This is a genomic window from Mesorhizobium sp. M0910, assembly GCF_040319465.1.
GTDB lineage: Bacteria > Pseudomonadota > Alphaproteobacteria > Rhizobiales > Rhizobiaceae > Mesorhizobium.
In genome coordinates, this window is sequence record NZ_JAMYNZ010000006.1 from 1 (window position 1) to 57072 (window position 57072).

Annotated in this window: 52 protein-coding genes and 1 tRNA gene (1 of these 53 only partly in view); 26 read left to right on the top strand and 27 right to left on the bottom strand. The window is 63.1% G+C overall.

Features of this window, described 5'->3' with window-relative positions; genetic code table 11:
- On the top strand, positions 1-87 hold an 87-nt coding region (locus NKH78_RS32615), incomplete at its 5' end, for a hypothetical protein (protein ID WP_502899817.1).
- Positions 88-188: 101 nt separating this feature from the next.
- On the opposite strand, the gene hisS is transcribed toward NKH78_RS32615, so the two are convergent.
- The gene (hisS, locus tag NKH78_RS16030) at positions 189-1751 is read right to left on the bottom strand and encodes a histidine--tRNA ligase (RefSeq protein ID WP_352778347.1); all 1563 of its coding nucleotides are present in this window, start codon (positions 1749-1751) and stop codon (positions 189-191) included.
- A gap of 208 nt (positions 1752-1959) precedes the next feature.
- Between hisS and NKH78_RS16035 the strand changes: the two genes are divergently transcribed.
- Entirely contained in the window at positions 1960-2214 is a 255-nt protein-coding gene (locus NKH78_RS16035) for a hypothetical protein (RefSeq protein WP_352740845.1), read from the top strand.
- A gap of 42 nt (positions 2215-2256) precedes the next feature.
- Here the strand turns inward: NKH78_RS16035 and NKH78_RS16040 are convergent, their stop codons facing one another.
- Positions 2257-2892, bottom strand: coding sequence for a DNA-3-methyladenine glycosylase I (locus NKH78_RS16040; RefSeq protein ID WP_352740847.1), 636 nt, complete (start codon positions 2890-2892; stop codon positions 2257-2259).
- 222 nt (positions 2893-3114) lie between these two features.
- Here NKH78_RS16040 and NKH78_RS16045 point away from each other — a divergent pair, with 222 nt between their 5' ends.
- Entirely contained in the window at positions 3115-3849 is a 735-nt protein-coding gene (locus NKH78_RS16045; RefSeq protein ID WP_254819319.1) for a L,D-transpeptidase, read from the top strand.
- A gap of 261 nt (positions 3850-4110) precedes the next feature.
- Entirely contained in the window at positions 4111-5031 is a 921-nt protein-coding gene (locus tag NKH78_RS16050) for a bifunctional 5,10-methylenetetrahydrofolate dehydrogenase/5,10-methenyltetrahydrofolate cyclohydrolase (protein WP_352618472.1), read from the top strand.
- Positions 5032-5043: 12 nt separating this feature from the next.
- Here the strand turns inward: NKH78_RS16050 and glcF are convergent, their stop codons facing one another.
- The 5 genes from glcF to NKH78_RS16075 all read right to left on the bottom strand — a co-directional run bounded on the left by glcF (position 5044) and on the right by NKH78_RS16075 (position 11270).
- A complete protein-coding gene (gene glcF, locus NKH78_RS16055; RefSeq protein ID WP_352702102.1) occupies positions 5044-6375 on the bottom strand; it encodes a glycolate oxidase subunit GlcF in 1332 nt (443 codons plus the stop codon).
- A 68-nt stretch (positions 6376-6443) separates the two neighbouring features.
- Positions 6444-6827, bottom strand: a complete 384-nt coding sequence (locus tag NKH78_RS16060) for a DUF4870 family protein (RefSeq protein ID WP_254819316.1) — start codon at positions 6825-6827, stop codon at positions 6444-6446.
- Positions 6824-8080: an FAD-binding protein gene (locus tag NKH78_RS16065; protein WP_352883257.1), complete on the bottom strand. Its 1257-nt coding sequence runs from the start codon at positions 8078-8080 to the stop codon at positions 6824-6826. Before NKH78_RS16065 ends, NKH78_RS16060 begins: the two co-directional genes overlap by 4 nt.
- A gap of 222 nt (positions 8081-8302) precedes the next feature.
- A complete protein-coding gene (locus tag NKH78_RS16070) occupies positions 8303-9799 on the bottom strand; it encodes an FAD-linked oxidase C-terminal domain-containing protein (RefSeq protein ID WP_352883259.1) in 1497 nt (498 codons plus the stop codon).
- A gap of 136 nt (positions 9800-9935) precedes the next feature.
- Positions 9936-11270 carry a DUF3422 family protein gene (locus tag NKH78_RS16075; protein ID WP_352472690.1) on the bottom strand — a complete coding sequence of 445 codons (1335 nt, stop codon included), beginning with the start codon at positions 11268-11270 and terminating at the stop codon, positions 9936-9938.
- Positions 11271-11482: 212 nt separating this feature from the next.
- On the opposite strand from NKH78_RS16075, the gene NKH78_RS16080 reads away from it, so the two are divergent.
- Genes NKH78_RS16080 through NKH78_RS16090 form a run of 3 tightly spaced genes read left to right on the top strand, consistent with a single transcriptional unit; the run spans position 11483 to position 14287 of the window.
- The gene (locus tag NKH78_RS16080; protein ID WP_352883261.1) at positions 11483-12286 is read left to right on the top strand and encodes a FadR/GntR family transcriptional regulator; all 804 of its coding nucleotides are present in this window, start codon (positions 11483-11485) and stop codon (positions 12284-12286) included.
- Between the two features lie 55 nt (positions 12287-12341).
- Entirely contained in the window at positions 12342-13478 is a 1137-nt protein-coding gene (locus NKH78_RS16085; protein WP_352883263.1) for an alpha-hydroxy acid oxidase, read from the top strand.
- 38 nt (positions 13479-13516) lie between these two features.
- A complete protein-coding gene (locus NKH78_RS16090; protein WP_352476071.1) occupies positions 13517-14287 on the top strand; it encodes a metallophosphoesterase family protein in 771 nt (256 codons plus the stop codon).
- Positions 14288-14315: 28 nt separating this feature from the next.
- On the opposite strand, the gene NKH78_RS16095 is transcribed toward NKH78_RS16090, so the two are convergent.
- Complete coding sequence (locus tag NKH78_RS16095; RefSeq protein ID WP_280952144.1) at positions 14316-14447, bottom strand: hypothetical protein; 132 nt, start codon at positions 14445-14447, stop codon at positions 14316-14318.
- Between the two features lie 296 nt (positions 14448-14743).
- Entirely contained in the window at positions 14744-15442 is a 699-nt protein-coding gene (locus NKH78_RS16100; RefSeq protein ID WP_352883265.1) for a type 1 glutamine amidotransferase, read from the bottom strand.
- Between the two features lie 74 nt (positions 15443-15516).
- Here NKH78_RS16100 and NKH78_RS16105 point away from each other — a divergent pair, with 74 nt between their 5' ends.
- From NKH78_RS16105 to NKH78_RS16120, 4 genes are all read left to right on the top strand, one after another.
- Positions 15517-16179, top strand: a complete 663-nt coding sequence (locus NKH78_RS16105; RefSeq protein WP_352883267.1) for a hypothetical protein — start codon at positions 15517-15519, stop codon at positions 16177-16179.
- Between the two features lie 31 nt (positions 16180-16210).
- On the top strand, positions 16211-16945 hold the full coding sequence (locus tag NKH78_RS16110; protein WP_352883404.1) for a 16S rRNA (uracil(1498)-N(3))-methyltransferase: 735 nt from the start codon (positions 16211-16213) through the stop codon (positions 16943-16945).
- A 185-nt stretch (positions 16946-17130) separates the two neighbouring features.
- Entirely contained in the window at positions 17131-18504 is a 1374-nt protein-coding gene (locus NKH78_RS16115) for a glutamate--cysteine ligase (RefSeq protein WP_352883269.1), read from the top strand.
- Between the two features lie 102 nt (positions 18505-18606).
- Positions 18607-19668, top strand: coding sequence for a DUF937 domain-containing protein (locus NKH78_RS16120; protein ID WP_352883271.1), 1062 nt, complete (start codon positions 18607-18609; stop codon positions 19666-19668).
- A gap of 176 nt (positions 19669-19844) precedes the next feature.
- On the opposite strand, the gene NKH78_RS16125 is transcribed toward NKH78_RS16120, so the two are convergent.
- Positions 19845-20135 (bottom strand): DUF1127 domain-containing protein, encoded by a 291-nt coding sequence (locus NKH78_RS16125; RefSeq protein WP_352821928.1) that lies wholly within the window; start codon positions 20133-20135, stop codon positions 19845-19847.
- 178 nt (positions 20136-20313) lie between these two features.
- Here NKH78_RS16125 and NKH78_RS16130 point away from each other — a divergent pair, with 178 nt between their 5' ends.
- From NKH78_RS16130 to NKH78_RS16145, 4 genes are all read left to right on the top strand, one after another.
- The gene (locus NKH78_RS16130; RefSeq protein ID WP_023680469.1) at positions 20314-21270 is read left to right on the top strand and encodes a LysR substrate-binding domain-containing protein; all 957 of its coding nucleotides are present in this window, start codon (positions 20314-20316) and stop codon (positions 21268-21270) included.
- 70 nt (positions 21271-21340) lie between these two features.
- Positions 21341-22906, top strand: a complete 1566-nt coding sequence (gene xseA, locus NKH78_RS16135) for an exodeoxyribonuclease VII large subunit (RefSeq protein WP_352822378.1) — start codon at positions 21341-21343, stop codon at positions 22904-22906.
- Between the two features lie 30 nt (positions 22907-22936).
- Positions 22937-24073 (top strand): DmpA family aminopeptidase, encoded by a 1137-nt coding sequence (locus NKH78_RS16140; protein WP_352883273.1) that lies wholly within the window; start codon positions 22937-22939, stop codon positions 24071-24073.
- 137 nt (positions 24074-24210) lie between these two features.
- The gene (locus tag NKH78_RS16145; RefSeq protein ID WP_352475838.1) at positions 24211-24693 is read left to right on the top strand and encodes an ankyrin repeat domain-containing protein; all 483 of its coding nucleotides are present in this window, start codon (positions 24211-24213) and stop codon (positions 24691-24693) included.
- Between the two features lie 113 nt (positions 24694-24806).
- Here NKH78_RS16145 and NKH78_RS16150 read toward each other — a convergent pair whose 3' ends face one another.
- The 4 genes from NKH78_RS16150 to NKH78_RS16165 form a co-directional block, all read right to left on the bottom strand.
- Positions 24807-25061 carry a hypothetical protein gene (locus tag NKH78_RS16150; RefSeq protein WP_352475839.1) on the bottom strand — a complete coding sequence of 85 codons (255 nt, stop codon included), beginning with the start codon at positions 25059-25061 and terminating at the stop codon, positions 24807-24809.
- Between the two features lie 510 nt (positions 25062-25571).
- Complete coding sequence (locus NKH78_RS16155) at positions 25572-25913, bottom strand: Atu4866 domain-containing protein (RefSeq protein WP_352702124.1); 342 nt, start codon at positions 25911-25913, stop codon at positions 25572-25574.
- Positions 25913-26641, bottom strand: a complete 729-nt coding sequence (locus NKH78_RS16160; protein ID WP_352702126.1) for an SDR family oxidoreductase — start codon at positions 26639-26641, stop codon at positions 25913-25915. Before NKH78_RS16160 ends, NKH78_RS16155 begins: the two co-directional genes overlap by 1 nt.
- Before the next feature lie 91 nt (positions 26642-26732).
- Positions 26733-27485: an SDR family NAD(P)-dependent oxidoreductase gene (locus NKH78_RS16165; RefSeq protein WP_352778337.1), complete on the bottom strand. Its 753-nt coding sequence runs from the start codon at positions 27483-27485 to the stop codon at positions 26733-26735.
- A 136-nt stretch (positions 27486-27621) separates the two neighbouring features.
- Here NKH78_RS16165 and NKH78_RS16170 point away from each other — a divergent pair, with 136 nt between their 5' ends.
- The gene (locus NKH78_RS16170; protein WP_352739972.1) at positions 27622-28530 is read left to right on the top strand and encodes a LysR family transcriptional regulator; all 909 of its coding nucleotides are present in this window, start codon (positions 27622-27624) and stop codon (positions 28528-28530) included.
- A 63-nt stretch (positions 28531-28593) separates the two neighbouring features.
- Here NKH78_RS16170 and NKH78_RS16175 read toward each other — a convergent pair.
- A tRNA-His gene (locus tag NKH78_RS16175) sits at positions 28594-28670 on the bottom strand.
- Between the two features lie 338 nt (positions 28671-29008).
- Positions 29009-29467, bottom strand: coding sequence for a phasin (locus NKH78_RS16180; RefSeq protein ID WP_254819298.1), 459 nt, complete (start codon positions 29465-29467; stop codon positions 29009-29011).
- A 252-nt stretch (positions 29468-29719) separates the two neighbouring features.
- Between NKH78_RS16180 and NKH78_RS16185 the strand changes: the two genes are divergently transcribed.
- Positions 29720-33466, top strand: coding sequence for a PAS domain S-box protein (locus NKH78_RS16185; RefSeq protein WP_352739974.1), 3747 nt, complete (start codon positions 29720-29722; stop codon positions 33464-33466).
- 281 nt (positions 33467-33747) lie between these two features.
- On the opposite strand, the gene NKH78_RS16190 is transcribed toward NKH78_RS16185, so the two are convergent.
- Complete coding sequence (locus tag NKH78_RS16190) at positions 33748-35706, bottom strand: acetoacetate--CoA ligase (protein ID WP_352688463.1); 1959 nt, start codon at positions 35704-35706, stop codon at positions 33748-33750.
- 183 nt (positions 35707-35889) lie between these two features.
- Here NKH78_RS16190 and NKH78_RS16195 point away from each other — a divergent pair, with 183 nt between their 5' ends.
- Entirely contained in the window at positions 35890-37740 is a 1851-nt protein-coding gene (locus NKH78_RS16195; RefSeq protein WP_352508669.1) for an AsmA family protein, read from the top strand.
- An 18-nt stretch (positions 37741-37758) separates the two neighbouring features.
- On the opposite strand, the gene NKH78_RS16200 is transcribed toward NKH78_RS16195, so the two are convergent.
- The 7 genes from NKH78_RS16200 to NKH78_RS16230 form a co-directional block, all read right to left on the bottom strand.
- Positions 37759-38577 carry an ABC transporter permease gene (locus NKH78_RS16200; RefSeq protein ID WP_254819294.1) on the bottom strand — a complete coding sequence of 273 codons (819 nt, stop codon included), beginning with the start codon at positions 38575-38577 and terminating at the stop codon, positions 37759-37761.
- Positions 38574-39548: an ABC transporter permease subunit gene (locus tag NKH78_RS16205; protein ID WP_502899812.1), complete on the bottom strand. Its 975-nt coding sequence runs from the start codon at positions 39546-39548 to the stop codon at positions 38574-38576. The genes NKH78_RS16200 and NKH78_RS16205 overlap by 4 nt, the downstream gene beginning before the upstream one ends.
- 3 nt (positions 39549-39551) lie before the next feature.
- Positions 39552-40691, bottom strand: a complete 1140-nt coding sequence (locus tag NKH78_RS16210; protein WP_352739976.1) for an ABC transporter ATP-binding protein — start codon at positions 40689-40691, stop codon at positions 39552-39554.
- A 74-nt stretch (positions 40692-40765) separates the two neighbouring features.
- Positions 40766-41863 carry a polyamine ABC transporter substrate-binding protein gene (locus NKH78_RS16215; protein WP_254819291.1) on the bottom strand — a complete coding sequence of 366 codons (1098 nt, stop codon included), beginning with the start codon at positions 41861-41863 and terminating at the stop codon, positions 40766-40768.
- A 351-nt stretch (positions 41864-42214) separates the two neighbouring features.
- Positions 42215-43168: a DMT family transporter gene (locus NKH78_RS16220; protein ID WP_352739978.1), complete on the bottom strand. Its 954-nt coding sequence runs from the start codon at positions 43166-43168 to the stop codon at positions 42215-42217.
- Between the two features lie 182 nt (positions 43169-43350).
- Positions 43351-44208, bottom strand: a complete 858-nt coding sequence (locus NKH78_RS16225) for a DUF2167 domain-containing protein (protein ID WP_352644204.1) — start codon at positions 44206-44208, stop codon at positions 43351-43353.
- A gap of 241 nt (positions 44209-44449) precedes the next feature.
- Positions 44450-45901, bottom strand: a complete 1452-nt coding sequence (locus NKH78_RS16230; RefSeq protein WP_352739980.1) for a helix-turn-helix domain-containing protein — start codon at positions 45899-45901, stop codon at positions 44450-44452.
- A 238-nt stretch (positions 45902-46139) separates the two neighbouring features.
- On the opposite strand from NKH78_RS16230, the gene aceA reads away from it, so the two are divergent.
- Together aceA and NKH78_RS16240 are read left to right on the top strand one after the other, a co-directional pair.
- Positions 46140-47429, top strand: a complete 1290-nt coding sequence (gene aceA / locus NKH78_RS16235; protein ID WP_352739982.1) for an isocitrate lyase — start codon at positions 46140-46142, stop codon at positions 47427-47429.
- A gap of 70 nt (positions 47430-47499) precedes the next feature.
- Entirely contained in the window at positions 47500-47742 is a 243-nt protein-coding gene (locus NKH78_RS16240; protein WP_023719402.1) for an SMc00767 family acetate metabolism repressor, read from the top strand.
- Between the two features lie 65 nt (positions 47743-47807).
- On the opposite strand, the gene NKH78_RS16245 is transcribed toward NKH78_RS16240, so the two are convergent.
- Positions 47808-48269 (bottom strand): RidA family protein, encoded by a 462-nt coding sequence (locus NKH78_RS16245; protein ID WP_352739984.1) that lies wholly within the window; start codon positions 48267-48269, stop codon positions 47808-47810.
- A 431-nt stretch (positions 48270-48700) separates the two neighbouring features.
- Between NKH78_RS16245 and NKH78_RS16250 the strand changes: the two genes are divergently transcribed.
- Positions 48701-49090 (top strand): ANTAR domain-containing protein, encoded by a 390-nt coding sequence (locus NKH78_RS16250; RefSeq protein WP_352702151.1) that lies wholly within the window; start codon positions 48701-48703, stop codon positions 49088-49090.
- Positions 49091-49122: 32 nt separating this feature from the next.
- Here the strand turns inward: NKH78_RS16250 and NKH78_RS16255 are convergent, their stop codons facing one another.
- Entirely contained in the window at positions 49123-49839 is a 717-nt protein-coding gene (locus tag NKH78_RS16255; RefSeq protein WP_352883406.1) for an HAD family hydrolase, read from the bottom strand.
- A 167-nt stretch (positions 49840-50006) separates the two neighbouring features.
- On the opposite strand from NKH78_RS16255, the gene NKH78_RS16260 reads away from it, so the two are divergent.
- From NKH78_RS16260 to NKH78_RS16270, 3 genes are all read left to right on the top strand, one after another.
- Positions 50007-51440 (top strand): glutamine synthetase family protein, encoded by a 1434-nt coding sequence (locus tag NKH78_RS16260; protein ID WP_352475854.1) that lies wholly within the window; start codon positions 50007-50009, stop codon positions 51438-51440.
- Between the two features lie 140 nt (positions 51441-51580).
- Positions 51581-52867: an NAD(P)/FAD-dependent oxidoreductase gene (locus NKH78_RS16265; RefSeq protein WP_352883281.1), complete on the top strand. Its 1287-nt coding sequence runs from the start codon at positions 51581-51583 to the stop codon at positions 52865-52867.
- Positions 52868-53125: 258 nt separating this feature from the next.
- Positions 53126-53929: an SH3 domain-containing protein gene (locus NKH78_RS16270; protein ID WP_352883283.1), complete on the top strand. Its 804-nt coding sequence runs from the start codon at positions 53126-53128 to the stop codon at positions 53927-53929.
- 63 nt (positions 53930-53992) lie between these two features.
- Here NKH78_RS16270 and NKH78_RS16275 read toward each other — a convergent pair whose 3' ends face one another.
- Positions 53993-54739 (bottom strand): SDR family oxidoreductase, encoded by a 747-nt coding sequence (locus tag NKH78_RS16275; RefSeq protein WP_352883285.1) that lies wholly within the window; start codon positions 54737-54739, stop codon positions 53993-53995.
- Positions 54740-55011: 272 nt separating this feature from the next.
- On the opposite strand from NKH78_RS16275, the gene zwf reads away from it, so the two are divergent.
- Together zwf and pgl are read left to right on the top strand one after the other, a co-directional pair.
- Complete coding sequence (gene zwf / locus NKH78_RS16280) at positions 55012-56481, top strand: glucose-6-phosphate dehydrogenase (RefSeq protein ID WP_352879787.1); 1470 nt, start codon at positions 55012-55014, stop codon at positions 56479-56481.
- On the top strand, positions 56463-57072 hold the 5' portion of the coding sequence (gene pgl / locus NKH78_RS16285; protein ID WP_352883287.1) for a 6-phosphogluconolactonase. The gene runs 104 nt beyond the window's last position; 610 of the gene's 714 nt are visible here — the first part of the coding sequence; the start codon lies at positions 56463-56465; its stop codon lies beyond the right edge, outside the window. The genes zwf and pgl overlap by 19 nt, the downstream gene beginning before the upstream one ends.

Here is a 57072-nt window from a genome sequence, read left to right on the forward strand (position 1 = left end):
CGCCCAACCGAAACCGATGGCGTCTTCGATGCCTACTTCCGCCACCAGAAAATCCAGACCATCGACCTCAATGCAAGCCAACGATAGGATGGCAAACTGTTCGCGATGTCCTCGCACACCTGTTCGCGATGTCCCCGGTCCAAACACCCCCTTGCGGGGGAGATGGCCGGCAGGCCAGAGGGGGGTGTTCACGCGCCACCCTTCGCGCGGTCAGCCGCCTGCGCCGCAAGTATCTTCTTCACTTCGGCAACCAGCTCACTCTCCGCCACCGTCACCTGCGCCGGCCGTGCGGCGCGCCATTCGGCGTTATCGGCGATCTCGGCCGACATCCGTGCGCCCTCGATCAGGTCCTTGATCTGCACCTCGCCCTTGGCGCGCTCGTCGCCGCCCTGGATGACGGCGACCGGGCTGCCGCGACGGTCGGCGTATTTCAGCTGCGCCTTCATGCCTGCGCCGCCGAGATACATTTCCGAGCGGATACCGGCGGCGCGCAGCTCGGCCACCATCTTCTGGTAGCGGCCGAGGCTTTCCGTATCCTTGTCCATGGTGAGCACGACGACCGGCGCGATGACATCGGAACTATCGAGCTTGCCCAGGTTCTTCAGCGCCGTCATCAGCCGTGAGACGCCGATGGAAAAACCCGTCGCCGGCACCGGCTCGCCACGGAAGCGCGAGACGAGACCGTCATAACGGCCGCCGCCGCCAACCGAACCGAAGCGCACGATCTGGCCGTCCTCATTGGGGATCTCGGCCAGCAGCTCGGCCTCGTAGACCGGGCCGGTGTAATATTCGAGGCCACGCACGACAGACGGGTCGATGCGGATGCGATCCTCACCGTAGCCGCTTTGTGCGACCATGGTTCTTATCTGCTCCAACTCTGCAAGACCCTCAACAAACGAGGCGTTCGTGATGCCCAGATGTTCGAGTTTCCTTTCCTCGATAAGATTGCTGAGACCGGGGTTGATGGATGCCAGTGTCTGGACAATTTTTTCGGGATCATGCTGCGCCATGACTGTGAAATAGCTGATGACAACGTCGATTTGCGTATTGTCCAGCCCGGCGCCTTTGGTGAAATCACCGCTCTCGTCCTTGCGCCCGGCGCCCAAAAGCAGGCGCACGCCCTCGACTCCAAGCTTGTCCAGCTTGTCGATGGCCCGCAGCACCGTCAGCCGGCGCCCGGCATTTTCGTCACCGCCGAGGCCGATCGCCTCCAGCACGCCGTCGAGCACTTTTCGGTTGTTGACACGGATGACGTAGTCGCCGCGCTTGATGCCCAGCGCCTCCATCACGTCCGCCATCATCATCGCCATCTCGGCATCGGCCGCAACGCCCGGGGTGCCCACGGTATCGGCGTCGAACTGCATGAACTGGCGAAAGCGACCGGGGCCGGGCTTTTCGTTGCGGAACACCCAGCCGGAGCGGTAACTGCGATAGGGTTTCGGCAGGCGCTCGAAATTCTCGGCGACGAAGCGCGCCATCGGCGCAGTCAGGTCGTAGCGCAGCGACAGCCACTGGTCGTCGTCGTCCTGGAACGAGAACACGCCCTCGTTCGGCCGGTCCTGGTCGGGCAGGAACTTTCCAAGCGCATCGGTGTATTCGATGAGCGGCTGGTCGACCGGCTCGAAACCGTAGAGCTCGAAGACCGAGCGGATCGTCGCCATCATCTTCTCGACAGCGCGCAGGTCGTCGGCGCCGCGGTCGACAAAGCCGCGCGGCAGCCGCGCTTTCATCTTTTCGGATTTGTCGGCCATGGGATGGGTACTTTGCTAAGTAATCGGTGACTAATTTCGGGTCGGCGTGTCCTACCGATGCCATCGGGAGAAGGCAAGGGTTTGCACTTCTTCGCTCTCAGCTCGCCGCGGAGAAGAAAGTCAGAGCTGAAACAATTGCGCCACGCGCGCGGCATCGTGCCGACACAATCCCGGCCGATAAGCGCGCCGAAACAAGGGGTTCGGGCCCATGGCCACGCTACAGAAGTTCGACATCATCGATAGCGGCGCACACGACGTCTCGGTCCGGCTGCGGCCGGCCGACAATCATGCGCCGAAGGCGACGAAGCAAATCGCAGGACCGTTCGAGATCGCGGCGCAACAGCGCAACGGGCCGACCATGCGCGATGTTCTGATGACCGGCCTGCTGGTGATCTATCCCGTGTTCGCCGCGCTGGCGGCCATCCTCGCCGGGCTTTTCCTGGCCGGCATCCGCGGCGTCTGACAGCATCTTCCTTCTCCCACTGTGGGAGAAGGCAAGGGGCGCTCACTTCGGCCGCTTGAAGGCTTTCCGCTCCGCCTCGACCGGCTCGCGGCAGACGCAGCCCTCGAGATGGTCGTTGACCAGCCCCATCGCCTGCATGAAGGCGTAGACGGTGGTCGGACCGACAAAGCTCCAGCCGCGCTTCTTCAGATCCTTCGAAATACGGACCGAGACCGCCGTCGTCGGGTTGGCGCGCAGATGGGCGAGGTCGACGATCTCGGGCCGCTCGTGCGGGCCGGGCTCGAACTTCCAGAACCATGCCGCCAGCGAGCCGGCCTCGTCGATAAGGTCGCGGGCGCGCTTGGCGTTGTTGATGGTCGAAACGATCTTGCCGCGGTGACGGATGATGCCGGCATTGCCGAGTAGGCGCTCGACATCGGCGTCGGTGAAGGCGGCGATCTTGTCGACATCGAAGCCGGCAAACGCCTCGCGGAAATTGTCGCGCTTGCGCAATATGGTCAGCCAGGACAGGCCCGACTGAAAACCTTCGAGGCAGATCTTCTCGAACAGGCGGCGGTCGTCGGCGACCGGCCGGCCCCATTCGTGGTCGTGGTAGTGCAGATAATCCGGCAGGTTGCCGTGCCAGAAGCAGCGGGCGATGCCGTCGGGACCGGCAAGCAGACCTGTCTTTTCGTCCATGGCGGAATTCCGTTCTTGTCCTGGCGTTAACGCGTTTTGACGCGGCCTTTACCGTGGCTTTACCAGATTCCTGAACCGGGCGGTAACCACACCAAAAGCTTTACTGACAGATCGGCATTTTACGCATTCCGATTCATGTTTCGGTGGCCGCTTCGCGCTCATTGTCGGCGAAATCGGGGAGGCTTTGCACCCCGGCATGTTCGACGATCAAGGTGCGTTGCGATGAAGACATTCTTGTTCCCACTGTTCGGCGCCGCCGCCGTGCTTGCCGCCGGTGCCGCCAATGCCAACGACCGCTATGCCGAGAGGCCGCCGGTGGTGGTCAGTCCCGACCTTTCGGCGCCCTGGGTGCTGCAGCTCGGCCATGCGCCGGGCATCGTGCGGCAGAGCCGGCAAGAGGCGCAGCCGCAACGGCGCTATCGGCGCCAGGCCGAACCCGATCAGCTGCGCACCGCAGCGGTGCAGGCACCGGCCAAGCGCATGATCATGCGGCCGCAGATCGACCCGATCTATCTGCCGCAGGAAGTCGCCTATGACGGCCCGCAGAAGCCGGGCACGATCGTCATCGATACGCGAGAGAATTTCCTCTATCTGGTCGAGAAGAACGGCAAGGCGCGGCGTTATGGCGTCGGCACCGGCAAGCCGGGCTTCGAATGGTCCGGCACCCACAAGATCACCAACAAGCGCGTCTGGCCGGACTGGCGGCCGCCGGCGGTGATGATCGCCCGCGAGGCCGCCAAGGGCCGTTATCTGCCGACCTATCTCGCCGGCGGCATGGAAAACCCGCTCGGCGCACGCGCGCTCTATCTCGGCTCGACCGAGTACCGTATCCACGGCACCAATCAGCCCTGGACGATCGGCGGCGCGGTGTCGTCGGGCTGCATCCGCATGCGCAACGAGGACGTGGTCGACCTTTACGAGCGGGTCAATGTTGGCACGACGGTTGTAGTGATGTAATCTGCGGTTGACCTCACCGATGATTCTGCTCAGAAGCCTCGGGAGTATTGAATAACGGGGGACGGGCCGTGTGGGGATGCGGCCAGTCACGAAAGGGCAGCGCGGCAAGCCGTGCTGCCCTTTTTGTTTCCGCCAGCAGGAATTGACGGGAAGATTTTGCCGGCACGTCGCGCGACCGGCATGGCGGTTCGCTTTTCGCGCTGCCTTTTCGCGGTTGCTTTGCTATGTGGCGGCTAAAATCCAGATAAAGGCCCCATCCCGATGTCCCTTTCCGATGACAGCCGCTATCTCAGAGGCGGCCCGGTAGCCCAACGCATCATCGCCGGCGTGCGCGAGGACGCGGCGATCGCCACCGCCGAAGGCTTTCCGCCCAAGCTGGTGTCGGTCACCGTCGGCGATACCGCCGCCGTCGACGTCTATGTCCGCAACCAGCGCGCCAAGGCCGGGTTGGCCGGCATCGGCTTCGAGGAAAGGCGCTTTCGCGCCGACATCACCGCCGGCGAGCTGGAAGCGGCAATCCACGGGCTTAACGCCGACCCGCGCGTCACCGGCATCATCATCCAGCGGCCGGTGCCGGTGCACATTCCGATCAAGACGCTGCAGGCGGCGGTGCATCCGCTCAAGGATGTCGAGGGCATGCATCCGGCCTCGATCGGCAACATCGTCTACAACCAGCTCGACCTGGCGCCCTGCACCGCCGCCGCTTCGGTCGAACTGCTCAGGGAAACCGGCCTCGACCTCAAGGGGCTCGAGGTGGTGGTCGTCGGCCATTCCGAGATCGTCGGCAAGCCGATCGCGTTCCTCTTGATGAGCGAAGGCGCGACGGTGACCGTCTGTCACCACATGACGCGTTCGGTGGCGGCACACGCACGCCGCGCCGACGCACTGTTCGTCGCGGTCGGCAAACCGCGGCTGATCAAGGCCGACATGGTCAAGCCGGGCGCCGCCGTCATCGATATCGGCATCAATTCGGAAATCGGGCCGGACGGCGAGAGCCGCATCGTCGGCGACGTCGATGCCGAGAGCGTCAGGCATGTCGCGTCGTGGATCACGCCGGTGCCGGGCGGCGTCGGCCCGATCACCGTGGCGATCCTGCTGCGCAACACCATGGTGGCGCTCAGCCGCCAGCGCGCGCGCTACCAGGCAACCTACGGCACGGCGGACAGACTGGCGGCCGAGTAGACGACTGGCGGATCACTGGGCCGCGATAGCCGCCCTCTCTTCGCGAACGCCTTCGGGCTTCGGCCCGCCATAGGCCCAGTCGAGCAGCTTTATCGTATGGACCACCGGCAGCTTCGCGGCAGAGGCGATCTGGGTGATGCAGCCGATATTGCCGGTGGCGACGATTTCAGCGCCGGTCGCCTCGATATTCCTGACCTTGCGGTCGCGCAGCGTCGCCGAAATCCCGGGCTGCAGGATGTTGTAGGTGCCGGCCGAACCGCAGCAGAGATGCCCTTCGCGCGGCTCGCGCACGACGAACCCGGCTTTGGCCAGAAGCTCCTTCGGCTGGCGGGTGATCTTCTGGCCGTGCTGCATCGAGCAGGCGGAGTGATAGGCGACGACGGTGCCCGGCTTGCGCACCGGCTCGGGCAGGTCGAGGCTCACGAGGTATTCGGTGATGTCCTTGGCCAGCGCCGAGACGCGCGCCGCCTTGCCGGCATAGGCCGGATCGAGGCGCATCATGAAGCCATAATCCTTGATCGTGGTGCCACAGCCTGACGCGGTGATGACGATGGCATCGAGCCCGCCTTGCTCGATGGCGCGCGTCCAGGCGTCGACATTCTGCCTGGCCGACGCCAGGGCAGCCGCCTCGCGGCCCATGTGATGCACCAGCGCGCCGCAGCAGCCTTCGCCTTCGGGTACGACGACCTCGACACCAAGCCTGGTCAGCAGCGAGATCGTCGTGTCGTTGATGCCGGGATCGAGCACGGATTGCGCGCAGCCGGTGAGGATGGCGACGCGGCCATTTTTCTTCGGGCCCTGCCCCGCATGGACGCCCGGCGAGGCCATCGGCGAGACTGCCGGGACCGACGCGGGTGCGAGCTTGAGCATAGCGCCCAGAGGCCTCAAGGCCTGGATTTTCTCAAACAGGCCGGCGAATGGCTGGCCGAGCTTCGCCAGCTTGAGCGCCGCGCGGAAACGCGAGGGATAGGGCAGCACGAAGGCCAGCATGGCGCGGGTCAGACGATCGGCCAGGGGACGCTTGTAGGTCTCCTCGATGTGGGCGCGGGCGTGGTCGACCAGATGCATGTAGTTGACGCCCGACGGACAGGTGGTCATGCAGGCGAGGCAGGACAGGCAGCGGTCGATATGGGTGACGATCTCCTTGTCGGCCGGCCGGCCATTTTCCAGCATGTCCTTGATCAGGTAAATCCGGCCGCGCGGCGAATCCAGCTCGTTGCCGAGCGTCACATAGGTCGGGCAGGTGGCGGTGCAGAAGCCGCAATGTACGCATTTGCGCAGGATCTTCTCCGATTCCGCGACATGCGGATCGGCGAGCTGGGCAGCTGAGAAATTGGTCTGCACGTAAACAAATCCTTACCGTTTGAGCATGATCTTTTCCCAAAACCGGTACCCACTTTTGGGGATCACGCTCATAATCCTAGAAACCAGCTTTCGGGGTTCTTGACCGCTTCGCCGCGCTGCAGCGCCTGCAGGCCGAGAATGCAGCGGGCGATGAACCAGACGGCGACGGCGAAAATCAGCACGACACCGATGACCACGATCATCAGCAGCGCCGAGATCAGTGCATAGAGCAGGCCGATCCAGAAGGTGCGGATCAGGAATGTGTAATGGCTCTCGACGAAGCCGCCGGCCTTGCCGCGGTTGATATAGGCCAGGACGATGCCGACAATGCCGCTGACGCCGATGGCTAGGCCGGCGAGATAGAGGATGTAGATGACCAGCGCGTTGGTCGGGCCGGGCTCTAGCCAGCGGTCGGTCTGGCGTGACGTACCGTTTTGGCCTGGATCGCTCATTGGGCTCCTCCCTCGGTTGCCGCGGCGAGAGTAGCAGAGCCTGCGCCCGGCGCCATACGGCCGGGACTGAGGATATTCTTCGGGTCGAATTCGGCCTTCAGCCGGGCCGACAGTGCTGCCAGTTGCGGCGCTTGCGGCTCGAACACGGGAACGGCAGCGCGGTGCGAGGGGGTTGCGCGCACCAGCGTCGCATGGCCGCCACCATGTCTTCTGATGAGGCCGCGCAACAGGCCGGCCTCGGGATCGTCCTGCTGCATGCGCAGCCAGATCAGCCCGCCCTGCCAATCGTAGAAGGCATCGACCGCGGCCTGCATGCGCAGCGCCAGCACCATCTGGTGGCCCTGTGACGGCGCCATCGAGACGCGCCACACAGGCCTTTCGCCGCCATCGGCGAAGGGCGCGCAGTCGCGGATGTCGCGCCAGACCGAATACGAGACCGAACCGGAAATCTCTTGCAGCGGCCCAGCGTCTTTCAGCAGGTTTTTCAGCGCGGCAATGCGGTAAGCGACCGACGGGCCGAAGCCCTCGATGCGCAGCAGCGTCGCCGCATCGCTGCCGAGACTGCCGTCAGCGACCCTAGCTGCGACCCGTTCGGGAAGATGGGCAGCGCTCGACACTTCGGCGCTGGAACCGAGCGCCAGCGCCATGGCGGCGGCGGCGTGATCGTCGAGCAGGCCGCGGATGGCGAGCGTGACTTCGGTCTCGGCGGCAGGCAGCACCTTGAAGGTGACGTCGGTGAACACCGCCAGCGTGCCCCAGCTGTTGGCCATCAGCTTGGACAGATCATAGCCGGTGACGTTCTTGACCACGCGGCCGCCGGACTTGAAGGCCTCGCCGCGCCCGGAAACGGCAGATATGCCGAGAATGTGGTCGCGCGCAGCACCGGCCTTCAGCCGGCGCGGCCCGGAAAGGTTCGCGGCAAGCACGCCGCCGATGCTGCCTCGTCCTGGCTCGCCGCCGAGCAGCGGGCCGTAATCCATCGGTTCGAAGGCCAGTTGCTGGCCGTTTTCGGCAAGCAGACTTTCGATCTCGGCCAGCGGCGTGCCGGCCTTCGCCGACAGCACCAGCTCGGCCGGCTCGTAGAGCATGACGCCGGAGAGTTTGGAAAGGTCGAGCGTATGCTCGCTCTGCTGCGGCCGGCCGATGCCGCGCTTGGAGCCGTGGCCGAGGATTTCGAGCGGCGAGTCTTCCGCCGCTGCCCAAGCGACGGTGGAGACGGTTTCCGCTGATGTGGTCGGGGTGAAGGTGGTCATGCGGCAGAACCACCAGTCGTAAATGACGAGAGGCCGCGATCCTTCCCACCCCCCTCTGTCCTGCCGGACATCTCCCCCGCAAGGGGGGAGATCGGATGTCGCTTAGGCTTTCGCCAACCATCAACGCTTGAAGGCGAGCAGGACGTTGAAGCAGCCAATCTCCCCCCTTGCGGGGGAGATGTCCGGCAGGACAGAGGGGGGTGTCCAAGCGCCAACATACCCTCAAAACCTCGGAATGTCCGGAAACGCCACTTGCCCGCGATGCACGTGCATTCGCCCGAGTTCGGCGCATCGCCTCAGCTGCGGAAACACCTTGCCCGGGTTGAGCAGATGGTTGGGGTCGAACGCGCATTTGACGCGCATCTGCTGGTCGAGGTCGATCTGGTTGAACATTTCCGGCATCAGGTCGCGCTTCTCGACGCCGACCCCGTGCTCGCCGGTCAGCACGCCGCCGACCTTGACGCAGAGCCGCAATATGTCGGCGCCGAAGCTTTCCGCCTTGTCGAGTTCGCCCGGCACGTTGGCGTCGTAGAGGATGAGCGGGTGCAGATTGCCGTCGCCTGCGTGGAAGACATTGGCGACGCCGAGCCCGTATTTCTCCGACAGTTCGCGCATGCCGGCGAGCACGCGCGGCAGTTCCTTGCGCGGTATGGTGCCGTCCATGCAGTAATAGTCGGGCGAGATGCGGCCGACCGCCGGGAAAGCCGCCTTGCGGCCGGCCCAGAAACTCAGCCGCTCCTGCTCCGATTGCGAAATGCGGCATGTGGTCGAGCCGTTCCTATAGGCGATGGCTTCGACCAGGCCGATCAGGTGATCGACCTCGACACCCGGCCCGTCCAGCTCGACGATCAGCAGCGCCTCGACATCCAGGGGATAGCCGGCCTGGACGAAATCCTCTGCGGCGTGGATGGCCGGACGGTCCATCATCTCCATGCCGCCCGGGATGATGCCGGCGCCGATGATGTCGGCGACGCATTGGCCGGCCTGCTCGCTGGTCGGGAAACCGATCAGCAGGGCACGCGCCGTCTCCGGCTTCTTCAGGATGCGTACGGTGACCTCGGTGACGACGCCGAGCAGTCCTTCGGAGCCGGTCATCACGCCGAGCAGGTCGTAGCCTTCCGCGTCGAGATGGCTGCCGCCGAGGCGCACCACCTCGCCATTCATCAGCACCATCTCGATGCCGAGCACATTGTTGGCGGTTAGGCCGTATTTCAGGCAGTGCACGCCGCCGGAATTTTCCGCGACATTGCCGCCGATCGAGCAGGCGATCTGGGAGGATGGATCGGGGGCGTAGTAAAAGCCCTCCTGCTCGACGGCAGTGGTGATGCCGAGATTGGTGACGCCGGGCTGGGCGACGACGACGCGGTTCTGAAAATCGATCTCGAGGATCCGGTTGAAGCGGCTCATCACCAGCAGCACCGCGTCCTGGAGCGGCAGCGCGCCGCCGGACAGCGAGGTGCCGGAGCCGCGCGGCACGACGCGGATGTTGCGGTCGCTGCAATATTTCAGCACGCGCGACACCTGGGCCACGGTTTGCGGCAGTACAACGACGAGCGGCAATTGCCGGTAGGCGGTGAGCCCGTCGCTCTCGAAGGCGCGCATGGCATTGCCGGCGTCGACGACGCCCTCGCCCGGCACCATGATGCGCACATCGGCGACGATCTCGTCGCGCCGGCGCATCGTGGCGTCGTCTGGTTTCGGCATGGCAAGGCCGGACATCGACAGCCTCCTTCGATCGACTGGTAAAAATCTTTTACCAGCGACAGTGGTCGCTTGCAAATGCCGCGTTGGACGGGATCAGAGGCCTATGGCCGAGACCGCCTTCCGCAGCGGCAATCTGCCGCTGCGCCCCACATTACTCGCCCGGCTGCTTGCCTGGTTCGGAGTGCATGCGGCGGACGCGGCGCACGCCCCACCAGACGAGCACGACGGCGAGCGGCACCGAGGCGGCGGTGACCATTTCCGGCGCGAAGGCATGGCCGAAGATCGAGGCGCCCTTGGCGACGTAGCCGATGAGGCCGACGACATAGTAGGAAACCGCGGCGACCGAGAGCCCCTCCACCGTCTGCTGCAGCCGCAATTGCAGGCGGGCGCGATTGTTCATCGATGCCAAAAGATCGCGGTTCTGCTTCTCGACCTCGACGTCGACCCAGGTGCGCAGCAGTGTGGTGGCACGGGTGAGCTTCGTCGACAGGTTGGCCTGGCGCTCCTCGACCGAACGGCAGGTACGCATCGCCGGCGCCACGCGGCGCTGCAGAAAACCGCCCCAGGTGTCGTAGCCGGGCACCGCCTCTTCGTCGAGCGCCTCCAGCCGTTCGCGCACGATGCCGTCATAGGCGCGGCTGGCGCCGAAGCGGTAGAGGCTGGAGGCGGCATCGGCCTCCAGCTCGGCGGCCAGTTCGGTCAAGTCGGCAAGCAGCGTCTGGCTGTCGCGGGTCTCGGCGACCTTCATTTCCAACGTGGTCTGGGCCAGCCTGTCTTCGATGCGGCGGGCCCGACCGGACAGCGTCAGGGCCAGCGGCAGCCCAAGCATGGCCAGCGTGCGGTAGGTCTCGATGTCGATCAGCCGCTGCGACAGTGCCCCGGTGCGCGCCGGGGTCAGGCCGCGGTCGAGCACCAGCATGCGGGTCAAGCCGTCGCCATCCTGACGGAAATCGGTGACGATGGCCGCGTTGCCGCGCTCGACCAGCGAATAGCACAGGCTGGTCGGGTCGAAGCCGGCGATCAGTTTTTCGTTCGCCGGCGTCCATTTGCGGATCTCCAGCCTGATGCCGGAAATCACCGTGCCCGGCGGCGAAAACCCGTTGCCGAAGGGTGTGTCCTCTTGCCCCCTGCCGTTTTCGGCGAGCGGGCCTTCCCAGAGATAGGTCGAGAATTCCGTGTGGCGTTCCCAGCGCAGCGAGCCCTTGCCCCATTTCATAGCGTGGTGGCGGGCGTGAGGATCGGGCGCGGCGATGCCGAGGCGTCGCGACAATTCGGAAAGCACGGCCTGATCGATCCCGGATCCAGCTTCGGTCATGAAGGAAAGCTGCACCAGCACGCGCGGCTTTTCGACCAGCGGCTGCGGCCGGGCGTGGACCTCGCCGAGCGCGCCCGGCCGACCTTCATGCGCCGGAAAGCCCATGACGGTGCCGCCCACGGCTTTGGCGCGCAGCTGGAATTCGAGGTTGGAAGGGTCGGCGTCTGGCACGGCTGGTCCCCCGGGCTTCTGTGAGCCCTTTGGCAATGATGTCCCTCTAGAGGCAATCGCCAGGGGACGCAAACGCCCAATTTAGCTGAAGATGATATGGCGCCGCGGCTGTGAAACGGACCCGGCCCCCGGCGAATTGGATAAATAATTTGACCAGTTGGCGACGCCGGCTTTATCTTGCGCGATATCGGTTCAACCCCCAGGCATCCCGTTTGAGCGACATTTTCTCCCGGATCGAGCATTCGCGCACCGCCGACGAGGTGGTGCAGCAGATCGAGAGCCTGATCCTCGAAGGCGTCGTGCGCACCGGCGACCGGCTGCCGGGCGAGCGCGAACTGGCGCGCCAGTTCGAGGTGTCGCGGCCGATCCTGCGCGATGCCTTGAAAGCCTTGGAAGGGCGCGGGCTGTTGACGACACGGCCAGGCGGCGGCACCCATGTCGCCGATGTCATCGGCCAGCTGTTCACCAAGCCGGTGGCCGACCTGATCTCGATGCATCGCAAGGCGGTGACGGACTATCTGGAGTACCGCCGCGAGATCGAGGCGGTGGCTGCCGAATATGCGGCGCGGCGTGCCACATCTGACGATCTGGCGCTGCTCGACCGCATCATGGCGCGCATGGACGAGGCGCACCGGACCGCCAATTTCGACGACGAGGCGGAAATCGACATCGAGTTCCATCACGCGATCTGCGAATGCGCGCACAATATTATCCTGCTGCACACGCTGCGCTCCTGTTATCGGCTGCTGTCGGAAGGCGTGTTCCAGAACCGGCGGCTGGTGTTCAACGTGCCGGGCGCGCGCGAGGCATTGCTTTCGCAACACCGGGCAATCTATGCGGCGGTCAAGGCCGGCGATCCGGCTGCGGCGCGGCAGGCGGCGATGGACCACATCTCCTACGTCGAACGATCGATGGCCGAGGCCGAGCGCAGCGGCGACTGGCAGCGCGTGTCGCGGCTGAGGCTCAGGCAACGCTCCGAACCCGGTGACGGTGAGGCGGCGAGAAAACAGCCGTAGGCCCCGCCCAGAAAATCCAACGACGAACCAGCGAAGAACCAGCGGAAAAAGATCCATGAGCAGCATTCTCACCATCGCCGACCTCAAGGACCTAGCGCGCCGCCGTGTGCCGAAGATGTTCTTCGACTACGCCGATTCCGGCGCCTGGACCGAAAGCACCTACCGCGCCAACGAAGAGGATTTCCAGAAGATCAAGTTCCGCCAGCGCGTGCTTGTCGACATGGACAACCGCTCGCTGGAATCGACCATGATCGGCGAGAAAGTGACGATGCCGGTGGCGCTGGCGCCGACCGGCATGACCGGCATGCAGCATCCGGACGGCGAGATGCTGGCGGCGCAGGCTGCGGAAGAATTCGGCGTGCCGTTCACGCTGTCGACGATGAGCATCTGCTCGATCGAGGATGTCGCGTCGGTGACCAGTAAGCCGTTCTGGTTCCAGCTCTACGTGCTGCGCGACAAGGACTTCGTCTTCGATCTGATCGACCGCGCAAAGGCGGCGAAATGTTCGGCGCTTGTGCTGACGCTCGACCTGCAGATCCTCGGTCAGCGCCACAAGGACATCCGCAACGGGCTTTCGGCGCCGCCGCGAATGACGCCGAAGCACATCTGGCAGATGGCGACAAGGCCGCGCTGGTGCGTCGGCATGGCCGGGACAAAGCGCCGGAGCTTCCGCAACATCGTCGGCCACGCCAAGGGCGTCGGCGACCTCGCCTCGCTGTCGTCCTGGACGAAGGAGCAGTTCGATCCGCATCTGTCGTGGAAGGACGTCGCCTGGATCAAGGAGCGCTGGGGCGGCAAGCTGATCCTGAAAGGCATACTCGACAAGGAAGATGCGCTGATGGCGGCCAGGACGGGCGCCGACGCGATCATTGTATCCAACCATGGCGGCCGCCAGCTCGACGGCGCCTCGTCATCGATCATGGCGCTGGAAGAGATCGCCGACGCCGTCGGTGACACGATCGAGGTGCATATGGACGGCGGCATCCGTTCCGGCCAGGACGTGCTCAAAGCATTGTGCCTCGGCGCCAAGGGCACCTATATCGGCCGGCCTTTCCTGTATGGCCTCGGCGCACTCGGCAAGGAAGGGGTTACCAAGGCGCTGGAAATCATCCGCAAGGAGATGGACATAACGCTGGCACTGTGCGGAAAGCGTCTGGTCACCGACATGGGCAAGGATCAGCTCCGGCGCTAAAGTCCCGTGACGGCATGACCACGGAGGCGACGCAGGCATTGACGGAGCCCGGCATCAATTTTTTCGAAGCGCGCGGACCGGAAGGTATGCGCCTCTATGCGATCGGCGATGTGCACGGTCGGCTTGACCTGCTGACCGCCATGCACCGCCGGATCGAGGGCGAGCTGGAGAGGAAGCCCACTGCCGATTGGCGCGTTATCCATCTCGGCGACTATGTCGACCGGGGTCCGGACTCCAAAGGCGTCATCGATTTCCTGATCGACGCGCAAAAACGCGATCCGCGTCACCTGATGCTGGCCGGAAATCATGATCTCGGCTTCCTCGATTTTCTCGATGTCCCCGACCCGGACGGCCTGTTCATGCGCTATGGCGGCATCCAGACGGCGCTATCCTATGGCGTGTCGCTCGGTGGCAGCAGCGCCTGGTTTGGCCGCGCCGATGCGGCCTTGCGGCAAGGGCACGCCGCACTGGTCGAGGCGGTGCCGCAGAACCATGTCGAGTTCCTGCGCTCGCTGGCCTTTTCAGTGACATTCGGCGACTTCTTCTTCTGTCATGCCGGCATCCGGCCCGGCATTGCGCTGGAAAGCCAGAGCCCGCAGGACCTGATCTGGATCCGCGAGGTCTTCCACGACCACACCGGCCTTCATCCCAAGATCGTGGTGCACGGCCATACGCCGGTGGCCAAGCCCGAGATCACCGGCAACCGCGTCAATGTCGACACCCTCGCCTGGCACTCGGGAAACCTCACCGCGCTCGTCGTGGACGGCGCGGAGAAACGGATCCTGACGGTGACGGGTGAGCGGGCGTAGGTAAGGCGCGAGGTTATGTGCAGAGGGTCTAGCGAAGCGCGGCGGTGACGCCGTAGCCGTCGACGGCATTGTGGTTGTTGGCCGCGTCGGCGGAATAAATGCCGAGGCCGCACAAGACGATGGCCGACAACATGGCAAAGGACAAAAAGGCTGCTTTCACGGACGTCATCTCTTGTTGAGCTTTCTGCATCTATGCACGAGCGGGTTACCAATGCGTTGAAACGCGAAATACGTCGCAAATGTCTGACGGTTTCGCGCTTCTAGGCATGTTCTGTATCGGCGGTGTGTCGCGCGGGTCACAGCAAAGGTTCATCGCGGTTGCACGCAAGATGCAGAGCGGGCGCCTTTTAGGCTGGCGGACTGACACAGGCCAAGGATGAAACGCGTTATCCCCGGCGGATTTGCCGCCGCGTGCCAAATATGCAACGTCGCCAAATACGTTGGCTGTATGAGCCGTCAGATGGTCGCCACCCAGGCGCGGGCGATGGCCAGGCCGGCGGCATCGGCTTGCGGTCCGCTGCGGGCCATTTCATCGTCGAGCCGGCCCGCCCATTCAGGATGCCGCTCGGCGATCAGCGGTGCGAAGGAGGTACTCCAGTCGCGCACCATCGGACTGTCGGCCTCGAAATGGAACTGGAAGCCGTAGATGGCGCGGCCGATGCGGAACGCCTGGTTCTCGGCGACGGCATTGCCGGCCAACCGCACGGCAGTCTCGGGCAAGTCAAAGGTGTCGTCGTGCCATTGGAAGATCGGGAATTTTTCAGGCAAGGCGGCGAGCACCGGATCGGCCTGCGCCGCCGCGGTGAGCGCGACCTCGTGCCAGCCGAACTCCGAGGCACCGCCTATCTGGTTCTCGCCGCCAAAGGCGCGCGCGACCAACTGGCTGCCAAGGCAGATGCCGAGCACCGCGCGATCCCTGTCGGCAAAGTTGCGCGTCAGATCGAGCAGGCCCGGGAAATACGGGCAGAGCTCGTCGTCCAGCGCATTCTGGGCGCCGCCGAGCACCACCATGGCGTCATGCCAGCCGCTATCTTGCGGCAGCGCGTCGCCGCGATACGGCCGGCGCAGGTCGATATCGGCGCCCGCCTCGACAAGCGCCGCGCCGATCTGGCCAAGGCCCTCATTGTCGAAGTTCTGGACGACCAAGACCCGCATCGAAACCTGCTGACATGAAATTGATGCAGCGAGCGATATCATGGCGTCAGCATTGCAGCCAACAGGGAACGCCTATGCCACTGCAAAACCGGGTCGACCCGTTCGGCGCCATCCATGCCGTGCCGGAGCGCGGCCAGTTCATGGGCAATCGCGGCATCATTCACGACCCCGAGACGAGAACGCTGTTGAAGAAGCGCTGGGCGCTGCAAGCCTGGATCATCTGTGTCTGCGAATACGGCGACGTGCGGCGCCAGCCGATGGGGCGCAACCGGCAAAGCGACGACCAATTGGGCGGCAAGGCCGGCTGGACCGAGCTGTTTTTCCTCGACGAGGTGACGGCACTTGCCGCCGGGCACCGGCCCTGCTTCTTCTGCCGGCGCGAGCGGGCCAGGGATTTTGTCCAGCGCTTCGGCGATGCCTTCGACATTGCCGAGCCACGCGCGCCGCAGCTCGACAAGCGCCTGCACAAGGAGCGCCTGGCATCGGGCGGGCGGGCGCCGCGACTGAAACCGGAGGCGCTTGCGGACCTGCCGGACGGCACGATGATCTCGTCAGGAAACAGGGCGTACGCCCTGTTTGACGGCGCCGCGCTGCCCTGGAGTTTCGGCGGCTATGGCGATCCGGTGGGATTCGGCGATTTTGCCGACGGTCCAATCGGCATGCTCACGCCGGCGACAACTGTTTCCGTGCTGAAGCGTGGCTACAGACCTGTCTGGCACGCCAGCGCGGAGCCTTGACGCCGGCGACGGCCTCGCCCATTCCTCGGCGATGCGCGCCAATTACAAGATGCAGCGGCTGTTCGTGCCGGACGGGCTTGGACCGGACATCGAGTTCGACGTCGGCCCGCAGCAGAGCCATTATCTCTCGCACGTGCTGCGGCTCGGCGAAGGCGCCGAAATTCTGGTCTTCAACGGCCGCGACGGCGAATGGTCGGCTGCGATCGCGGCAAAATCGAAGAAGGCGTTGCGCCTGAAGTTGCTGGCATTGCAGCGGCCGCAGCCGCCGTTGCCCGATCTCGTCTACTGTTTCGCGCCGCTGAAGCAAGGGCGGCTCGACTACCTCGTGCAAAAGGCGGTGGAGATGGGCGCCGGCATCCTGCAGCCGGTCATCACCCAGCATACGCAAGTGGCAAAACCCGGCATCGAGCGCCTGCGCGCCAATGTCGTCGAGGCGGCCGAGCAATGCGGCATATTGGCGGTGCCGGAGCTGCGCGAAGCGGAAAAATTCGAACGCCTGCTGGCGGGCTGGGACCGGGAGCGGCGGCTGATCTTCTGCGACGAGGATGCATCGACCAACAATCCCCTGCCGGCATTGCAGGCGGTGCGGGAGAACAAGCTCGGTCTGCTGATCGGGCCGGAGGGCGGCTTTTCCGACGAGGAACGCAAGATGCTGAGAGCGCTGCCCTTCGTTACCGCGATTCCGCTCGGGCCGCGCATCCTGCGAGCGGATACGGCGGCGGTGGCGGCACTGGCGCTGATCCAGGTGACAATCGGCGATTGGTGATCAATTCCAATTACCCGCTGGCTCAGGATTTTTCGCTTGATCGGCTACTGACATTTCGTCCATCTAGCGCCGGGAGTGGCCGCGTGTCCTTTCGGGCGCGCAAAGGACGCTGTAGCATTTGATTGGGCACCTGATCCCTTCCGAAAATCGAAGCCGATTTTCAGGGTCATGTGCGGAGGGCTATTATGGCGCGCGATACAACCGATTTCCGGCCGATCGAAAGCGTCGACGAACTCGTCGAGCACCTGGCCGAAGGCAACAAGCCGCGCGACAAATGGCGCATCGGCACCGAGCACGAGAAATTCCCGTTCTATGTCGACGGCAATGCGCCGGTGCCCTATGGCGGCGAGCGCGGCATCCGCGCCATCCTCGAAGGCATGCAGGACAAACTCGGCTGGGACCCGATCATGGATGCCGGCCGCATCATCGGCCTGGTCGAGCCGACCGGCCAGGGCGCGATCTCGCTGGAGCCCGGCGGCCAGTTCGAACTGTCCGGCGCGCCGCTGGAGACGATCCACCAGACCTGCCGCGAAGGCAATGCGCATCTGGCGCAGGTGCGCGAGATCGCCGAACCGATGGGCATTCGTTTTCTCGGCCTTGGCGGCAGCCCGAAATGGTCGCTGGCCGAGACGCCGAAAATGCCGAAATCGCGCTACGAGATCATGACCCGCTACATGCCCAAGGTCGGCACCAAAGGTCTCGACATGATGTACCGGACCTGCACCATCCAGGTGAACCTCGACTTCGAAAGCGAAGCCGACATGCGCCGCAAGATGCAGGTGTCGCTGAAGCTGCAGCCGCTGTCGACGGCGCTGTTTGCCAACTCGCCCTTCACCGAAAGCCGGCCGAACGGCTTGCAGAGCTGGCGCGGCGAGATCTGGCGCGACACCGACAATCAGCGCTCCGGTCTGCTCGAATTCTGCTTCTCGCCCGATTTCGGCTTTGCCGATTATGTCGAATGGGCGCTCGACGTGCCGATGTATTTCGTCATCCGCGACGGCCAGTATCACGACATGACGCACGTCACCTTCCGCCAGTTCATGGCGGGCGCCGCCCGCCATGAACTGCCGGACGGGCTGCCGACGATGGGCGACTGGGCGAACCATCTGTCGACGCTGTTCCCCGACGTGCGGCTGAAGCGCTTTCTCGAAATGCGCGGCGCCGATGGCGGGCCGTGGCGGCGCATCTGCGCGCTGCCGGCCTTCTGGGTCGGGCTGCTCTACGATGCGGCTGCGCTCGACGCCGCCGAGGCGCTGACCTCGAGCTGGAGCTATGACGAAGTGCTGGCAATGCGCAACGCGGTGCCGGAACAGGGCATTTCGGCGCCCTTCCGCAACACGACATTGCGCGAGATCGCCCGCGACGTGCTCGTCATCTCGCGCATGGGACTGAAGAACCGCGGCCGCAAGAACCGCGACGGCTATGACGAGACGTCGTTCCTCAACACGCTGGACGAGGTCGTCGCGCGTGGCACCACCAGCGCCGAAGAGATGCTCTCGGCCTACCACACACGCTGGGGCGGCTCGATCGAGCCGGTGTTCATGGAATACGCGTATTAACGCTTCGCTATCCGCTTGGCCGATGGTCCGGCAAATTCGCTTCAATCAGTGATGGAAACGAACTAGGCTTCTCCAACGAGGATTTTCCCGGAGGAGAAAACAATGCCTTCCTTGTTCGATATTCTGGCACAGGCCCAGAACGGCAACGGCATGCAGGCGCTGGCCCAGCAGTTCGGGCTTTCGCAGCAGCAGACGCAGGCGGCGGTCGCGGCGCTGCTGCCGGCCTTTTCGCAGGGGCTGAAGCGCAACACGGCGGACCCTTATGGGCTCGGCTCCTTCATGACGGCGATGGCCAGCGGCCAGCACGCCAAATATTTCGAGGATGCAAGCCGGGCCTTCTCGCCGCAGGGCCTCGATGAAGGCAACGGCATTCTCGGCCATTTGTTCGGCTCGAAGGATTTGTCGCGGGCCGTCGCCAGCCAGGCCGCGCAGGCGAGCGGCGTCAGCCAGCAGGTGTTGCAGCAGATGCTGCCGGCAATCGCCTCGATGATGATGGGCGGGCTATTCAAGCAGACCACCAACCAGCTAGGCGGGCAGATGCATGCGGCAGGCGGTGGCGGTAATCCGCTTGGCGAGCTCATCGAGCAGATGATGCGGCAGGCGGGCGGCGGCGGCCAGGCGCCGGCCCCTCAGCCTGCAGCCCCCACGGATAACCCGCTCGGCAAGGTGTTGCAGGACATGTTCGGCGGCGCACAGCAGCCGCAACAGACACAGAGCCCTTACGGCGACAACCCGCTGGGCAAGGTGCTGCAGGACATGTTCGGCGGCGGGCAGCAGCCGCAAAGCCAGCCGCAGCAGACGCAGAACCCTTATGGTGACAATCCGCTCGGCAAGGTACTGCAGGATATGTTCGGCGGCGGTGCACCACAGCCGCAGCAGCCGCAGAACCAACCCCAGCAAACACAGAACCCTTATGGTGACAATCCGCTCGGCAAGGTACTGCAGGACATGTTCGGCGGTGGCGCACCGCAGTCTCAGCCGCGTCAGGCGCCGCAGCAACCCCAGGCGCCGCAGCCGCAGGCCAATCCGAGCGGCAGGCCGAGAAATCCGTTTGACGACCTGTTCGGCAAGATGTTCGAGACAGGCGCCCAGCAGCGCGACGACTACCAGAAAGGCATGGAGTCGATCTTCGACCAGTTCAAGCAGGGCATGGGCCGGCGCTAGACCAGACACCGGCAACCAATCATCAGTGCCGCCCAAAAAAGAAAGCCCGGTCCTGGGAGGACCGGGCAGCGCGCAGGCTGGCCGGGGGGATCCGGCAGGGAGTGGGGAGCCTGCGTAACTTGGTGGCGTCGTGCCTCAAAAAGGTTCAACGCGCCCGAACGGCGAAACCCACGCGATCACACGACCTTGCGGGCAATATCCTCGATCGTTTCGGCGCGCTCGACCGCGATGACGCGAAGCCTCTCTGTCGGATCGCGGCCAAAGGGTACACCGACAGCGACGTGCAGGTCGGCGCGGGTCAGACCGATGTCGGCAAGCTCGGCATCCGACATCTCGCCGAGGCGATAAAAGGCGCGGCGGTTTTTCCAGGCGCGGTAAATATTGGCAGCCGCATTGGCCACGCGCGTCGCAACGGCCGGACGCGAGGTGATGCGCGAGGTCTCGGTAGCGAAATCAAACGTAGCCATGTCGGTCTCCTTCACATTCGAACGGGCGAAACCGGTCGATCGGGCGCTGGCGACAGCGGCCGTTCCGGCTTCGATTCACATGCCTTCATGTGGACAATGCGAATTTGCCATGGCCCGATTGATTAATCCAACGAATGTTTCTAATCTTTAGCATCAGCATCAATGATGGATTAGGCCAATGAAAGCGCCGCTCGATCTCGATCAGTTGCAGACCTTCATCTCGATTGTAGACACCGGCAGCTTTACCCGCGCGGCGGAAGCGGTGCATCGGACCCAGTCTGCGGTGTCGATGCAGATGCGGCGGCTGGAGGAACGGATCGGCAAGCCGCTGTTCGAAAAAGACGGCCGCACCAACAGGCTGACCGAGGAAGGCGACAGACTGCTCTCCTACGCAAGGCGGCTGCTCTATCTCAACAAGGAAACACTGGCCGCCTTCGACGACCGCCGGCTCGAAGGCACCATCCGCATCGGCACGCCGGACGATTATGCCGATCGCTTCCTGCCAGAGATCATGGCGCGGTTTGCCCGTTCCAACCCGCATGTCGAACTGACCGTTATCTGCGAACCGACGCCGGGACTGGTCGAACACATCAAGCGCGGCAATCTCGACCTGGCGCTGGTGACGCACAACGACGCGCGCGGCCAGTCGGAAGTGGTGCGGCGCGAACCGCTGCTGTGGGTTACCTCGGCCAACCATGCGACGCATGAGCAGCCGATCCTGCCGATGGCCTTCGGCCGGCCGAACTGCATCTGGCGGCGGGCCGCCGCCGACGTGCTCGATCAGCAGAGCCGCGACTATCGCATCCTGTTCACCAGCTTCTCTGCCACCGTCATCGCCGCGGCGGTGCTTTCCGGCCTGGCGATCTCGGTGCTGCCAGAATGCGCGCTGCGGCCCGGCATGCGGGTGCTGGGCGAGGCCGACGGTTTCGGCGCCCTGCCCGATTGCCGCATCGGCATCATGCGCGGCCAGACCTCGCGGCCGGAGATCGTCGACGCGCTTGCGCGCCACATTTCGGAAAGCCTCGACAATATTTCCGTGCCGCTCGGCGAGGAGACCGGCACGTTCGATTTCGCCGCCCTCGCCTTCGCCAAGATGAAACGGACGAAGCCGAACCAGATCCTGCCGGGCTGGTGATCGCGCGATTGGGGCCGACATCGAACACGGCCGCCTTGACGGCGGCCAACAACCGTTCCCCAATCGGCCGATGAGCGACGCAGCACCCGAATCACGCACCAACGCCACCGAGTATACGGTGAGCGAGATTTCCGGCGCGCTGAAGCGCACGGTCGAGGACGTCTTCGGCAATGTACGGGTGCGCGGCGAGATTTCCGGCTATCGCGGACCGCATTCCTCCGGCCATGCCTATTTCTGCCTGAAAGACGATCGCGCGCGGCTCGATGCCGTGGTGTGGAAGACCACGATGAGCCGGCTGAAATTCCGTCCCGAGGAAGGCATGGAGGTGATCGCCACCGGCAGGCTCACCACCTATCCCGGAAAATCCAACTACCAGATCGTCATCGACAATCTCGAGCCGGCCGGTGCCGGTGCGCTGATGGCGCTGCTGGACGAGCGCAAGCGCCGGCTGCAGGCCGAAGGGCTGTTCGACGCGGCCCGCAAGCGGCGTCTGCCGTTCATGCCGCGCGTCATCGGCGTGGTCACCTCGCCAACAGGTTCGGTGATCCGCGATATTATCCACCGCATCAAGGACCGGTTCCCGCTGCACGTGCTCGTCTGGCCGGTGCGGGTGCAGGGCGAGACGGCGGGCGCGGAAGTGACCGCTGCCGTCAACGGCTTCAATGCACTGCCTTGGGACGGCGCCATCGCGCGGCCCGATCTGTTGATCGTGGCGCGCGGCGGCGGCAGCCTGGAGGATCTGTGGGGCTTCAACGACGAAGCGCTCGCCCGGGCCGTCGCCGCTTCGAGCATTCCCGTGATTTCGGCAGTCGGCCACGAGACCGACTGGACGCTGATCGATCTGGCTGCGGATGTGCGGGCGCCGACGCCGACAGGCGCCGCCGAGATCGCCGTGCCGGTCAAAGTCGACCTCGAAGCGACGCTTGCCGGCCTTGGCGCGCGGTTGAAGACCGCACTGTCGCGCAATTTCGAACGCAAGCGGCAGGCGGCGCGCGCAGCCGCCCGGGCGCTGCCCTCGCCCGACCAATTGCTGGCGCTGCCGCGGCGGCGCTTCGACGAGGCGACGAGCCGGCTCGGCCGGGCGCTGTCGGTCAGCGTCGAGCGCAAGCGGGCCAGGCTTCTGGGCCAGCGTCTGACACCGGCGACCTTGTCGCGGCGCATGAACGAAGCCCGCACACTGACCCGCCGCGACCTCGCCCGAGCGCAAGCGGCGTTCTTCGCCATCGTGCGCGAGCGTCGGGCACGGTTTTCGCGCACGGCCGCCAGACTGTCACCGGCGCCGATCGCCAGACGGCAGAAACTGCAAGGCGATGCCCTGCTGGCACTGACACGGCGGCAGGACCAGGCGATTTCGCGGCGGCTGGACCGTCTGCGTGGAAAACTGACGCAGGCCGATCGATTGCTGGCGACGCTGTCGCACAAGGCCGTGCTGGCGCGAGGCTTCGCACTGGTCAAGGATGCGGACGGCGCGGTGGTCAAGCGTTCGGCGGAGGTCGTGTCGGGAATGGCGCTTTCGCTGGAGTTCGCCGACGGCACCGCCGATGCAGTCGCCATCAGTGGCACGGCGCGGCCGAAGGCGATTGCCAAGTCGGCAGCCAAGCTCAAGGCGCCGGGCAGCCAAGGCTCGCTTTTCTGAGGAAGACCAAGGCGCTTTTCTGAGGAAGAAATGACCGATCCGCATCTTACGACGCCCTCGGGCAAACTGCGTGCACGCGCCCTCGATATCCCATTCGAAGGCACCCCAGGCCGCTTCAATGCGATCACCGATGTGCCCGGCGTGACGGTCGGCTATACGACGCTGATCTCAGGGGACGGGCCGCTCGTTGTCGGCAAGGGTCCGGTACGCACCGGCGTGACCGCGATCCTGCCAAGGCCCAGAGACGAGTTGGCCGTCCCGGTGTTCGCCGGCGTGTTCAGCGCCAATGGCAATGGCGAGCTGACCGGTTCGCATCTGATAGAGGAACTCGGAGCGTTCAATCTTCCCATCACCATCACCAACACGCATTCCTGCGGCGTCAGCCGCGACGCAACGTTGCGCTGGATGCAGACGGTGCTGCCGCACGCGCTCGACAGCGCCTGGGCGCTGCCGGTGGCGGGCGAGACTTATGACGGCTTTCTCAACGACATCAACGGCCATCATCTGAGCTTCGAGCACGTGTTTTCCGGGCTCGATACGGCTGAAAGCGGGCCGATCGAAGAGGGCAGCGTCGGCGGCGGCACAGGCATGATCACCTTCGGCTTCAAGGCAGGGTCCGGCACATCGTCGCGCAGCGTCGACTGGAACGGAGAGCGTTTCACGATCGGCTGCTTCGTCCAGTCGAATTTCGGTGCAAGGCGAAACCTCGTCATCGGTGGCATCAGGGCCGGAGCGGAACTCGCCGAACCGGCGATCCGGGACAACACGCCGCGAGCCGAAAAGAGCTCGATCATCGCGATCGTCGCCACCGATGCGCCATTCATGCCGCACCAGTTGAAACGGCTGGCGAAACGCGTGCCCCTCGGCGTCGCGCTGACCGGCGGCTATGGATACAATTCGTCCGGCGATATTTTTCTGGCGTTCAGCACGGCCAATGCCGACGCGGCGCGCGGCGCGGCCGGCAAATTGGCCAGCGCCGGTTACATACCGGATGCCGACATCAACCCGTTCTTCGACGCCGTCATCCAGAGCGTGGAGGAAGCAATCCTCAATGCTTTGGTCGCCAATGAAGACATGATCGGGCGCGACGGCAATTTCGTGCCGGCATTGCCGAAAGGGTGGCTCGAAGGTAGATTCGGGGCGCATCACACTGCAGATCTTGGTTAAGCTTTCGCGGTCTTCGCCGTCTTCGGCACGGAATGGCCCTGGAAGCCGCGAAGAATTAACCCAAAGCAGCTCAACGACGAATAAACGACCCCAAAAAATATCAATTGGAAGACTCATCGCCCAATCGGAGCCATAGTATGAGCAACCCAGATGGTCCCGCACCCGTGCACAAGGCGGTGATGAGACATAGCTCGGCTGAAGTCATCCAGGCCATCTCAGAGGGGAAAGATGTCGATGCGTTAGATCGCGAAGGCCGGACGCCGTTGTTTTATGCGTCAAAAGATGGCGAGACCGCAATCGTCGCTGCACTGATCGAGCGTGGAGCGAAGGTGAATGTGCAGGACAAGAATCTGGAAACACCGCTGCACTTTGCAGCTCGCGAATATCGGCTCGAGGTGGCGGAACTTCTAGTCAAGGGCGGCGCAGATGTTTCTTCCCAAGACATTCATGGAAACACGCCCCTGTGGCGTGCCGTGTTTGAATCACGGGGCCGTGGCGAGTTGATCAAGCTCCTTCTCTCAGCTGGCTCAGATAAGACACTGAAAAACAAGCTTGGCTGTTCGCCGCAAGACCTCGCAAAGACCATTGGAAATTACGACATTAACGCGTTCCTGGGCTGAAAACCCGCTAGCTTCACCCAGCAAGCAATTAATGGTGTATGCTGTGCTTCAAATAGCTGGCGCCAGGAACTTCGATCTCGACAAGCCACTGTCGCATCCTGTTCCTAAGCATATTACTCGGCGGGCTTGTTCGAATTCTTTTCGTCCTGCTCGGCCTCGGCCGCCTCTTCGAGCCTCGAAGCAATGAGCTCCTGAATGTCGCCGACCTCTTCCTGAATATCCTCCAGGGGTATGCCGGCTTCGGCAGCCTTGGCCGCGCATTCCCTGGCGAGGGTCTCGGCCTGCTTCTCGATTCTGGCTGGCGAGGGCTGGCAGTGGACTTTTTCGCCAATCCACCCGCGCAAGAACTCGATCGCGTGTTCACTCATACTGCTGTTTCCCTAGCGGCTATGCCGATTGGTAATCATAAATGTCGGCATCTTCGAAAAGATGCGTGCTGCCATTCGAGCCGAGTCTGCTTCGCCCGGCAAGCCGAACTTGTCCGAGGTCCACAGAGCCGAAGGGAATGGAGGGTTCAAGGAGCACGTTCTGGTTTTTGAGGACTGATTCTCTCGAGGAAACTCGTTCGACCCGCGCTATTGATTCTATTTGCTTTTTTTCGGTTTTCAAGCCGTTTTAGATCACAATAGATGTCACAATAGCTAGCACATTTACCGCGCTCTCGCTGGCACGACGTAAAAGGCGAGCCGTCAAAGCCGCCGCTATATAGTGACAACCATTTGCAATGTCGACTCCGCTCGCGGTCCTGCTTCTTTCCGCCGCGCTTGCTGGGAGAGATGTGGTGTGACCGGCCTTGCAGTGCAAGCTGCCGAGCGCCTCATGCAAGGCATGCAATAGCGTCTTGTGGAACCCTGAAGTGCTTGTCTCAGGGTGGCTCTCTATCGCTGGCGGTAAAGGATCATGCCGGCATGATTGAGGACGCCTTCGACGAACTCACCATCCGCGGTGAAGCCCGTATCGTCCCAGTATTCTATGTGGTTGCCCTGCACTTCGTAGCGTCCCTGATAGGCGCTCTCGCGGTCACCGCGCGCTTCGTCATAACGGCCGTTCGGCAGGAGTTCGTGCCTGATATGGCGATCCTCGGTGACCCAAAGTCCGACGTAAGGATGATTGTGGTGCGTCATTGGTTCCTCTGCAATTGGAGTTGAAGGAAGGGTCAGGCCGGTTGGAGCTACAGCAAGGGCAATACCCGTAAGCACCGCGGTCAAAGTGGATGGCATCAATGCGCCGCCTTCGCCGGACGAACGACGATCTCGTTGACGTCGACATCGTCGGGCTGTTCGATTGCGTAGCGCACTGCCCTGGCGATGGCATCGGGTTGCAGGGCAATAGCACGCCAGGTTTTCATGGCGGCGGCAGCGGCTTCGTCGGAGATCGTGTTCGCCAGCTCGCTTTCCACCACGCCGGGATGAATGCAGGTTACCCGGATATCGTCACTCTCCTGGCGGAGCCCATCGGAAATCGCGCGGACAGCGTATTTCGTTGCGCAATAGACGGCAGCCATCGGCGAGACGGCCAGTGCGCCAATGGAACCGATATTGATGATATGCCCGGAGCCACGTGCCGTCATCTCAGGGAGCACCGCCGCGATGCCGTACAGAACACCCTTGACGTTGACGTCCACCATCAGCTCCCACTCGTCGACCTTCATGGCTGCCATGGCCGACAGCGGCATGACGCCGGCATTGTTGACGATGACATCGACCTGGCCCCATTCGGCCCGCGCGGCATCGGCGAATGCCGCGACGTCCGCCCTCTTGGTGACGTCGAGCGCTCGCACGCGAACCGTCCCACCAGCCGCCTCGATTTCTGCCGCAAGCGCTTCAAGGCGGTCGGTGCGCCGCGCGCCGAGCATCAGCTTTGCACCTGCCGCGCCAAGTTCGCGGGCGATGCCAGCACCGATGCCGCTGGAGGCACCGGTGATCAGAACAACTTTGTTCATGGTCATCGTAGACGATCCTTTTGGTTTTGTGATTATTTCACGATGTGAAGGGATGGCGTGCGGATGAGCTCCCGCGGCGCGCCGGCTTTATAGGGGATCACTGGGCGGTGTAGCCGCCATCGACCAGAAGCAACGCCCCGGTGATGAAGCTGGATGCCGGCGAGGCAAGAAAGGCGATGGCCTCGGCAACTTCTTGCGGCTGGCCGATCCGGCCGATTGGATGCGCGTTGCCGAAGCTGCGCAGCATCTCCCGGCCATTGTCCACCACACCTTCCATGATGTCGGTTTCGATCACGCCAGGGGCAACGGCGTTGCAGCGAATGCCCATTCGCCCATATTCGATCGCGATTACCTTGGTCAGCTGTGCGACAGCCGCCTTGGAGGAGGCATAGGCCGCCTGCGTCTCGAAGGCCGCGACGGCCGAGATCGATGAGACATTGACGATCGCGCCGCCACCACCGGCGGCCATCAGTTCCACAGCGGCACGGGCGGTGACGAAGCTGCCGCGCGCGTTGATCTGCAGAATGCGGTCGTAGTCGTCGACCGAGGTCTCCGTCAGACGTTTGTTGAGCGTGCGACCGGCATTGTTCACGACGATGTCAAGGCGTCCGAAGCGCTTCGCCGCGAGCTCGACCGAGCGTCGGGCCAGATCCTCGTCGGCGACGTCGCCGACCAGGGTTGCCACGTCCTCGGCTTCCAATTCGCGTACGGTGTCGCTGAGATCGCTTGCCACGATCCGGGCACCGCGCGCACGCAGCAGCTCCGCCGTGCAGCGACCGATGCCGCGTGCCGCGCCGGTCACGAGGGCGACTTTTCCATCCAGGTCCCAGGAGGAAGGGAGTGATGTCATCGGATATCTCCTTATCGGTCGGCTTCGGCTTGGATCGGGAGGATCAAGCCTTCTTGCCGTTGCGACAGAGATAGAGCCAGGGCATTGTCGCGATAAGCCGCCCATTGTTAACCTCTAAGATAAGTCTTGCTAACCAATGGACATCGATCTCAATGCAATTGCCGTCTTCGTCACGGTGGCCGAGGAACGCAATTTTCGCGCTGCGGCGGACCGGTTGGGCGTGACGCGCTCAGCGGTCAGCCAGAGCATCCTCAGGCTTGAACAGCGTCTGGGCATCGCATTGCTGCAGCGCACGACACGCAGCGTCAACCTGACCGAAGCGGGCGAGCGCCTGTTGGCGAGCGTCGCACCGGCGATCGCCGACGTGAACGCGGCAGTCGAAGCCACCACGGAGTTTCTGGACCGCCAGCGCGGCCGCCTGCGGATCGCGGTTTCGTCTATCGCAGAGACCTTTCTGTCAGGACCGTTGCTGGCGTCCTTTGCAGAAACGTTTCCCGAGGTGCATCTGGACATCGTGGTGACAGACGAGGAATTCGACATCGTTGCCGAAGGCTATGATGCCGGAGTCAGGCTCGGCGAAGTGATTGAGCAGGACATGATCGCCGTGCCGGTATCGGGCGATCAGCGGCAGATGGCCGTCTGCGCCCCGCGCTATCTCGAAAAGTTCGGAGCACCCGCCCATCCGCGCGAGCTTGTGGCTCATCGCTGTATCGGCTGGCGGCCGGCGCCGGGAGTTTCGCCCTATCGGTGGGAGTTTGGCGAGGACGGGCGCGAATTCGACGTGGCGGTTGCGCCCGAGATCACGACCAACGACATGTGGCTGATGATCCGGCTGGCCGTTGCAGGCGCCGGGATCACGTTCGGCATGGCGGATACATTCCGCCCCTGGATCGACCGCGGCGAGCTTGTACCAATCCTCGACGGCTATTTCCCGCCGTTTGCTGGTTTCTATCTCTATTTCCCCAGCCGACGGAATGTCGCGCCGAAGCTGAGAGCCCTCGTGGACCACCTGCGCGGCGCGCGTCAGGCGCGGGCCCGTCGGTGAGGCGACCGGTCATAAGACCGCTTTGGCAGTATTTTGCCGGTCAGAAGTGTAGCTGAAAGGTGATGGTACCGTTGGCTGGGATCGAACCAGCGACCTCCGGATCCACAATCCGGCGCTCTAACCATCTGAGCTACAACGGCACGTTTGCCAGAGCGGGATCGAGATGAAACGTTCGGGACCCGCTCTGTCGTTCGGCGATGCGTCCATACGGGCTATCGGAGTTTAATTCAAGGCTTTTGGCAAGGCAAAAGCTCGCTCCGGCATCGCGTCATTTTCCGCCGGACAAAGAAAAGGCCGGCGGGAGGAGGTGCCGGCCTTTTCCTGTTACGAGCCAGCGGGAGGAGGTGCTGGCTGGTTACCCCGGTGAGCAGAGGGAGGAGGTTCCACTCGCCGGGTATTCACTTAAACCACTATATCGCACATCTATTTGTCTGACGAAATGCGACCTTTTGATGCATCGTTAGACTATGTGCAAATATTAGGCGATCTTGATTTCTTTCACGGCCTTCTCGAAGGCGGTCTTGATCGGCTTGGATACGTCCTCGGCCGCCTTGGCAGCAACCGCCTGGAAGTCCTTGGCCTGCTCGACGGTCATTTCGACGCGCTTGCGCAGGAAAGCGGTCTGCAACTCGACGACTTCCGACAGCGACTTGGCGCCGATCAGCGCTTCGAAATGCGAGAAGCCGGCTTCGGCATTGGCGCGCAGGGCGGCGATGGTCTTGAGCGACAGGTCGCTGGAAACGGACTTGGCGGTCTCGTAGGTCGACTCCAGAGCCTTCTGGGTCTCCTCGGCCCCGGTCTTCAGCTTGGCATAGGCCTCTTTCGACTGCTCGACGCCCTTTTCGGCGAAAGCGCGGATCTGGTCAGTGGCCTTGGAAGCGTCGAAGCTCGGGAATTCAACGTTTTCGATCGTTTCAGCGGTCTTGGTCCTGGACATTTTCCATCCTTTTCAGCGGCAGCGGCTTTGACGAAAAGCCGTCTCGTTCATGTATCATGGCAATATAAAGGCAATTTTTGTGCATTGCAACATGTTTGTTGCATCGCACCATATATTATTTGTTCGTGGCGTTAACCACGCGCCTAGAGATTCCATTGGTTGCACGCTATGACTTGTGGACCTTCGCGCCGTCGACTTTTATTAACAAAGCGTTAACCGCAAATTGCCCGCTCTGTGAGGGTCGCCAAACGCATGCCGGCTGAAAACTACTCCTTCCTCGATGTCGCCGTGCTCGACGCGGTCCGCCTGCGCTTCGCCGCAGGCGACGCGATCGCTATTCTGTCGGCAGATCTCGAGCAGGTGATCTGGGCCAACGGCCCCGGCGCAGCGGTATTCGGCTATCCCGACATCGGCGCGATCATCGGCGCCTCGGCAGGTTTGCCGCTGATCGCCAGGCGCCAGATCATGGCAACCAGCGGTTTTCCGCAGATCGGCCGCGACCGTGCCATCACGGTTCGGCTGGCGACCGGCCTGACCAGCCGCGCGGTCGGCTTCCTGGCCAGCGCAGTGACCATGCCCGATGGAGAGGAAGCAATCATGCTGGCGCTGCCGGCGGCGCAGACCGGCTCGCGCAGTGCGGCCGAGATCGCCGATCGCGCCATCGGTGGTTTTACGGAAGACGGCCACTACATCGCCTTTGTCGACGCCAAGGGCAATATCGACGCCGCATCGGACGGCTTTTCGGCACTCGGCATCCGGCCTGAGACGCTGGCCGCGCTTGTCGCCGACGTGGCGAACGAGAGCGACCGCATCGTCAAGCGCCTGGTCCCGGGTGGATCCAGCTCCTATCCGGCGGGCCTTGCCCGGCTGACGGACGAGCGGCATCTGCTGGTGGTGATCGACGAGGACCGGCTCGACGGCGGGGCCCCTGATGGCGAGCGCGCCGGGGGGGAAACCGGCAGCGAAGCAGCAGCGGCACCGAGCGGTGGCGATCTTCCCCAGCCGACGGGCCAAGACAACGAGCCGCCAATCGCCAGGATGGGCGCGGCGGAGATCAACCTTGCAGCGATGGAAGGCACCTCAGCATCGGCGGAGCACGAAGCTGTCGACGCGGCTGACAATCAACACACGGTTGGCGAAACGCCGACGCAGCATGATCATTGGTACTTCAATGCCGGCGACGACGCGCAGGTCCCGCCCGGGGCAGCTGCGTCCGGCAAAGCCGAGAACAGCCCGGACGCTTCGCAGGCCGGCGCGGATACTTCGCCGGAAAGCGCCGCAAAAGCCACCAAAGCCGCCTCCCCGGCCGAACGCCGCGCTTCGGCGATCGATCGCACCGCCGCGCCCATGCGTTTCGTCTGGCGTACCGACGCGGAGGGCCGGTTCAGCGCCCTGTCGCCGGAATTTGCCGAGCTTGTCGGCAGGCCTGCCGCCGACGTGATCGGCCGCCGCTTCGAGGATGTTTCGGCCGCCTATGGCCTTGATGCTTCTGGCGAGATTGCCGGCCTGCTCGAACGGCGCGACACCTGGTCCGGGCGCTCCGTGCTGTGGCCGGTCGCCGGCACCGATCTGAAGATACCCGTCGATCTGGCGGCGCTCCCGGTTTACAGCCGCAGCCGGGTTTTCGAAGGTTTTCGCGGTTTCGGTGTCGCCAGGAGCGGCGATGCGGTGGTCGATCCGGATGCCGTCGGCATGGCCCTTGTCGCCGAGGAAAAGCCCGCCGCGAGCGTCGGGCCGGAAGCCGTCGAACCTGCCCCGGCGACACCGAAACCCGCCGATCCGTTCAGGGGCGAAGTGCCGGCGTTGACCATCGTGCCAAAGCCCGAGCGGCGCTTTGCCGACAAGGTGATCCGGCTGGCCGAGCACCGGCAGCCGGCCAACGACAAGGGCCTGTCGACGCTGGAACGCAGCGCGTTTCGCGAGATTGGCGAGCGTCTCAAGAAGGACAGCACCCCGGCCGAAGAACAGCCCAGCGCCGGAAAGCAGAAGCCGGCTGAGAAAGTCGAGGCTGCCGGCAATGCCGACGAGCCAAAGCTGAAAGAAGCCGGCCCGACGGACAAGGGTGAGATGCCGGAACCAGGTCCGGAAAGCGGGGCGGCTGCCGCCGAACCGCCCGAGGCCGATGCCGAGGACCAGAAGGACCTCGCCCGGCTCGACGGCGAGCAGCCATATGAGGCTGTAGCAGAGGCGCAAGCCGGCGAACCCGTCACTCGCCCTGTTTCCGGATCGCTGCTCGACTATGCCAACCGCGAACCCAGCGATGAAGCGCAGGAAGGCGACGAGCCCAGCACGGACGGTCGAACGATCGTCGCCGAAGCGCCGCGGGATGGCGACGACGATAGCATGACGGCCGAAGATTTCCGTGACGCCGAGGACAGCGAGGATTGGTCCGAGGACAGCGCAGCCGACGCTGCCGGCCAGGTGCCGCCCGTCGAGCGGCCGCAGGCACCACCGCTCAAACTCGGCGGCTTCGTGCCGTCGGCGTTTGCCGGAGCGGACAACAAGGGGCCGGATACCTCGATCCTCGGCAAGCTGCCGGTGCCGGTGCTTATCCATTCCGGCGATCAACTGCACTACGCGAACGACGAATTCCTCGGCTTGACAGGCTATGCGACGCTCAACGCCCTGGACGAGGCCGGCGGGCTCGGCGCGCTGTTTGCCGACCCTTATGCCGACGACGGCAGTTCGGAGGGCGGCGACCGCGCATTGCGGCTGAAGACGCGCGACGGTCAGGAGTTTCCGATCGACGCAATTTTGCGTTCCGTCCCGTGGGGGAACGGCAAGGCGCTGATGCTGGTCGTACGCCGTTCCGGCGACGACGAAGCAGCAGCCATTCCGCATGGCGCTGCCGACGACCAAACGCAGCCGGATGTTTCCGAGCTCAAGGCGCGCATTGCCGAAATGCGCACCATCATCGACACCGCCACCGACGGCGTCGTGCTGATCGGCCGTAACGGAACGATCCGTTCAATTAGCCGTCCGGCGGAAGCGCTATTCGGCTTCGACAGCGACGAGGTGACCGGCAAGCCGTTCGTCTCGCTGTTTGCGATCGAAAGCCAGCGCGCGGCGCGTGACTATCTCGAGGGGTTGTCGGAGCCCGGCGTTGCAAGCGTGATGAACGATGGCCGCGAGGTGATCGGGCGCGAGGCGCAGGGGCGTTTCATTCCGCTGTTCATGACCATCGGCAGGCTGCCCAACGACAGCGGCTTCTGCGCGGTGGTGCGCGATATCACCCAGTGGAAGCGGGCCGAAGAGGACTTGACCCAGGCGCGCGCGGTCGCCGAGCGCGCCTCGTCGCAGAAGACCGATTTTCTGGCCCGCATCAGCCACGAGATCCGCACGCCGCTCAACGCTATCATCGGCTTTTCCGAGCTGATGGTGGACGAGAAATTCGGGCCGGTGGCCAATGACCGCTATCGCGACTATCTGCGCGACATCAACCGTTCGGGCAACCACGTGCTCGATCTGGTCAACGACCTGCTCGACATTTCGAAAATCGAGGCAGGCCAGCAGGAGATGGCCTACGAGGCGGTGTCGCTTAACGACACGCTGGCCGAAACCGTGGCGATGATGCAGCCGCAAGCCAACCGGGAACGCGTCATCATCCGCTCCAGCTTCGCCTCCCGGCTGCCGGAAGTGGTGGCCGATCTGCGCAGCGTTCGGCAGATCGCGCTCAACATCCTGTCGAACGCCGTCCGCTACACGCAGGCCGGCGGCCAGGTGATCGTGTCGACGGCCTACGAGCTCTCCGGCGATGTCGTCATGCGCGTGCGCGATACCGGCATCGGCATGAGCCCGTCCGAGATCGAGCAGGCGCTGAAGCCGTTCAAGCAGATCAATGCGCTGAAGCGCGGCCGCGGCGACGGCACCGGTCTTGGGTTGCCGCTGACCAAGGCGATGGTCGAAGCGAACCGGGCCCGGTTCACCATCAACTCGACGCCCGGCGAGGGAACCCTGGTCGAAGTCGCCTTTCCCTCGACCCGTGTGCTCGCCGGTTAGCTATGGTTGCGCAAAGAAAAAAGGCGTCCAACAGGACGCCTTGAATGATAGGATTGCTGTCACAACGGGGCTTGAGCGAATCAGATCCTCTCGGGGCTAAGAGGAACGGGATTTCTCCCTCAAGTTACGCACGACTATCGATGCCGGGCCTTAACAAATCCTTACCGGCACGCCGGAAAATTTACCAATGTGTACCACTCATGAAATCTAGGTAAATTCCGAAGAGATAATTTGTTAACGATACCTGAGACCTCAAAACGGCTCCCGCCTTGGATCCCGGGTCAGTCGGCAAGCTGCGGCAGGTTGCGGAACAGCTCGAGCGCTTCGGGATTGGCGAGCGCTTCCTTGTTCTTGATGGCGCGGCCATGCACCATGTCGCGTACCGCGAGCTCGGTGATCTTGCCCGATTTGGTGCGCGGAATATCGCTGACGGCGACGATCTTGGCCGGCACGTGGCGCGGGCTCGCCCCGATGCGGATTTTCGCGCGGATGCGTTTTTCCAGCTCGGCATCGAGCTCGACGCCTGCCGCCAGCCGCACGAACAGCACCACGCGAACGTCATTGTCGAAATCCTGGCCGATGCATAGTGCTTCGAGGATTTCCGGCATTTGCTCGACCTGATTGTAGATCTCCGCCGTGCCGATCCTGACACCGCCCGGATTGAGCGTGGCGTCGGAACGGCCATGGATGATCAGGCCGCCATGGGCGGTCCATTCGGCGAAATCGCCGTGGCACCAGACATTGTCGAACCGTTCGAAATAGGCGGCTCGGTATTTCCTGCCGTCAGGGTCGTTCCAGAAGCCGAGCGGCATCGCGGGAAACGCCTTGGTGCAGACGAGCTCGCCCTTCTCCTGGCGGAGCGGCCGGCCGTCATCGTCCCAGACATCGACGGCAAGACCGAGCCCAGGCCCCTGGATCTCGCCGGTCCATACCGGTTCGATCGGCACGCCGAGCACGAAGCAGGAGACGATATCGGTGCCGCCGGAAATCGAAGCCAGATGCACGTCCTTCTTGATGCCTTCGTAGACGAAGCGGAAATCTTCCGGCGATAGCGGCGAGCCGGTCGAGGAGATGGCGCGCACGCTGGAAAGATCATGCGTGCGGATCGGCTTGAGGCCGGCCTTGCGCACGGAATCTATGAATTTGGCCGAGGTGCCGAAATACGTCATCTTCTCGGCATCGGCGAAGTCGAACAGCGTATTGCCGTCCGGGTACAAGGGTGAGCCGTCGTAGAGCAGCAAGGTGGCGCCCGACGCCAGGCCCGACACCAGCCAGTTCCACATCATCCACCCGCAGGTGGTGAAGTAGAAGAAGCGGTCGCCGTCGAGCAGGCCGGCATGCAGCCGTTCTTCCTTGACGTGCTGGATCAGCGTTCCGCCGGCCGAATGGACAATGCATTTGGGGATGCCGGTCGTGCCGGACGAAAACAGGATGTACAGCGGATGCGAAAACGGCAGCCTCTCGTAGCTGACAGGCCTGGCGGCAAAGGGTGACAGCGCCTCTTCAAGCGCAGCCGCCTTGCCGATGGTCGCCGCGACGTCGAGCGAGGTGCCGAGATAGTCGACAATGAGGACCTTGCGGACGGTGGCGAGCTTGCCCGCCACGGCCGCGATCTTGTCGGCGACTTCGATCGCCTTGCCATTGTACCAGTAGCCGTCCGGCGCGATGAACACGACAGGCTCGATCTGGCCGAACCGGTCGAGAACCCCCTGCTCGCCGAAATCCGGGGAGCAGGACGACCAGACCGCGCCGATCGAGGCGGCCGCCAGCATCGCAGCAACGGTCTCCGGCATGTTGGGCATCATCGCGGCGATGCGGTCGCCCTTCTTCACCTTGAGCGACAGGAAAAGCTGCTGCAGGCGCGAGGTCAGCGCATGCAGCTCGTTCCAGGACAGCCGCCGCTCGACCTTGTCCTCGCCGCGAAAGACGATTGCGTCGCCAAGCCCGGTTTTCTTGAGGAGATTCTCGGCGAAGTTCAGCTTCGCATCAGGGAAGAAGGTCGCGCCGGGCATCTTGTCGCCATCGATCAGCACGCGTTCGCCCTTGTCGCCGACGATGCCACAAAAGTCCCAGACCAAGCTCCAGAAGGTCTCGCGGTCATCGATCGACCAGCGATGCAGGTCGGCATAGGAGGAGAAAGACTCGCCGGCCATGCTCGCCGCGGCGTTCATGAAGGCGGTCATCGGCGCCGCGTCGATCTGCTCTTGCGTCGGGATCCAGAGCGGTGCGTCGTCAGCCATCATTGTTCCTCCGCAGGCTGCATCGCTTATGCAATATCGCGATGCAGCAGAGCAAGATTTTGTTGGACCGCGCCGGTCAGGGTGTGCGCAAATGCCATCGCCGGGCCATAAAGACTTGAAATGCGTCAGCCGTCGGTTACACCCGTCGGGCGATTTTGTCGGAATGGAAGCATACAGGGCGATATGCCATCACCTTTGATCCGACGCGGAATATGGGCGATCGGCGCAGCCGTCATCGTCATCGCGCTGGTCGTCGCAGCCTTGCCGTTGATCGCCTCGACCCGCATCGTACGCGACCGCATCGCATGGGAAATGAGCGCCTGGAGCGGTTTCCGGGTCACCATCGACGGCGCGCCGCGCATCGAGGTCTGGCCGAATTTCCGGGCGATCCTGAGCGACGTGACGCTGTCGCAATGGACAGAGACGGATGCGCCGCCCGTGGTCGAAGCCGAACGGGTCGAGGTCGACCTCTCGGCGATGGCGGCGCTGCGTGGCGACGTGGTGTTTTCGACGGCGCGGCTGGTACGACCGACGATCCGGGTTCAGCGTACCGCGAGCGGGTTTTTCCTGCCTGCGATTCCCAGCGGCGGGCGCATTACGCGTTCGATCGATGCTGCCCGCGCGGTGATCAACACAAATCCCGCCAAGCCGGATCTCGGCAAGCTGCCAACAGATCCGTTCGGCACAGTCGAGTTCAGGGACGGCCGCGTGGTGGCTGCCATCGGCGACAAGGACCAGGAGATATTGAGCAGCCTGAGCGGCCAGGCGAACTGGGCCGCGATGAACAGCAATGCGACGCTGTCGGCGACCGGGATATGGCGCGGCGAAAGTGTTGCCATCGACGCCGCATCGCCGAACCCGCTTGTGTTGTTTGGTGGCGGCACAGCACCGGTCACGTTTTCCTTCAAGGCGGCGCCGGCCAGTTTTTCATTCGACGGCCGCGCCAGCATGTCGGAAAACGGCTATTTCGACGGCCAGGCAAAATTCGCCGCACCTTCGCTCCGACGCGTGCTCGAATGGTCGCAGGCCGGCATCGCGCCCGGTGCGGCAATCGGCTCGATCTCGGTTTCAAGCAAGATCACGGCGACGGCCGGGCGCGTCAAATTCGAAAACACCGCCCTGACCCTCGACAACAACCCCGGAATGGGCGCGCTGGACTTCACCTACGGCGAGGCATTGCCGGTGATCTCCGGCACACTTGCCTTCGATACGCTCGACCTCAGATCATTTCTTTCCGCCTTTGCCCCGGTGCCATCGGCCGGCGGCACCGATCCGGGCGAAATCGATACGAGCTTCGCCGACCGGATCAATCTCGATCTCAGGCTGTCGGCGGCGCATGCCACGGCCGGCGCCATCCAGCTTGCCGAGGTCGCCGCCACCGCCCAGGTCAAGAACGGCCTTGCCGTCTTCGACATCTCGGATGCATCCGCCTTTGGCGGCAACGTCCAGAGCAGCGTCCGTTTCGACCGCAAGCCCGCCGGCACCGAAGTCGAGATCCGGCTGCTTGCTTCCGATATCGACGGCGGCGCTTTCGGCACCGCGGCCGGGATGACACGGCTGGTGCCGATCGGCACTGGAACCGTTTCGGTCATCCTCAAGGGGCCTGGCAGAACCTGGGACTCGATTTTCGAAAACGCCAATGGCTCGCTGTCCGCGACGTTCGGCGCGGGTGCGCTGAGCCGGCTTAACCTGCCGGCGTTCCTCAAGCACACCGAACAGGGCGGATTCTTCGCGCTGGACGACGTCTCGGACGGAACGCTGCCGATCGACGGGGCAGAGCTCAAGGCGAGCATTTCGAACGGCGTGGCGCGCATCGACAAGGCCGAGGTGAATTCCGCGCAATACAAGATCTGGCTTTCCGGCATTGCATCCTATGCCGGACGCGGGCTGGCACTGTCCGGCGGCATCGTCCGGCCGAGCCAGGCTGCCACGCAGACGAACGCCCAGGGACCCAATCAGTCGTCGTTCTTCGTCGGCGGCACGTGGAGCACGCCGTTCATCTCGCCGATAAGCCGCGGCGTTTCGGGAGAGTAAGCAGCAGCAGCAGCAGCTTCAACCGCGCTGCGCGGCCTGCTCGTCGCGCTGGCGCTGCACTTCGCGGCTCTTGTTGACAAGCGAAGCGATGATCACACCGACGGCGACAACGGCGATCAGGATGGTGCAGGCGGCGTTGATTTCCGGCGTCACGCCGAGGCGAACTTGGCTGTAGATCTTCATCGGCAGTGTCGTGGCGCCGGGACCCGAGGTGAAGCTGGCAATAACCAGGTCGTCGAGCGAGAGCGTGAAGGCCAGCATCCAGCCGGAGACGATCGCCGGCATGATGACCGGCAGCGTGATCTGGAAGAAGGTCCTTACCGGCGGTGCACCGAGGTCCATCGCGGCTTCTTCCAGTGACCGATCGAAGGTGATCAGGCGCGACTGCACCACCACCGCGACGAAGCACATGGTCAGCGTGGTGTGGGCAAGCGTCACCGTCAGAAAGCCGCGGTCGAGGCCGACGGCGACGAAGAGCAGCAGCAGCGACAGGCCGGTGATGACTTCGGGCATGACCAGCGGCGCAAACACCATGCCCGAAAACAGAAGCCGGCCGCGAAAGCGCGTGTAGCGTGTCAAGGTGAGCGCCGCCAGCGTGCCGAGCACGGTCGCCACGGTTGCCGAGATGACGCCGACCCGGGCCGTCACCCAGGTGGCGTCCATCAGACCCCGGTTGTGGAACAGCGAGACGTACCATTTCGTCGAGAAGCCGCCCCAGACGGTGACCAGCTTCGACTCGTTGAAAGAGAACACGACGAGCAGGACGATCGGCAGGTAGAGAAAGGCAAAGCCGAGCACGATCGAAATGACGTTGAAGCGGCTCCAGGTGGCGTTCATTGGTCCTGCTCCTGAGCACGCGCCTGGGCCCGCTGGAAAATCATGATCGGCACGATCAGCAGCAGCAGCAGGATGACAGCAACGGCGGACGACACCGGCCAGTCACGGTTGGCGAAGAACTCGTTCCACAGCGTCCTGCCGATCATCAGCGTCTGCGAGCCGCCGAGCAGGTCGGGAATGACGAACTCACCGACGGCGGGAATGAACACCAGGAGGCAGCCGGCGATGACGCCGGGCAGCGACAGCGGAAAGGTGATCTTCCAGAAGGCGCTGGTCGGCGGGCACCCGAGATCCTTCGCCGCCTCGATCAGCGTATGGTCCATCTTCTCCAACGACGAATAGAGCGGCAGCACCATGAACGGCAGATAGGAGTAGACGATACCGATGAAGATAGCCGTATAGGTGTTGAGGATGATCAGCGGCTGGCTGATGATGCCGCTGGCGAGCAGCAGCTGGTTGAGCAGGCCTTCGGGCTTGAGGATGCCGATCCAGGCATAGACACGGATCAGGAACGAGGTCCAGAACGGCAGGATCACCAGCATCAGCAAGGTCGGGCGGATCGTCGCCGGAGCGCGCGCCATGCCATAGGCAATGGGATAGCCGACAAGCAATGTCAGGACCGTCGAGATGGCGGCGACGACGACGCTCGTCACATAGGCGTTGAAGTAGAGCGCATCCTGCGTCAGCCACGTGTAGTTGTCGAAATTGAGCGCGCCAACCCCCGAGATGAACCCCGAAATGCCGCCGCGGAAATCGAGCACCGGAGTATAGGGCGGCATGGCGATCGCCGTCTGCGACAGCGAAATCTTGAAGACGATGATGAAGGGGACAAGAAAGAAGAACAGCAGCCAGAGATAGGGGACGATAATGACGAGACGGCCGACGAAAGCCGCGCTCAGCCTGGCCGGGGCGGATTTACCGGCAGCATTTGCCGGAGAGCTTGTTGCGGCAGTGACAGCGGACATGATCAATCCCTACCGTGTCAGCACGACGCCGGCGTCAGGGCGGAAGGAAATCCAGGCGCGGTCGTTCCAGCTCAGCGGATCCTCGGTGAGGCGTGCCGCGTTCATAGTGCTTGCCCGCACCACCTGACCATCGTCCAGCCTGACGTGATAGACGGTCATGTCACCGAGATAGGCGATATCGTAGACCTCGCCCTCGATGGCATTGACGGCACCGGCGGGTTTCGTCGAGGACACCTTGATCTTCTCCGGCCTGATGGCGAAGGTAACGGATGTCCCGGCGGCGGCACTGCCGGCGTTTTCGGTTCGGATGGTGATGCCGTTGCCGGCATCGATGCTTGCGCTGCCGGCCTCGCCAGCCGCGATCCTCCCGTAGAACATATTCACGTTGCCGACGAAGCCGGCGACGAAGCGCGAGCCCGGCGCTTCGTAGACCTCGGCCGGTGTCGCCACCTGCATCACCTCGCCCTTGTCGATGATGGCGATGCGGTCGGCCATCGTCATCGCCTCTTCCTGGTCATGGGTGACGACGACGAAGGTGAGGCCGAGATTCTGCTGCAGGTCCATCAGCTCAAACTGGGTTTCCTCGCGCAGCTTCTTGTCCAGCGCGCCAAGCGGCTCGTCGAGCAGCAAGACTTTCGGGCGCTTTGCCACCGAGCGCGCGAGCGCGACGCGCTGGCGCTGGCCGCCCGACAATTGGTGCGGCTTGCGCTTCGCGAACTGCTCGAGCTTGACCAGCTTCAGCATCTCGGCGACGCGCTTTTCGATATCGGCCTTGACCATGCCTTCCTGCTTGAGGCCGAACGCGATGTTGTTCTCGACCGTCATATGCGGAAACAAGGCGTAGGACTGGAACATCATGTTGACCGGCCGCCGATAGGGCGGAATGCCGCGCAGATCCTGGCCATCGAGCAGGATGCGGCCGGCGGTCGGCTCCTCGAAGCCGGCAAGCATCCTGAGCAGCGTCGATTTCCCGCAGCCTGAGGCTCCAAGCAAGGCAAAGAATTCGCGTTCGAAGATGGTCAGCGACAGGTTGTTGACCGCCGTGAACTCACCGAATTTCTTGGTGACGTTGTCGAACTGGATGTATGGCTTGGCGTTCGGATCGTTCCATGGCGCGAAATCCCTGCGGATGCTGCCAAGCGATTTCATGTCCCACTCCGTCCTGCTGCTTGCCCCATGAGAAAGCGGGCCCGGCAGCCGGCTGCCGGGGCCTGGTCAGATTGTTATTGGCCAGTGACGATCTTGGTCCAGGTGCGGGTGATGATGCGCTGGGTCTTGGGATCGTAAGGCGAGACGGTGTAGAGCTTCTGCAAGGTGGCGGCGTCTGGATAGATCGCCGGATCTTCCAGGATCGCCTTGTCGATGAACTGCTGCGAAGCCTTGTTGCCGTTGGCGTAGAGCACATAGTTCGACGATTTGGCGATCACTTCGGGCTTCATCATGTAGTTCAGGAACTCATGCGCTTCGGCGACATGCTGCGCGTCGGCCGGGATCGCCATCTGGTCGAACCACATCTGCGCACCTTCCTTCGGCACGGAGTAGCCGATCTCGACGCCCTGCTTGGCTTCGTCGGCGCGGTTGCGGGCCTGGAAGACGTCACCCGACCAGCCAACCGCCAGGCAGATGTCGCCATTGGCAAGAGCGTTGATGTATTCGGACGAGTGGAACTTGCGGATATAGGGCCGGACCTTCAGCAATGTTTCTTCGGCCTTGGCGATCTCATCGGGCGATGTGCTGTTCGGGTCGAGGCCCAGATATTTCAATGCCGCCGGTATGATGTCGGCCGGCGAATCCAGCACATAGACGCCGCAGTCCTTCAATTTGGCCAGGCTTTCGGGATTGAAGAACACGTCCCAGCTGTCGATCTTGTCGGTGCCGAGCGCTGCCTGCACCTTCTTGATGTTGTAGCCGATGCCGACAGTACCCCACATGTAGTTGATCGAATATTCGTTGCCGGGATCATATTTGGCGGTCCGTTCCATGACCGTGTCCCACATATTGGAAATGTTCGGCAGTTTCGACTTGTCGAGCTTCTGGAACACACCCGCCTGGATCTGGCGTGCAAGGAAATTGCCGCTCGGCACGACGACATCGTAGCCGCTGCCGCCGGCGAGCAGCTTCGTTTCCAGGATCTCGTTGGAATCGAAAGTGTCGTAGACGACCTTGATGCCGGTTTCCTTGGTGAAGTCGTCGATGATCGAACTGTCGATATAGTCCGACCAGTTGAACACGTTGACGACGCGATCCTCGGCATGCGCGCCTAGGGTGAAAACTGCCAGAAACGCCGAAGTCGCCGAAAGCCAGAGCGCTTTGCGGGTCATGCTATTCTCCTTTGATGAGTGTTCCGTCGCCAGCTCGTCGCGGCGTTCGCGCGGCTGGGCATTTGCTTCAGGGTATTGGGCTTGCAGGCAGGCGACAAGCGCGAATTGCCGGCGCCATTATGGTTCGGCGACGAGGCGACAGCGAAGACTTGGCGTGGCGTTGCTGGTGTTCCGGCGCCGTCGGAAGCTTTCGCTACGGCGCGGGCAGGGAGACGACGATGTTGTCCGGCCTCGATGCGGCCGGCATGGAGACTTGGCAAGATACGCCTGTCTTGTTGTTGCCTGATCGCAGCCTGCCCGCGCGGCCGCGACATTGTCAATGGTTCATCTCGCTTTGACGCGTGCGCTGCATCAATTAGGCGACGGCACACCGGTGACGCCCGCTCGCGCGGGCCGCGTCTGACGCTTGAATTCGAGCCCGATATGGACGAGCAGCGCGGTGACGACGACCGCACCGCCGAGGATGGTGCGCGCCGACGGCATCTCGGAATGGATGAGCCAGACCCAGATCGGGCCAAGGATCGGTTCGAACGTGCCGAGCAGCGCCGCGACGGCGGCCGGAACAAGCCGGGCGCCGGTGGCGAAGAAGGCGAGGCCGAGTCCCAGATTGATCACGCCAAAGGCAAAGAGAAAGCCCATGTCGTGGCTCGAGACGCCGAGGGCCGACGCTTGCGATGCCGCAAAGGCGGCCGCCAGCATCGTGCCGAGGCAAGTCGCCGGGGTCATGCGCACATGGGCAAAGCGGCGCGTGATGACGGTGGCGACCGAGAACATGACGGCGATGAGCAGCGCCAGCCCGTCACCGATCGGCGATACCGCGCCATCGAGCGATTCCGACACCATGATGGCGACACCGGCAATGACGGCGGCAATCGCCAACCAGGTCGCCACCGCCACCCGTTCACGAAACAGCGCCCAGGCAAACAGCGCCGCCAGAAGCGGCACGCCGGCCTGCATCAACAGGATGTTGGCGACGGTGGTATAGGCAAGCGCGACGACGAAAGAGGTCGACGCCGTGGCGAAGCAGAACGCCACCGCAAGGCCGGCCAGGCCCATGCCACGAAACAGCTTCAGCGTGCCACGCCAGCCGTCGCGCCAGACCATGAAGCAGAGCAGGAAGGCAGCGGCCCAGACTGAGCGCCAGAACACCACCGTCCAGCTGTCAGTGTTGTCGATGAAGCGCGCAATTGTGCCGCCAAAACTCCACATCAGCGCCGACAGGAATACCAGCAGGAAACCGACGCGTTCCCCTTGCGGCGACACGATCGGCGAGGCGGCAACCGGAGATGATGCGGTATCGGTCATGGGTGCGACTGTCGGCGAATTCGGAGCAGCACGACGGGCAATGGACGACAGAGACGTGCCTCATTCGCGTAACGCAAAGCAGAAGGCCGGGCGTGATCCAGTTCAATGTTCCGTTTGGCGCACTGATGAGGGCGCCTCGCCCTCGCCCGGCGATGATCCGAGGCGACCTGTCGACGATCGCTTTAGGACGTGCCCCTGTTGCCGCGGATAAAGCGCCAGAGACCGGCCAGCGGAACCAGCAGGAGCAGGCCAAACTTTTTCAGCGCGATCAGCGCCACGACCAGAAAACCTGCTTTCGCCGCCAGCTTTCCGGCAATCAGGCCACCGACGCCAATCGCCGCAACCGTATCGACGCCCGGCACGAAATCGGCGTATGTCTTGCCGGTGTTGAAGTCCGCGAGGCCAAGCACTTCATCCAGGCTTTGCCTTATCTCCGGCAATTGTTCCACCGTCGCGATATAGCTCATCACGAAGACGCCCTCCCTGCCAAGGAAACGGACGTCGTAGTTGAGCGTATGGGCGGCATCGTTCCCAAATTGCAGCTCCTTGGCCCAGTGCAGGCGTTTGTGGGCCGCGTCATAAACCGGCGGCGACGCCCAGCCGATCAGCGTAATGGGCGCGTAGCCGTCCTTTACCCTCTGATCGTTGCCGGACAGAGTGTCTGACTGCATGTTGCGCAGCAGTTCATTGTAATCGATGGACGCGGCGTCACTGTCGTCGACGTAACCAATCTTTTCCCAGCGCAGCTCTATCCCCCAATTGTTATCGGCAATGGGATCATGGGAGACTGGAAAGATCATGCCGAGGGCATCGGAACCAGAGTCGGGCGGATTGCCCCAGGCTTCGGTGAGGACGGAGAGCGTGTCCTTCTTGTCCAGAAAATAGAACTTGTCCTTGAGATCGAGATGGATGCCTTCGGCAAGATTTATCGCGCCGGTCTTCGGATCGATCTTGTCCAGGAACGCCTTGCCGGCATCATTATACTGTTGATAGGACTTGAAGAAATCCGAGGACTTTTCAGCCAATGCGGGATCGGCCACCGAAAACGCGAGCGCCAAGCCAAGCCAAAAAACAGTCCTGCCCATCATTGATCCCCCGACCGTTGCGCAGTTCTTTTTTTTGATACCGTACTGTCAATGCTGAATCAATATTCGGCTGAATCAATATTTTGGCCGAACCAATATTTTGGCCGGCAGCTGCCAACCAGCTTACTGGTTGCCGCCGCAGGAACAGATGAGGTTCTTCGGTCGAAGATTCAGCCGCAATATTGCTGGAGCCGAATCACTGAAAATCGAATGCCGACAGCCCCGTCACCATCTCATCGAGGCCGAGCGGGCGTGTAACGGGTGGCTCGGCGCGGGCGAGGCAGCCGATGCGCTCGCACAGCCGGCAGGCAGGGCCGACCGGCGTCGCCGTCGCCGTGGCGCTCTGTCCGGTCTTGCCGATGGCGGCTGGCCTCGGCAACGCCGCTCCATAGACGACCTCGTCGCTAAAACCGATGTCGCAGCCGAGCAGCAGCGCGGTGCGGCGCGGCCGCTCGGCAAACGAGCCCTGCGGCCCCTCGAGCGTGCGGGCAATGCAGAGAAACGCTGCGCCGTCGGGCATTTCCACCGCCTCGACCAGGATCTGGCCGGGCTGGGCGAAGGCGGCATGGACCGGCAGCCTCGGACAGCCGCCGCCGAAGCGGCTTTGCGGAAAGCCGTGGCTGCCCGCCTTGCGGAACCGATTGCCGGCACTGTCGACCTCGAGCATGAAGAACGGCACACCTGACGCACCCGGCCGCTGCAGCGTGGCCAGCCGGTTCGCCGCCTGCTCGAAGGAAACGCCGAAGCGCGACCGCAACATGTCTATGTCGTAGCGGGTGCGGACAGCAGCGGCGTGAAAAGGCTGATAGGGCATCATCAGAGCGTGCGCGGCATAGCGGCCGAGCTCGAAACGCGCCAGCCGGCGGGCTTCGTCCGTGGTCAGCTTCAGCGCCTGGATCTCGGCGGCGACAGCGACGCTCATGCGGATCAGGCAGGCCTCCATAGCCAGCTCGCGCAGTTGATCGAATGGCGACAGGCGCTCGGACAGGAACAGGCGTTGCGAGTGACGGTCATAGCGACGGCGCCAGTTGGGCATGGTGGCGACCGGCAGTACCTTGACGACGATGCCGAATTCACGCCGCAGCCAAGCCTTCAACGCACTGAAAAGATCGTCGCCGGGATCGAGCACCGACGTGAATGCCTCGGCTTCCTCTTCGAGCGCGGCAAAATGATTCGGCCGGTGTTCGAAAATCTCATGCACCTCGTCGATCGGCAGCCGGGCACCGGAGAGTGCGGTGGCCTTGCCCTCGCGCGCGAGCAGCTCGTTGAGATCCGATAATCGCTTAGCCTGCTCGCGATAGGCGCGAAACAGTTTTATCACAGCGGCGGAAGCGTTGGGCGCCGCCTCGGCAAGCTCGACGAGTTCCTGGTCGCCCGGCAGTTCGCCGGCCAGCAACGGATCTGAAAACACTTCCTTCAAATCGGCGACCGATCCCCGCGCCTCGCCTTGCAGTTCGTGCGGGTCGACCTTGTAGACGGATGCCAGCCTCAGGATCAGTTGCACCGTCAGCGGCCGCTGGTTGCGCTCGATGAGATTGAGATAGGACGGCGAGATGCCGAGCCCTTCGGCCATCGCCGTCTGGGTTAGCCCCTTGGCGTTGCGGATGCGACGAATGCGCGGCCCGGCGAAGATTTTATGGTCGGCCAATCGACTGCCCTTGACAGAAATTTACATCCGCCGATGGCACGGCGGCTTTTACAATCATGACAGATTTACAGCTCCCATTAGTCAAACACAACACAGGTTTTCCCTTATTTTCTGGCTAATCTGGAGGTTTACCTCGCTTGCGTCGTGCCGGCGTGTAAATGATGTCACACATGGCGCACACATTTTTCCCTCTGCGACGCCATCCGAAAACCGGCATCAAACCCGCCTGGAGTGACCAATGACCGACTTTTACAACCTTGTCCCGTCGGCGCCGCAAGGCCGCTTTGATGGCATCGAGCGGCCCTATTCGCCGGAGGAGGTGAAGCGGCTGCGCGGCTCGGTGCAGATCCGGCAGAGCCTCGCCGAAATGGGGGCAAACCGGCTGTGGCAGCTCATCCATGAAGAGGATTTCGTCAACGCGCTGGGTGCCATGTCGGGCAACCAGGCGATGCAGCAGGTGCGGGCCGGGCTGAAGGCGATCTATCTGTCGGGATGGCAGGTCGCCGCAGATGCCAACACCGCTTCCGCCATGTACCCGGACCAGTCGCTCTATCCCGCCAATGCGGCGCCCGAACTGGTCAAGCGCATCAACCGCACCCTGCAGCGCGCCGACCAGATCGAGACTTGCGAAGGTAAGGGGCTGTCGGTCGACACCTGGTTCGCGCCGATCGTCGCCGATGCGGAAGCCGGCTTCGGCGGGCCGCTCAACGCCTTCGAGATCATGAAGGCATTCATCGAGGCGGGTGCGGCCGGCGTCCATTACGAGGACCAGCTGGCTTCGGAGAAGAAATGCGGCCATCTCGGCGGCAAGGTGCTGATCCCAACCGCCGCACACATCCGCAATCTCAACGCGGCGCGCCTTGCCGCCGACGTCATGGGCACGCCGACACTGGTCGTGGCGCGCACCGACGCGGAAGCGGCAAAGCTCCTGACCTCCGACATCGACGAACGCGACCGGCCCTTCGTCGATTATGGCGCCGGCCGTACGGCGGAGGGCTTCTACCATGTCAGCAACGGCATCGAGCCCTGCATCGCCCGTGCCGTCGCCTATGCGCCCTATGCGGACCTGATCTGGTGCGAGACCTCCAGGCCCGATCTGGGGCAGGCCAGGACGTTTGCCGAGGGCGTGCGCAAGCATCATCCAGGCAAGCTGCTTGCCTATAATTGCTCGCCGTCTTTCAACTGGAAGAAGAATCTCGATGACGCGACGATTGCGAAGTTCCAGAAGGAACTCGGCGCCATGGGTTACAAGTTCCAGTTCATTACGCTGGCCGGTTTCCACCAGCTCAATTTCGGCATGTTCGAGCTCGCCCGCGGCTACAAGGAGCGGCAGATGGCAGCCTATTCGGAACTGCAGGAGGCGGAATTCGCCGCGGAAGCCAATGGCTACACCGCCACCAAGCACCAGCGCGAGGTCGGCACCGGCTATTTCGACGCCGTCTCGATGGCGATCACCGGTGGCCAGTCTTCGACCACGGCCATGCATGGATCGACCGAGCACGCCCAATTCAGGCCGGCGGCGGAATAGCGGACAAACAGAGGGAACGCCCAAACTGGCATGGCAACACAACAGGCACGGCAAAACAGGGAGAAGACCAATGGCATCGATAAGCCGCGTCAAGGAACGGGCCGAAGAGCAGGCCACCAGCATGAATGTCGACCAGCAGGCGACCATCCGAATGCTAGCGAACGATCTGCACAGGCTCAATCAGTCGGTAATGAAGGCGGTCGAGGCCGGCGTCTCGGTCGAACTGGTGCGCTCGGCACGGCACCATGGCGGCGACGGCAACTGGGGCGACCTGCTGATCCCGGTCATCGTCACGCAACGGAGCCACGACTGATGAATTCTACCGCACCGCGCCTTTTTTGAGCGCATGTTATCGCACCCCGCACGCCGCGGCTCTGCCTAGTCCGGCAGAGCCGCTAGTGCAACGATTTCAATGACAAGATCAGGCTGCGCAAGTGCTGCAACGCCGATAACTTCCGAGGGCGGCGGGTTGTTGTAGCTGCAGTGCTTCGGGCAGTGCTCGGCAAAGAATTCGTCCAGGACGTGCAGGCGAAAATTGGGAGAGCTCAGAACGCCGCCATCGGGAAATGGCCCCTTAACAAAGAAGGTCAGTCTGATGAGATGGTCGAGCGCAGTACCAAGCTCTTCCAGGTCTGATTTGATGTTGGTGAGAATTTCGCGCCACTGCGCGGCCGCACCGCCGACGGCGCCGCCGCCGCTTTTGCCGATCGGATCGTAGTCCTCGACGGTCGCGGTGTTTCCGGAAAGGTAGACAAACCCCTTTGCGCCGGTAACGACCGTACCCTTTCCCCACGGCATCAACCGGCCATTTTTGAATTTCTTGTGAGTCACGAGTTCCATTGTCATCTCCCGTCGATCAAAGAGACGTGCTTAGCCAACGAGGAAGGGTAGTCCGCCGAGACGATACGACAAGCTCGCGACAGACCTGCCTCGCCTTCATCCCAACCTTTCGTCAACCCGGCTACGGCTGCGAGTTGGTGCGTTCGCGCTGCAAAGCTAAAGTTCACTGGAGTCTGCCCCGTCGTGGTGGCAACTTCTCCTCCGGGCGGCGGCAAAGAAAGCACTTAATTTTAATTTTAATGTTTCTTGCGATATTCTCCTGATATGCCATTTGAGCTTGACATGAGCAGTGATCTCACGCCAATTAACTCTCGAGTTTCAACCCTGCATTGAAATGTTGAACAACGGCCTGCCCCGCCATGTGCCCAGCGAATCGCGATATCGAGCCTGCAAGACAGCCGCCTTTCGTTAGCCGGGACATGGAGACGCGGATGCTGCCGGATTTCTCGCGGGTGCTGGTGGTCGGAAAATCACCGATCAACCGCGTCGTGGTTTCAAAAATCGTGGAGCGGTCCGGCCTCAAACCGATCTCGGAAACTCCCGAAACCGCGGCAAAGGCCTTGCACGCGCGGATACCCGGGACTGTCGTTCTCGACGGCGGCGCGGAGAACGGGGACTGCGACGCCTTGCTGTCGGGTATCGATGCACTGCGAAGGGCGTCAGGCAGATCGCTTCCGTCGGTGATCCTGCTTTCGGTCAAGACCGGCACTCCGGAGAGCCTGGGCCTGTCGAGCGTCGTCGATGCGGTGGTCGTCAAGCCGATCACCACCGAACGGCTGCAGCCGGTGATTGACCGGCTGGTCGGGGTCGGCCGCAACTGACCTCTACGGCGACGCGCCGACCGCAGACCTGATCAATCAATCTCGCCGATACGCTCGATCAGGCCTGGCAGTTCACCGAGATTGGCTATCTGGCGAAAGCGCGGTGCTGAGACCGGCGGCTCGACATGCTCCAGCACCCAGGTCAGTTCATGCGGCACGTGGATGCCCCAACTGCCGGCTTCGATGGCCGGCACGACGTCCGATTTGAGCGAGTTGCCGACCATCATGCCCTTTTCCGGGCCATCGCCGTGGCGGCTGAAGATGCGGCTATAGGTGGCAGCGTTCTTGTCGCTGACGATTTCGACCGCATGGAACAGCTCTCCCAGTCCGGATTGCGCCAGCTTGCGTTCCTGGTCGAACAGGTCGCCCTTGGTGATCAGCACCAGGCGGTAGGCGCCGGCCAGCTTTTCCACGGTCTCGCGCGCATACGGAAGCGGCTCGATCGGATGGTTGAGCATCTCGCGGCCCGCGTCGAGAATTTCGGCTATGGTTGAGGCCGGCACCTGGCCCTCAGTGACCTCGATAGCCGTCTCGATCATCGACAGCGTAAATCCCTTGATGCCGAAGCCGTAGAGCGCGAGGTTGCGCTTCTCGGCCTCCAACAACCTTGCTGAAATCCGGTCCTCCTCGGCGTGATCGGCGAGCAGTGCGGCAAAGCGCTTCTCGGTGATGCGGAAGAACTGTTCATTCTGCCACAGCGTGTCATCTGCGTCGAAGCCGATCGTCGTCAGTTTGCGGCTGTGTTGCATGCGGCCCATTAATTGCAGCGTTGCGGGAGGCCGACCCTAGACCAGGAAGCTTTTGTCCGGAAGTCGTTGTGTTTCCCCGATTATCGAGGCGCACGCCCGCCGGCTCCCCTTCCCTTCCGTCGTCGGCAACGGCTATACTCCACAATCTGCAACAAATCTGGTGATTGATGCCGCCTGCAAAAAAGGAAGTCCGTCCGTCGAGCCGCGGAGGACGGGCCCGCACGCCTGCCTTCGTGAAAAACCAACGTGGCGTCAAGAACTGGAAGGAAGTCAGCGCCTGGCTGGAATGGCGCGGCATCGAAGACATCGAATGCATCACGCCCGACCAGGCCGGGGTTGCGCGCGGCAAGATGATGCCATCGAAGAAATTCACCTCCAATACCTCGCTGGCACTGCCTTCGGCGGTGTTCATGACGACGATTTCCGGCGGCTATCCGGAGGACGGCAACGGCTTCCACTATCCGGAGGACGATGGCGACCTCAAGCTGATGCCTGACCTCTCGACGCTGACCGTGGTGCCATGGGAGGAAGACCCGACGGCGGCGGTTATCTGCGACCTCGTCCACCAGGACGGCCGCTCGGTCGAGTTCACGCCGCGCAACGTGCTGAAGCGCGTGCTCGCCGCTTATGACAGACGCGGGCTGAGACCGGTCGTGGCGCCCGAGATCGAGTTCTACCTGGTGCGCAAGAACCCCGATCCGGACTACCCGCTCACCCCGCCTGTCGGGCGCTCCGGGCGGCCGATCGGCGGCGGCGCCGGCTATTCGATCGCCGGAGTCAACGAATTCGACGAACTGATCGACGACATCTATCATTTCTCCGAAAGCCAGGGCCTGGAGATCGACACGCTGATCCACGAGGAGGGCGCCGGCCAGCTCGAAATCAATCTGCGTCACGGCGACCCGATCGAGCTCGCCGACCAGGTGTTCATGTTCAAGCGCACCATCCGCGAGGCGGCGCTGAAGCACGAAATCTACGCCACCTTCATGGCCAAGCCGATCCAGGGCCAGCCCGGTTCCGCCATGCATATCCATCAGTCGATCATCGACAAGAAGACCGGCAAGAACGTCTTTTCGGCGGAGGACGGCTCGGAGACCGACGCCTTCTTCCACTTCATCGGCGGCATGCAGAAACATGTGCCGAACGCGCTGGTGATGTTTGCGCCCTACGTCAATTCCTACCGGCGGCTGACGCAGTCGGCCTCGGCGCCGGTCAACAACAAATGGGGCTACGATAACCGGACCACGGCCTTCCGCGTGCCCCGCTCCGACCCGGCGGCGCGGCGCGTCGAAAACCGCATTCCCTCCTCTGACGCCAACCCCTATCTGGCGCTGGCGGCATCGCTCGCCTGCGGGCTGATCGGCATGACCAACAAGATCCAGGCCGAGCCGCCGGTTCTGACGACCGCCAACGAGGACCAGATCGACCTGCCGCGCAGCCTGCTCGAAGCCGTCGACCTGTTCGAGGCCGACGAGGAACTCTGCGCCCTGCTCGGCAAATCCTTCGCAGCGACCTATGCGGCGATCAAGCGAGCGGAATTCGAGACCTTCATGGAAGTGATCAGCCCGTGGGAGAGGGAGTATTTGCTGCTGAATGTGTGAGTAGTGAGTAGTCATTAGTGAGCAGTGAACGGGGCTGGATCGCACCAAGACCGTTACTGTCCGTTCCTATTCACCAACTACTACTCACTACTCACTATTTCTCTCCGCCTCTGCGAAAATCTCCGAGTCTTGGCTGCATCATGCCCTACCAATCCCCAATCTCCCCCGGCCGCTCCTGGTACGAAGACACCGCCGAGCCAAGGCCCGAATATCCGACGCTCGACGGCGACCGGACATGCGATGTGGTGATCGTCGGCGGCGGCTTTACCGGCCTGTCGGCGGCGGCTCACCTCGCCAAGACAGGCGCGGATGTCGTGCTTATCGAAACGCATCGTTTCGGTGATGGCGCATCCGGCCGCAATGGTGGCCAGCTCGGCACCGGACAGCGGGCCTGGGCAGAGGAGCTGGAAGCGGAATACGGCTTTTCCCGCGCCAAGGCGCTGTTCGACCTGGCCGAAGAGGCCAAGGCGCATCTGCTCGACTTCGCCGCGGTGAACCAGATCGAGATCGACTATATGCCCGGCCAAATGTCGGTGGCGCACAAGAAGCGCTATGTCGGCGACTACAAGGCTCATGCCGAGATCATGGCAAACCGGTTCGGTTATCCGCACATCTCATTCATGGATGCCGCGGAGACTGCCGAGCGGCTCGGCTCGACGCATTATTTCGGCGGCACCCGCGATACCGGCACCGGCCACATCCATCCGCTGAAGCTGGTGATCGGCACCGCGAAAGTCGCGACACAGGCCGGCGCAAAGCTTTTCGAACAGACGCCGTCGACCGGCATCACCTCTGGCGGCGGCAAGGTCAGGGTTGTGACGCCGAAGGGCACGATCACCGCCGCTAAATGCCTGATCGGGGTCAACGCCTATGGCGGCACGCTCGAACCGGTGAGTGCCGCGCATATCATGCCGATCGGCTCCTTCATCGGCGCAACGGTGCCGCTGGGAGCCGATTCCAAAGTGTTGCCGGGTGGCGAGGCGGTCGACGATTCGCGCTTCGTCGTGCGCTATTTCCGCAAATCGAAGGATGGGCGGCTGCTGTTTGGCGGGCGCGAGATTTACGCGGTCAACGATCCCAAGGACATCCACATCCACATCCGCCGGCAGATCGCCGAGATCTATCCCTCATTGAAGGACGTCGAGATCACCCATGGCTGGGGCGGCTATGTCGGCATCACCGTACCGAGAAAGCCGTTCGTGCGCGAAGTGATGCCCAATGTGATCTCGATCGGCGGTTATTCCGGCCATGGCGTCATGCTGTCGAACTTTTTCGGCAAGCTTTATGCGGAGACGGTCGCCGGCAACCGCGACCGGCTGAAGCTGATCGAGGACCTGAAAATTCCTCCCTTCCCTGGCGGCCGGCGTTTGCGCGCGCCATTGCTCTTTCTTGCGCTCAACTGGTACGCGTTGCGGGACAGGATTTAACCAGACGTTGCAGAATCCTTAACCTGGGCGCAGAATTCCCGCCAAGGGCGCAGTGATGCCACAATCGCGGGCGAAAGATGATGCTCGTGGGCAGCTGAACGGGGAATTTTGCGGGCTTGCCCGCTTTGGTTTGGGACCGATGCCGATCGAAATGCCGGCTCTCCGGCATGGGGTCGTAAGAACATCGGCCCGCAAATGGAGGTGGCAAGAGTGAGAGAGCCCTTCAGTTTCGGCGCGCCGGAACGACGGCGCCTTGCGATGCAATTCGGTTACGATATGCGGCCGACGTTCTGGCATGGGGTCCGGTCGAACGCGCATCTGGTAATCGCCGCGCTTGGCACGGCCGCACTGCTCGGCGTTGCCGCGGTGGCACTATGGCTGGCATTGCCGGCAAATGAGCGACAAGCGGCCGCAAGCCCGGAGCAGATCGTTCCGACCATCCCGGTCAAGACGACGAAGATCATGCCTGCCAAGGTCGCTGCGGCGCCGCGGACGACGGGCAAGGCAGATGCGGTTTCCCCGGCGGTTGCCGCTGCGGAAGCCGAGATACCAGCGCTGGCTCCCAATGATCCGCGCTGGACGGGGCCAAAGACGGCATCGGCCGCCGCCACGGCAGCATCCGACCAACTGGCAAGCCAGACCGAGCAGGGGGCCGATAAATCGTCCGCCGCCGTGGCGTTTGCTGACCCGGCAGCGAAGCAAGACGCTGCGGCACTGTTTGCCAAAGTGGCGGCTCCGGGTAGCTCGACGAAAAACACAGGGCCTGACGGTGCTCAGACCGCCGCCATCCCGACACCCAAGCCGCAACTGCCGGCGGCGCAGTCCGCGAGTGAGGACGGCGACGGCGCCAAGGCAAAATCCGGAAAAACCAATACTGCGGGTACCGGACGCATTCTGAGATCCGTCACCATGCGGATCGGCCCGAAGAAGAATGCTGCCGCCATTCTCACCGTGCCTGCCAAGACCTCGGTGCAGGTGATGAGCTGCAAGCAATGGTGCCAGATCGTCTACAACGGCAAGCGCGGCTGGGTGTACAAGAGCTACGTCAAAACCGGGGCGTAAGGCCGGCACAGCGATCGCGGGTGGCTTGCCATCAGCCAGTCCTGCGCCTGAGGACCCGGCCGTTCAAATACAACGTCCGCCGTCGACTTCCAGCGCCACGCCAGTGATGAAAGCCGCTTCGTCCGAAGCAAGCCAAAGCGCGGCATTGGCAATGTCGAGCGGCGTCGAAAGCCGGCCGAGCGGGACCGATGCGCGGAACTTCTCGCGGATCTCGGGTGTGTCGGCGCCCATGAATTTCGCGAGCATGCCGGTCTCGCCGGCAACTGGGCAGAGGCAGTTGACGCGGATGTTCTTCGGCGCGAGTTCCACCGCCATCGATTTGGTCGCGGTGATCGCCCAGCCCTTCGATGCGTTGTACCAGGTGAGGCCAGGCCGCGGCCTGATACCGGCCGTGGAGGCCGTCGTCAGGATGACGCCACCGCCTTGCCGGTGCATGACCGGCACCACGGCAAGCGCTGCGTGGTAGATCGCCTTCATGTTGACAGATGTGATCAGGTCGAAGGTCGCTTCGTCGACTTCCAGCATGTCACCGTTGCGATGAGTGTAACCGGCATTGTTGACCATGATGTCGATGTGGCCGAAGGCGCTCATTGCGGCATGGACCAACTCGTCGAATTCGGACCGCAGCGAGACGTCGGTCTGGGTCCAGATCGCCTTTTCGCCGATCTCGCCGGCAACGCGCTCCGCGCCCTTGGCGTTCAGATCGGCGACGACTACCCGCGCACCCTCCTCGGCAAAGCGCCTGGCTATGCCCTCGCCAAAGCCCGAGGCAGCGCCGGTGATGATGGCGACTTTGTTTTGCAGGCGCATGCTTTTCTTACTCATCGTTGAAGGCGATCGACGACGCCTTTGGCCAGGCCATCGAAAGATGTGCGTCCATCGACGATTTCTCCTTTGGCTTTCGCTGCCATCCGGCACTATGCTGCACCTGCGAAGTCTCCGGAAGCATCGCTTGCCGACAAGCCTCCGGCTAGCGCCCGTGTCAAGAGCACACGCGGATGTGACGCAATGGCACTGGCAAGTTTAAATCGATTAGATTATATCAGCCGCGTTATCGCGACCGGCGTCACAGCGGATAGACCATGACCAGCCAGATCATCCCCGTCGACCCCTTCGACTTCATCATTTTCGGCGGCACCGGCGACCTGTCGGAACGTAAGCTTCTGCCGTCGCTGTACCACCGGCAGCGCGACCACCAGTTTTCCGAGCCGACGCGCATCATCGGCACATCACGTTCGAAGATGACCGACGAGGAATTCCAGTCGTTCGCCAGGCAGGCGATTGCCGATCATGTGAAACCGGAGGATATCGACGCCAGGGAACTGAAGACGTTCCTCGCGCGGCTCTCCTATGTCCCGGCAGATGCAACCACAGGTGCCGGCTTCGACAGGCTGAAGAAGGCGATCGGCGATAGCGAACACATCCGCGCTTTCTATCTGGCGGTGGCGCCGGCGCTGTTCGGCGACATCTCGCACAAGCTGAAGGAGCACGGGCTGATCACGCCGAATTCGCGCATCGTGCTGGAAAAGCCGATCGGCCGCGATCTCGCTTCGGCGCGCGCGCTCAACGACCTGGTCGGCGACGATTTCCATGAAAGCCAGATTTTCCGCATCGATCACTATCTCGGCAAGGAGACGGTTCAGAATCTGATGGCGCTGCGCTTTGCCAACGCGCTCTACGAGCCGCTTTGGAATTCCGCCAATGTCGATCATGTGCAGATCACCGTGGCCGAGACGGTCGGCCTGGAAGACCGCGTCACCTATTACGACAAGGCCGGCGCATTGCGCGACATGGTGCAGAACCACATGCTGCAGCTGCTCTGCCTGGTCGCCATGGAGGCGCCGTCGTCGATGGACGCCGATGCTGTCCGTGACGAAAAGCTGAAGGTGCTGCGGGCGCTGAAGCGCATCAACGGCAACGAAGCGCCGAAGCACACGGTGCGCGGGCAATATCGTGCCGGCGCCTCGGCCGGCGGGCCGGTGAAAGGCTATGTCGAGGAACTCGGCAAGAACAGCAACACCGAGACTTTCGTTGCGCTCAAGGCCGAGATCGGCAACTGGCGCTGGGCGGGCGTGCCGTTCTACCTCCGAACCGGCAAGCGGCTGGCGACCCGCGTTTCGGAGATCGTCATCGAATTCAAGCCGATCCCGCACTCGATCTTCGGCGAGAGCGCCGGGCCGATCTCCGCCAACCAGCTGGTCATCAGGCTGCAGCCCGACGAAGGCGTCAAGCAGTTCATCATGATCAAGGATCCGGGGCCGGGCGGCATGCGGCTGCGCCAGATTCCGCTCGACATGAGTTTTGCGCAATCCTTCGACGGCCGCGCCCCCGATGCCTATGAGCGGCTGATCATGGACGTCATCCGTGGCAACCAGACGCTGTTCATGCGCCGCGACGAGGTCGAGGCGGCGTGGAAATGGATCGACCCGATCCAGGATGCCTGGGAAAGCGGCAGGCAAGAGGCGCAAGGCTACACCGCCGGCACATGGGGCCCCTCGGCCTCGATTGCGCTGATCGAACGCGACGGGCGGACATGGCACGAGAGCAATTAGGCGGCGACTACAACTGGCACGAATTTGCCGGACGCCAGGAGTTGGCGACAGCGCTTGCCGGCCACGTCGCCGGCCGCCTGTCAAAGGCGATCGCCGAGCGCGGCACGGCACTGCTTGCGGTCTCGGGCGGTACGACGCCGGCGAAATTCTTCGCGGCGCTTTCGACTGTTCCGATCGCCTGGGAAAAGGTGACGATAACATTGGTCGACGAGCGCTTCGTGCCGCCCTCATCTCCGCGCTCCAATGCCGGCCTGGTTGCCGCCAACCTGCTGCAGAACGCGGCCGCCGCCGCGAATTTCGTGCCGCTCTACCGCGCCGCGGCAAGTATCGAGGGTGCAGCGGTCTCCGACAGTGAGGCGCTGCAAGTGCTGCCCTGGCCACTCGACGCCGTTGTGCTCGGCATGGGAACTGATGGCCACACCGCCTCGTTCTTTCCGGATGCCGACAACCTGGCAAGATTGCTCGATCCCTCGTCGCAAAGGATCGTGCTTCCGGTTCACGCGGCAAGCGCCGGCGAGCCACGGCTGACGCTGTCACTGGCGCGGATCATCGATGCCGCCTTCATCGCGCTGCATATCGAGGGCGCGGAAA

Bases quoted from the DNA above. Each gene is read 5' to 3' on its own strand.
- hisS (WP_352778347.1), bottom strand. From the start codon at position 1,751: ATGGCCGACAAATCCGAAAAGATGAAAGCGCGGCTGCCGCGCGGCTTT.
- NKH78_RS16035 (WP_352740845.1), top strand. From the start codon at position 1,960: ATGGCCACGCTACAGAAGTTCGACATCATCGATAGCGGCGCACACGAC.
- NKH78_RS16040 (WP_352740847.1), bottom strand. From the start codon at position 2,892: ATGGACGAAAAGACAGGTCTGCTTGCCGGTCCCGACGGCATCGCCCGC.
- NKH78_RS16045 (WP_254819319.1), top strand. From the start codon at position 3,115: ATGAAGACATTCTTGTTCCCACTGTTCGGCGCCGCCGCCGTGCTTGCC.
- NKH78_RS16050 (WP_352618472.1), top strand. From the start codon at position 4,111: ATGTCCCTTTCCGATGACAGCCGCTATCTCAGAGGCGGCCCGGTAGCC.
- NKH78_RS16060 (WP_254819316.1), bottom strand. From the start codon at position 6,827: ATGAGCGATCCAGGCCAAAACGGTACGTCACGCCAGACCGACCGCTGG.
- NKH78_RS16065 (WP_352883257.1), bottom strand. From the start codon at position 8,080: ATGACCACCTTCACCCCGACCACATCAGCGGAAACCGTCTCCACCGTC.
- NKH78_RS16070 (WP_352883259.1), bottom strand. From the start codon at position 9,799: ATGTCCGGCCTTGCCATGCCGAAACCAGACGACGCCACGATGCGCCGG.
- NKH78_RS16085 (WP_352883263.1), top strand. From the start codon at position 12,342: ATGAGCAGCATTCTCACCATCGCCGACCTCAAGGACCTAGCGCGCCGC.
- NKH78_RS16100 (WP_352883265.1), bottom strand. From the start codon at position 15,442: ATGCGGGTCTTGGTCGTCCAGAACTTCGACAATGAGGGCCTTGGCCAG.
- NKH78_RS16105 (WP_352883267.1), top strand. From the start codon at position 15,517: ATGCCACTGCAAAACCGGGTCGACCCGTTCGGCGCCATCCATGCCGTG.
- NKH78_RS16110 (WP_352883404.1), top strand. From the start codon at position 16,211: ATGCGCGCCAATTACAAGATGCAGCGGCTGTTCGTGCCGGACGGGCTT.
- NKH78_RS16115 (WP_352883269.1), top strand. From the start codon at position 17,131: ATGGCGCGCGATACAACCGATTTCCGGCCGATCGAAAGCGTCGACGAA.
- NKH78_RS16120 (WP_352883271.1), top strand. From the start codon at position 18,607: ATGCCTTCCTTGTTCGATATTCTGGCACAGGCCCAGAACGGCAACGGC.
- NKH78_RS16125 (WP_352821928.1), bottom strand. From the start codon at position 20,135: ATGGCTACGTTTGATTTCGCTACCGAGACCTCGCGCATCACCTCGCGT.
- NKH78_RS16130 (WP_023680469.1), top strand. From the start codon at position 20,314: ATGAAAGCGCCGCTCGATCTCGATCAGTTGCAGACCTTCATCTCGATT.
- xseA (WP_352822378.1), top strand. From the start codon at position 21,341: ATGAGCGACGCAGCACCCGAATCACGCACCAACGCCACCGAGTATACG.
- NKH78_RS16140 (WP_352883273.1), top strand. From the start codon at position 22,937: ATGACCGATCCGCATCTTACGACGCCCTCGGGCAAACTGCGTGCACGC.
- NKH78_RS16145 (WP_352475838.1), top strand. From the start codon at position 24,211: ATGAGCAACCCAGATGGTCCCGCACCCGTGCACAAGGCGGTGATGAGA.
- NKH78_RS16150 (WP_352475839.1), bottom strand. From the start codon at position 25,061: ATGAGTGAACACGCGATCGAGTTCTTGCGCGGGTGGATTGGCGAAAAA.
- NKH78_RS16155 (WP_352702124.1), bottom strand. From the start codon at position 25,913: ATGCCATCCACTTTGACCGCGGTGCTTACGGGTATTGCCCTTGCTGTA.
- NKH78_RS16160 (WP_352702126.1), bottom strand. From the start codon at position 26,641: ATGACCATGAACAAAGTTGTTCTGATCACCGGTGCCTCCAGCGGCATC.
- NKH78_RS16165 (WP_352778337.1), bottom strand. From the start codon at position 27,485: ATGACATCACTCCCTTCCTCCTGGGACCTGGATGGAAAAGTCGCCCTC.
- NKH78_RS16170 (WP_352739972.1), top strand. From the start codon at position 27,622: ATGGACATCGATCTCAATGCAATTGCCGTCTTCGTCACGGTGGCCGAG.
- NKH78_RS16180 (WP_254819298.1), bottom strand. From the start codon at position 29,467: ATGTCCAGGACCAAGACCGCTGAAACGATCGAAAACGTTGAATTCCCG.
- NKH78_RS16185 (WP_352739974.1), top strand. From the start codon at position 29,720: ATGCCGGCTGAAAACTACTCCTTCCTCGATGTCGCCGTGCTCGACGCG.
- NKH78_RS16190 (WP_352688463.1), bottom strand. From the start codon at position 35,706: ATGGCTGACGACGCACCGCTCTGGATCCCGACGCAAGAGCAGATCGAC.
- NKH78_RS16195 (WP_352508669.1), top strand. From the start codon at position 35,890: ATGCCATCACCTTTGATCCGACGCGGAATATGGGCGATCGGCGCAGCC.
- NKH78_RS16200 (WP_254819294.1), bottom strand. From the start codon at position 38,577: ATGAACGCCACCTGGAGCCGCTTCAACGTCATTTCGATCGTGCTCGGC.
- NKH78_RS16210 (WP_352739976.1), bottom strand. From the start codon at position 40,691: ATGAAATCGCTTGGCAGCATCCGCAGGGATTTCGCGCCATGGAACGAT.
- NKH78_RS16215 (WP_254819291.1), bottom strand. From the start codon at position 41,863: ATGACCCGCAAAGCGCTCTGGCTTTCGGCGACTTCGGCGTTTCTGGCA.
- NKH78_RS16220 (WP_352739978.1), bottom strand. From the start codon at position 43,168: ATGACCGATACCGCATCATCTCCGGTTGCCGCCTCGCCGATCGTGTCG.
- aceA (WP_352739982.1), top strand. From the start codon at position 46,140: ATGACCGACTTTTACAACCTTGTCCCGTCGGCGCCGCAAGGCCGCTTT.
- NKH78_RS16240 (WP_023719402.1), top strand. From the start codon at position 47,500: ATGGCATCGATAAGCCGCGTCAAGGAACGGGCCGAAGAGCAGGCCACC.
- NKH78_RS16245 (WP_352739984.1), bottom strand. From the start codon at position 48,269: ATGGAACTCGTGACTCACAAGAAATTCAAAAATGGCCGGTTGATGCCG.
- NKH78_RS16250 (WP_352702151.1), top strand. From the start codon at position 48,701: ATGCTGCCGGATTTCTCGCGGGTGCTGGTGGTCGGAAAATCACCGATC.
- NKH78_RS16255 (WP_352883406.1), bottom strand. From the start codon at position 49,839: ATGCAACACAGCCGCAAACTGACGACGATCGGCTTCGACGCAGATGAC.
- NKH78_RS16260 (WP_352475854.1), top strand. From the start codon at position 50,007: ATGCCGCCTGCAAAAAAGGAAGTCCGTCCGTCGAGCCGCGGAGGACGG.
- NKH78_RS16265 (WP_352883281.1), top strand. From the start codon at position 51,581: ATGCCCTACCAATCCCCAATCTCCCCCGGCCGCTCCTGGTACGAAGAC.
- NKH78_RS16270 (WP_352883283.1), top strand. From the start codon at position 53,126: ATGCAATTCGGTTACGATATGCGGCCGACGTTCTGGCATGGGGTCCGG.
- NKH78_RS16275 (WP_352883285.1), bottom strand. From the start codon at position 54,739: ATGCGCCTGCAAAACAAAGTCGCCATCATCACCGGCGCTGCCTCGGGC.
- zwf (WP_352879787.1), top strand. From the start codon at position 55,012: ATGACCAGCCAGATCATCCCCGTCGACCCCTTCGACTTCATCATTTTC.